The sequence below is a fragment of the Streptomyces sp. NPDC029296 genome, assembly GCF_055569255.1.
Genome location: NZ_JBVHXT010000013.1, coordinates 71,595 through 126,337, shown reverse-complemented (window position 1 = coordinate 126,337; position 54,743 = coordinate 71,595). Strand labels below are relative to the sequence as shown.

54 protein-coding genes and 1 pseudogene (1 of these 55 only partly in view) are annotated in these 54,743 nt (G+C 73.9%); 26 read left to right on the top strand and 29 right to left on the bottom strand.

Annotated elements, in window-relative coordinates; genetic code table 11:
• The 3 genes from ACZ4W9_RS14090 to ACZ4W9_RS14080 all read left to right on the top strand — a co-directional run.
• A protein-coding gene (locus ACZ4W9_RS14090; RefSeq protein WP_467935479.1) for an acetylxylan esterase crosses the window boundary here: on the top strand, positions 1 to 415 show its end. Its footprint begins 554 nt before the window's first position; the window shows 415 of its 969 coding nt (coding positions 555-969); its start codon lies off the left edge, out of view; its stop codon occupies positions 413 to 415.
• 116 nt (positions 416 to 531) lie between these two features.
• On the top strand, positions 532 to 1,722 hold the full coding sequence (locus ACZ4W9_RS14085) for a serine hydrolase domain-containing protein (protein ID WP_467935477.1): 1,191 nt from the start codon (positions 532 to 534) through the stop codon (positions 1,720 to 1,722).
• Positions 1,723 to 1,877: 155 nt separating this feature from the next.
• Complete coding sequence (locus ACZ4W9_RS14080) at positions 1,878 to 2,621, top strand: GntR family transcriptional regulator (protein WP_467935476.1); 744 nt, start codon at positions 1,878 to 1,880, stop codon at positions 2,619 to 2,621.
• Here the strand turns inward: ACZ4W9_RS14080 and ACZ4W9_RS14075 are convergent.
• Positions 2,599 to 3,363 carry a class I SAM-dependent methyltransferase gene (locus ACZ4W9_RS14075; RefSeq protein ID WP_467935475.1) on the bottom strand — a complete coding sequence of 255 codons (765 nt, stop codon included), beginning with the start codon at positions 3,361 to 3,363 and terminating at the stop codon, positions 2,599 to 2,601. The two genes, ACZ4W9_RS14080 and ACZ4W9_RS14075, sit on opposite strands and share 23 nt — an antisense overlap.
• 42 nt (positions 3,364 to 3,405) lie before the next feature.
• Complete coding sequence (locus tag ACZ4W9_RS14070) at positions 3,406 to 3,873, bottom strand: hypothetical protein (protein WP_467935473.1); 468 nt, start codon at positions 3,871 to 3,873, stop codon at positions 3,406 to 3,408.
• A 510-nt stretch (positions 3,874 to 4,383) separates the two neighbouring features.
• Between ACZ4W9_RS14070 and rho the strand changes: the two genes are divergently transcribed.
• Complete coding sequence (gene rho, locus ACZ4W9_RS14065) at positions 4,384 to 5,532, top strand: transcription termination factor Rho (RefSeq protein WP_467935472.1); 1,149 nt, start codon at positions 4,384 to 4,386, stop codon at positions 5,530 to 5,532.
• Positions 5,533 to 5,633: 101 nt separating this feature from the next.
• Positions 5,634 to 6,809, top strand: a complete 1,176-nt coding sequence (locus ACZ4W9_RS14060) for a D-alanyl-D-alanine carboxypeptidase family protein (RefSeq protein WP_467935471.1) — start codon at positions 5,634 to 5,636, stop codon at positions 6,807 to 6,809.
• A 355-nt stretch (positions 6,810 to 7,164) separates the two neighbouring features.
• Here ACZ4W9_RS14060 and ACZ4W9_RS14055 read toward each other — a convergent pair whose 3' ends face one another.
• From ACZ4W9_RS14055 to ACZ4W9_RS13995, 13 genes are all read right to left on the bottom strand, one after another.
• The gene (locus ACZ4W9_RS14055; RefSeq protein ID WP_467935470.1) at positions 7,165 to 8,103 is read right to left on the bottom strand and encodes a glutaminase; all 939 of its coding nucleotides are present in this window, start codon (positions 8,101 to 8,103) and stop codon (positions 7,165 to 7,167) included.
• 50 nt (positions 8,104 to 8,153) lie between these two features.
• A complete protein-coding gene (gene aspA / locus ACZ4W9_RS14050; protein ID WP_467935469.1) occupies positions 8,154 to 9,563 on the bottom strand; it encodes an aspartate ammonia-lyase in 1,410 nt (469 codons plus the stop codon).
• 74 nt (positions 9,564 to 9,637) lie between these two features.
• A complete protein-coding gene (locus ACZ4W9_RS14045) occupies positions 9,638 to 10,648 on the bottom strand; it encodes an asparaginase (protein WP_467935468.1) in 1,011 nt (336 codons plus the stop codon).
• Between the two features lie 41 nt (positions 10,649 to 10,689).
• On the bottom strand, positions 10,690 to 12,129 hold the full coding sequence (locus ACZ4W9_RS14040) for an amino acid permease (RefSeq protein WP_467935466.1): 1,440 nt from the start codon (positions 12,127 to 12,129) through the stop codon (positions 10,690 to 10,692).
• The gene (locus tag ACZ4W9_RS14035) at positions 12,126 to 12,860 is read right to left on the bottom strand and encodes a FadR/GntR family transcriptional regulator (protein WP_467935465.1); all 735 of its coding nucleotides are present in this window, start codon (positions 12,858 to 12,860) and stop codon (positions 12,126 to 12,128) included. The genes ACZ4W9_RS14040 and ACZ4W9_RS14035 overlap by 4 nt, the downstream gene beginning before the upstream one ends.
• Positions 12,861 to 12,978: 118 nt before the next feature.
• Positions 12,979 to 13,815 carry an undecaprenyl-diphosphate phosphatase gene (locus tag ACZ4W9_RS14030; RefSeq protein WP_467935464.1) on the bottom strand — a complete coding sequence of 279 codons (837 nt, stop codon included), beginning with the start codon at positions 13,813 to 13,815 and terminating at the stop codon, positions 12,979 to 12,981.
• A 76-nt stretch (positions 13,816 to 13,891) separates the two neighbouring features.
• Complete coding sequence (gene crcB / locus ACZ4W9_RS14025) at positions 13,892 to 14,266, bottom strand: fluoride efflux transporter CrcB (protein WP_359046945.1); 375 nt, start codon at positions 14,264 to 14,266, stop codon at positions 13,892 to 13,894.
• Positions 14,263 to 14,643, bottom strand: a complete 381-nt coding sequence (locus ACZ4W9_RS14020; RefSeq protein ID WP_467935462.1) for a DUF190 domain-containing protein — start codon at positions 14,641 to 14,643, stop codon at positions 14,263 to 14,265. The genes crcB and ACZ4W9_RS14020 overlap by 4 nt, the downstream gene beginning before the upstream one ends.
• Entirely contained in the window at positions 14,640 to 15,101 is a 462-nt protein-coding gene (locus ACZ4W9_RS14015; protein WP_467935461.1) for a FluC/FEX family fluoride channel, read from the bottom strand. The genes ACZ4W9_RS14020 and ACZ4W9_RS14015 overlap by 4 nt, the downstream gene beginning before the upstream one ends.
• 69 nt (positions 15,102 to 15,170) lie before the next feature.
• Entirely contained in the window at positions 15,171 to 16,130 is a 960-nt protein-coding gene (locus tag ACZ4W9_RS14010) for an SMP-30/gluconolactonase/LRE family protein (protein WP_467935460.1), read from the bottom strand.
• A 50-nt stretch (positions 16,131 to 16,180) separates the two neighbouring features.
• Entirely contained in the window at positions 16,181 to 16,480 is a 300-nt protein-coding gene (locus ACZ4W9_RS14005; RefSeq protein WP_467935459.1) for a helix-turn-helix domain-containing protein, read from the bottom strand.
• 190 nt (positions 16,481 to 16,670) lie between these two features.
• Positions 16,671 to 18,233 carry a glycoside hydrolase family 53 protein gene (locus ACZ4W9_RS14000; protein WP_467935458.1) on the bottom strand — a complete coding sequence of 521 codons (1,563 nt, stop codon included), beginning with the start codon at positions 18,231 to 18,233 and terminating at the stop codon, positions 16,671 to 16,673.
• A gap of 108 nt (positions 18,234 to 18,341) precedes the next feature.
• Complete coding sequence (locus ACZ4W9_RS13995) at positions 18,342 to 20,363, bottom strand: beta-galactosidase (RefSeq protein ID WP_467935456.1); 2,022 nt, start codon at positions 20,361 to 20,363, stop codon at positions 18,342 to 18,344.
• Positions 20,364 to 20,598: 235 nt separating this feature from the next.
• On the opposite strand from ACZ4W9_RS13995, the gene ACZ4W9_RS13990 reads away from it, so the two are divergent.
• From ACZ4W9_RS13990 to ACZ4W9_RS13970, 5 genes are all read left to right on the top strand, one after another.
• Positions 20,599 to 21,915, top strand: coding sequence for an ABC transporter substrate-binding protein (locus tag ACZ4W9_RS13990; protein WP_467935455.1), 1,317 nt, complete (start codon positions 20,599 to 20,601; stop codon positions 21,913 to 21,915).
• Positions 21,912 to 22,838: a carbohydrate ABC transporter permease gene (locus tag ACZ4W9_RS13985; RefSeq protein WP_467935454.1), complete on the top strand. Its 927-nt coding sequence runs from the start codon at positions 21,912 to 21,914 to the stop codon at positions 22,836 to 22,838. Before ACZ4W9_RS13990 ends, ACZ4W9_RS13985 begins: the two co-directional genes overlap by 4 nt.
• Positions 22,835 to 23,740 (top strand): carbohydrate ABC transporter permease, encoded by a 906-nt coding sequence (locus ACZ4W9_RS13980; protein ID WP_467935452.1) that lies wholly within the window; start codon positions 22,835 to 22,837, stop codon positions 23,738 to 23,740. The genes ACZ4W9_RS13985 and ACZ4W9_RS13980 overlap by 4 nt, the downstream gene beginning before the upstream one ends.
• The gene (locus tag ACZ4W9_RS13975) at positions 23,737 to 24,768 is read left to right on the top strand and encodes a LacI family DNA-binding transcriptional regulator (protein ID WP_467935451.1); all 1,032 of its coding nucleotides are present in this window, start codon (positions 23,737 to 23,739) and stop codon (positions 24,766 to 24,768) included. The genes ACZ4W9_RS13980 and ACZ4W9_RS13975 overlap by 4 nt, the downstream gene beginning before the upstream one ends.
• Before the next feature lie 709 nt (positions 24,769 to 25,477).
• Entirely contained in the window at positions 25,478 to 26,686 is a 1,209-nt protein-coding gene (locus ACZ4W9_RS13970) for a S8 family peptidase (protein ID WP_467935450.1), read from the top strand.
• Positions 26,687 to 26,807: 121 nt separating this feature from the next.
• Here ACZ4W9_RS13970 and ACZ4W9_RS13965 read toward each other — a convergent pair whose 3' ends face one another.
• Both ACZ4W9_RS13965 and ACZ4W9_RS13960 read right to left on the bottom strand, forming a co-directional pair.
• On the bottom strand, positions 26,808 to 27,491 hold the full coding sequence (locus ACZ4W9_RS13965; RefSeq protein ID WP_467935449.1) for a response regulator: 684 nt from the start codon (positions 27,489 to 27,491) through the stop codon (positions 26,808 to 26,810).
• Positions 27,488 to 28,378 carry a sensor histidine kinase gene (locus tag ACZ4W9_RS13960; RefSeq protein WP_467935447.1) on the bottom strand — a complete coding sequence of 297 codons (891 nt, stop codon included), beginning with the start codon at positions 28,376 to 28,378 and terminating at the stop codon, positions 27,488 to 27,490. Before ACZ4W9_RS13960 ends, ACZ4W9_RS13965 begins: the two co-directional genes overlap by 4 nt.
• A 140-nt stretch (positions 28,379 to 28,518) precedes the next feature.
• Here ACZ4W9_RS13960 and ACZ4W9_RS13955 point away from each other — a divergent pair, with 140 nt between their 5' ends.
• From ACZ4W9_RS13955 to ACZ4W9_RS13940, 4 genes are all read left to right on the top strand, one after another.
• Positions 28,519 to 29,226: an ABC transporter ATP-binding protein gene (locus ACZ4W9_RS13955; protein ID WP_467935446.1), complete on the top strand. Its 708-nt coding sequence runs from the start codon at positions 28,519 to 28,521 to the stop codon at positions 29,224 to 29,226.
• Positions 29,223 to 31,532 carry an ABC transporter permease gene (locus ACZ4W9_RS13950; RefSeq protein ID WP_467935445.1) on the top strand — a complete coding sequence of 770 codons (2,310 nt, stop codon included), beginning with the start codon at positions 29,223 to 29,225 and terminating at the stop codon, positions 31,530 to 31,532. The genes ACZ4W9_RS13955 and ACZ4W9_RS13950 overlap by 4 nt, the downstream gene beginning before the upstream one ends.
• Positions 31,533 to 31,658: 126 nt before the next feature.
• A complete protein-coding gene (locus tag ACZ4W9_RS13945) occupies positions 31,659 to 32,009 on the top strand; it encodes a VOC family protein (RefSeq protein ID WP_467935443.1) in 351 nt (116 codons plus the stop codon).
• Positions 32,010 to 32,083: 74 nt separating this feature from the next.
• Positions 32,084 to 32,482, top strand: a complete 399-nt coding sequence (locus ACZ4W9_RS13940) for a MarR family winged helix-turn-helix transcriptional regulator (RefSeq protein ID WP_467935442.1) — start codon at positions 32,084 to 32,086, stop codon at positions 32,480 to 32,482.
• 831 nt (positions 32,483 to 33,313) lie between these two features.
• Here ACZ4W9_RS13940 and ACZ4W9_RS13935 read toward each other — a convergent pair.
• The 4 genes from ACZ4W9_RS13935 to ACZ4W9_RS13920 all read right to left on the bottom strand — a co-directional run bounded on the left by ACZ4W9_RS13935 (position 33,314) and on the right by ACZ4W9_RS13920 (position 36,149).
• On the bottom strand, positions 33,314 to 33,712 hold the full coding sequence (locus ACZ4W9_RS13935) for an SseB family protein (protein ID WP_467935441.1): 399 nt from the start codon (positions 33,710 to 33,712) through the stop codon (positions 33,314 to 33,316).
• A gap of 181 nt (positions 33,713 to 33,893) precedes the next feature.
• Positions 33,894 to 35,402 (bottom strand): purine-cytosine permease family protein, encoded by a 1,509-nt coding sequence (locus ACZ4W9_RS13930; protein WP_467935439.1) that lies wholly within the window; start codon positions 35,400 to 35,402, stop codon positions 33,894 to 33,896.
• Between the two features lie 277 nt (positions 35,403 to 35,679).
• The gene (locus tag ACZ4W9_RS13925) at positions 35,680 to 35,994 is read right to left on the bottom strand and encodes a DUF2795 domain-containing protein (protein WP_467935438.1); all 315 of its coding nucleotides are present in this window, start codon (positions 35,992 to 35,994) and stop codon (positions 35,680 to 35,682) included.
• An 8-nt stretch (positions 35,995 to 36,002) separates the two neighbouring features.
• Positions 36,003 to 36,149, bottom strand: a complete 147-nt coding sequence (locus ACZ4W9_RS13920) for a hypothetical protein (RefSeq protein ID WP_467935437.1) — start codon at positions 36,147 to 36,149, stop codon at positions 36,003 to 36,005.
• Between the two features lie 169 nt (positions 36,150 to 36,318).
• Here ACZ4W9_RS13920 and ACZ4W9_RS13915 point away from each other — a divergent pair, with 169 nt between their 5' ends.
• Both ACZ4W9_RS13915 and ACZ4W9_RS13910 read left to right on the top strand, forming a co-directional pair.
• Positions 36,319 to 36,513, top strand: coding sequence for a DUF2795 domain-containing protein (locus ACZ4W9_RS13915; protein ID WP_318205046.1), 195 nt, complete (start codon positions 36,319 to 36,321; stop codon positions 36,511 to 36,513).
• A gap of 431 nt (positions 36,514 to 36,944) precedes the next feature.
• Positions 36,945 to 37,832, top strand: coding sequence for a CAP domain-containing protein (locus ACZ4W9_RS13910; protein ID WP_467935435.1), 888 nt, complete (start codon positions 36,945 to 36,947; stop codon positions 37,830 to 37,832).
• Here the strand turns inward: ACZ4W9_RS13910 and ACZ4W9_RS13905 are convergent.
• Positions 37,799 to 38,998 carry an MFS transporter gene (locus tag ACZ4W9_RS13905; protein ID WP_467935434.1) on the bottom strand — a complete coding sequence of 400 codons (1,200 nt, stop codon included), beginning with the start codon at positions 38,996 to 38,998 and terminating at the stop codon, positions 37,799 to 37,801. The genes ACZ4W9_RS13910 and ACZ4W9_RS13905 overlap by 34 nt on opposite strands.
• Positions 38,999 to 39,052: 54 nt before the next feature.
• On the opposite strand from ACZ4W9_RS13905, the gene ACZ4W9_RS13900 reads away from it, so the two are divergent.
• On the top strand, positions 39,053 to 39,814 hold the full coding sequence (locus ACZ4W9_RS13900; RefSeq protein WP_467935432.1) for an AraC family transcriptional regulator: 762 nt from the start codon (positions 39,053 to 39,055) through the stop codon (positions 39,812 to 39,814).
• A 16-nt stretch (positions 39,815 to 39,830) separates the two neighbouring features.
• Here the strand turns inward: ACZ4W9_RS13900 and ACZ4W9_RS13895 are convergent, their stop codons facing one another.
• The 3 genes and pseudogenes from ACZ4W9_RS13895 to ACZ4W9_RS13885 form a co-directional block, all read right to left on the bottom strand.
• Positions 39,831 to 40,799, bottom strand: a complete 969-nt coding sequence (locus tag ACZ4W9_RS13895) for a CAP domain-containing protein (protein ID WP_467935548.1) — start codon at positions 40,797 to 40,799, stop codon at positions 39,831 to 39,833.
• 205 nt (positions 40,800 to 41,004) lie between these two features.
• Positions 41,005 to 41,841: pseudogene (locus ACZ4W9_RS13890) on the bottom strand (RNA polymerase sigma factor); the annotation flags it as partial.
• A gap of 166 nt (positions 41,842 to 42,007) precedes the next feature.
• Entirely contained in the window at positions 42,008 to 42,409 is a 402-nt protein-coding gene (locus tag ACZ4W9_RS13885; RefSeq protein WP_467935431.1) for a winged helix-turn-helix transcriptional regulator, read from the bottom strand.
• A gap of 106 nt (positions 42,410 to 42,515) precedes the next feature.
• Between ACZ4W9_RS13885 and ACZ4W9_RS13880 the strand changes: the two genes are divergently transcribed.
• From ACZ4W9_RS13880 to ACZ4W9_RS13870, 3 genes are all read left to right on the top strand, one after another.
• Positions 42,516 to 43,382 carry an alpha/beta fold hydrolase gene (locus tag ACZ4W9_RS13880; RefSeq protein WP_467935429.1) on the top strand — a complete coding sequence of 289 codons (867 nt, stop codon included), beginning with the start codon at positions 42,516 to 42,518 and terminating at the stop codon, positions 43,380 to 43,382.
• 190 nt (positions 43,383 to 43,572) lie between these two features.
• A complete protein-coding gene (locus tag ACZ4W9_RS13875) occupies positions 43,573 to 44,661 on the top strand; it encodes an NAD(+)/NADH kinase (protein WP_467935428.1) in 1,089 nt (362 codons plus the stop codon).
• A gap of 176 nt (positions 44,662 to 44,837) precedes the next feature.
• Positions 44,838 to 45,338 carry a peptidylprolyl isomerase gene (locus ACZ4W9_RS13870; protein ID WP_467935427.1) on the top strand — a complete coding sequence of 167 codons (501 nt, stop codon included), beginning with the start codon at positions 44,838 to 44,840 and terminating at the stop codon, positions 45,336 to 45,338.
• Positions 45,339 to 45,420: 82 nt separating this feature from the next.
• Here the strand turns inward: ACZ4W9_RS13870 and ACZ4W9_RS13865 are convergent, their stop codons facing one another.
• Complete coding sequence (locus ACZ4W9_RS13865) at positions 45,421 to 46,200, bottom strand: thioesterase II family protein (RefSeq protein WP_467935426.1); 780 nt, start codon at positions 46,198 to 46,200, stop codon at positions 45,421 to 45,423.
• A gap of 163 nt (positions 46,201 to 46,363) precedes the next feature.
• Between ACZ4W9_RS13865 and ACZ4W9_RS13860 the strand changes: the two genes are divergently transcribed.
• Genes ACZ4W9_RS13860 through ACZ4W9_RS13850 form a run of 3 tightly spaced genes read left to right on the top strand, consistent with a single transcriptional unit; the run spans position 46,364 to position 49,229 of the window.
• Entirely contained in the window at positions 46,364 to 47,029 is a 666-nt protein-coding gene (locus ACZ4W9_RS13860; protein ID WP_467935425.1) for a helix-turn-helix transcriptional regulator, read from the top strand.
• Positions 47,030 to 47,043: 14 nt separating this feature from the next.
• Complete coding sequence (locus ACZ4W9_RS13855) at positions 47,044 to 48,210, top strand: alanine racemase (protein WP_467935423.1); 1,167 nt, start codon at positions 47,044 to 47,046, stop codon at positions 48,208 to 48,210.
• Positions 48,211 to 48,260: 50 nt separating this feature from the next.
• Positions 48,261 to 49,229 (top strand): threo-3-hydroxy-L-aspartate ammonia-lyase, encoded by a 969-nt coding sequence (locus tag ACZ4W9_RS13850; protein ID WP_467935422.1) that lies wholly within the window; start codon positions 48,261 to 48,263, stop codon positions 49,227 to 49,229.
• A gap of 195 nt (positions 49,230 to 49,424) precedes the next feature.
• Here ACZ4W9_RS13850 and ACZ4W9_RS13845 read toward each other — a convergent pair whose 3' ends face one another.
• The 3 genes from ACZ4W9_RS13845 to ACZ4W9_RS13835 form a co-directional block, all read right to left on the bottom strand.
• Positions 49,425 to 49,931: an NUDIX domain-containing protein gene (locus tag ACZ4W9_RS13845; protein ID WP_467935421.1), complete on the bottom strand. Its 507-nt coding sequence runs from the start codon at positions 49,929 to 49,931 to the stop codon at positions 49,425 to 49,427.
• 402 nt (positions 49,932 to 50,333) lie between these two features.
• A complete protein-coding gene (locus ACZ4W9_RS13840) occupies positions 50,334 to 51,407 on the bottom strand; it encodes an enoyl-CoA hydratase/isomerase family protein (protein WP_467935419.1) in 1,074 nt (357 codons plus the stop codon).
• A gap of 252 nt (positions 51,408 to 51,659) precedes the next feature.
• Positions 51,660 to 52,430 (bottom strand): SAM-dependent methyltransferase, encoded by a 771-nt coding sequence (locus tag ACZ4W9_RS13835; RefSeq protein ID WP_467935418.1) that lies wholly within the window; start codon positions 52,428 to 52,430, stop codon positions 51,660 to 51,662.
• Between the two features lie 383 nt (positions 52,431 to 52,813).
• Here ACZ4W9_RS13835 and ACZ4W9_RS13830 point away from each other — a divergent pair, with 383 nt between their 5' ends.
• From ACZ4W9_RS13830 to ACZ4W9_RS13820, 3 genes are all read left to right on the top strand, one after another.
• Complete coding sequence (locus ACZ4W9_RS13830) at positions 52,814 to 53,152, top strand: antibiotic biosynthesis monooxygenase family protein (protein ID WP_467935417.1); 339 nt, start codon at positions 52,814 to 52,816, stop codon at positions 53,150 to 53,152.
• On the top strand, positions 53,149 to 54,036 hold the full coding sequence (locus tag ACZ4W9_RS13825) for an NAD(P)-dependent oxidoreductase (protein WP_467935415.1): 888 nt from the start codon (positions 53,149 to 53,151) through the stop codon (positions 54,034 to 54,036). Before ACZ4W9_RS13830 ends, ACZ4W9_RS13825 begins: the two co-directional genes overlap by 4 nt.
• Positions 54,033 to 54,743: amidohydrolase family protein (locus ACZ4W9_RS13820; RefSeq protein ID WP_467935414.1), on the top strand; the 711-nt coding region annotated here is incomplete at its 3' end. The genes ACZ4W9_RS13825 and ACZ4W9_RS13820, both read left to right, overlap by 4 nt.

Below are 54,743 nucleotides of genomic sequence, written 5' to 3'. Positions count from 1 at the left end.
CGCCAGCCAGGGCGGCGGCCTCACGATCGCGGTCGGCGCCCTGGCCCCCGACCTGGCCGCGGTCGCCCCGGACGTGCCGTTCCTGTGCGACTTCCCGCGCGCGGTGACCCTGACGGACCGTCATCCGTACCGGGAGATCGGCCTCTTCCTCAAGACGCACCGCGGGCGCACCGCCGAGGTGCGGCGCACGCTGTCCTACTTCGACGGGGTGCACTTCGCGGCCCGGGGACGGGCGCCCGCCCTGTTCTCGGCGGCCCTGGAAGACCAGACGTGCCCGCCGTCGACCGTGTTCGCGGCGTTCAACGCCTGGGGCCACGAGGACAAGACCATCGAGGTGTACGACTTCAACGACCACGAGGGCGGCGGCCCCTTCCACGAGGCGGCGAAGGTGCGCTGGCTGCGCTCGTACGCCTGAACCCCGGCGCCGGGCCGGGGCCCGCCCTTCCCTCCGGACCGGGCAGTCCGTACGTTCTGGAACGCCCCGGGCCGCGGTCGGCGCGGACCCGGGTTCCCGGTGACGACGGAGGCCCCATGTCCACACAGGAGACACGGCAGACACCGCGGGCGGCCGCGGCGGTCCACGGGCACTGCGATCCGCGGTTCGCGGGGGTGCGGCAGGCCTTCGAGGACAACTTCCGCGAACGCGGGGAACTGGGTGCGGCGGTGGCGGTCACCGTCGGCGGGGAGACGGTGGTGGACCTGTGGGGCGGCTGGGCCGACCCGGCCCGGACCCGGCCCTGGGAGCGGGACACCGTGGTGAACGTGTGGTCGACCACCAAGGGCGTGGTGGCCCTGTGCGCCCACCTCCTGGCCGACCGGGGGCTGCTCGACCTGGACGCGCCGGTGGCCGTCTACTGGCCGGAATTCGCCGCCGAGGGCAAGGAGAAGGTGCTCGTACGGCATCTGCTGTCGCACCGCGCCGGGCTGCCCGGGCTGCGCAAGCCGCACACCCTGGAGCAGCTGTACGACTGGGAGCTGACCACCGGCCGGCTCGCCGCCATGGCACCGTGGTGGGAGCCGGGCACCCGGGCCGGGTACCACGTGCTGACGTACGGCTTCCTGGTCGGGGAGGTGGTACGGCGGGTCTCGGGCCTGCGCTTGGGGGCCTTCCTGGAGCGGGAGCTGACCGGGCCGCTCGGGGGCGGCTTCACGGTGGGGCTGCCGGCGCGGGAGGCCGGCCGGGCGGCCGAACTGGTGCCCGCGTCGGCGCGGCCGAGCGCCGAACAGGTCGCGTTCTTCGGCAGGCTGACGCCGGTCGCGCGGGCCGCGCTGACCAACCCGGCCGCCGGTCCCGCACAGGCGAACAGCGCCGGCTGGCGGGCGGCGGAGATCCCGGCGGCCAACGGGCACGGCACCGCGCGGGCGGTGGCGGCTCTGTACGGCGTCCTCGCCGGGCGCGGCACGGTCGGCGGCCGGCGGTTCCTGTCGGCGGGGGCCGCGGAGCGGGTGCGCGAGAGCGAGGGCCCCGGCCGCGACCTGGTGCTGGGCGCGGCCTTCGAGGAGGACACCGAGATCGGGCTCGGCCTGTGGCTGAGCGGACCCCGAGGGCTGTACGGACCTAACCCGCGCGCTTTCGGCCATGACGGCTTCGGCGGTTCCTGCGGGCTCGCCGACCCGGAGGCCGGGGTGTCGCTGGGCTATGTCATGAACCGCATGGGGTCCCGCTTCGCCGATGATCCACGGAAGACGGCGCTGGTCGACGCCCTTTACCGGGCCCTGTGAGCGCGTGTCACGGCGCCCCGGTGACCGCCGTGACACGCGGGCGGATTTCGGTCGAAACCCACGACCACCCTTCCCTCGTGGTTTAGACCAATGCTAATTGTGGTCGCGCACCGAACCCGTACGACTACGTCTTGTCACCGACAGGAGGGCGCGGCATGGCCCGCACCACCCCGCACGATCCCCCGCCCGACGACGGCCGGCCCCTGTACGGACGCATAGCGGCACTGCTGCTCGGCGAGCTGCGCGACGGCACCATCCCGCCGGGCGAACGGCTGCCGGGCGAGCGGCACCTGGCCGCGCACTTCGGGGTCAGCCGGGAGACCGTCCGCCAGGCGCTGGAGGTGCTGCGCCGCGGCGGTGTGGTCGCCACCGACCGGCGCGGCAGCCACGCCATGCTGCCCGGCCGGCCGGTGGAGTCGCCGGACTCGCTCGCCTTCCCGGTGGGCTCCCGGACGGCGGATCCGTGCGCGGTCGACCAGGCGACGGTGACCTGGGAGGCGCCGCCGCCGGAGCACGCGCGGGAACTGGGCCTGACTCCGCACCGGCCGACACTGGTGCACCGCTACCGCTCGGTCGCGCCGGACGGCCGGTCGCTGCGCACGGCGGTGACCTCGTTCTCGGCGGTGGCCCTGGCCGAGGTGGCGGAGCTGGCCCGGTACCGGGAACGGGCCGACGGCGCCACGCCCGCGCAGTTGCGGCGGGCCTACGACTGGATGCGCAAGGCCGGGCTGTGCCTGCACCACCGGGACTGCATCACCCACGTCTCACAGGCCTCCTCGGTCCGGGTGACCCGGCGCGTGCACGACCAGTACGCGCGCCCGCTGGAGATCACGGATCTCGTGGTGCACGCCGAACAGGACGCGCTGGTCTACGAGTTCACCCTGCCCGCCGCGGTGTGACCGCCGGGTCCGGCGCGTCGGGGGTCCGGGCCACCACCAGCCGGCCGCGCGGGCTGCCGTCGGCCCGCCGGCCGAACCCGGGCAGGACGCGTGTCCCGACCGCGAACCCCGCCCGCTCCAATTCCCCGCGGACGGCGCCGAGTCGCAGTGCCCGGTAGTACATGACGAACGGTGGCCGCCACAGCGCGTTGCGCACCCGCATCACCGTGTCGAAGCCCTCCAGCAGCCAGTAGCCGGGCTGCGTGGGGCGGGGCGGGGCGAACACCGGGAAGGCGAAGAGGCCGCCGGGCCTGAGCGCCGAGCAGACCCCGGCGAAGAGCCCCGGCAGTTGTGCCGGCAGGAAGTGGCCGAACGCCCCGAAGGAGACGACGAGATCGAAGGCGGCGGTGAACGGCAGGGCCCGGGCGTCACCGCGCACCCAGGCGACGCGGGGCGGCCCGGCGGGCCGCACCCGGTGCCGGGCGACGTCGAGCATGCCGGCGCTGAAGTCGACCCCGGTGACGCTCCGCCGGCACAGCCGGGCCAGCGGGCGGAGGCCGACGCCGGTACCGCAGCACAGGTCGAGCCCGTCCGTGAACGGCCCGAGCGGCGCGAGCGCCTCGGCCACGGCGTCCAGCACGTCGTCGGGGGTGCGGAAGGGGGTGTGGTCGAACTTCGGCGCGAGCAGGTCGTATCCGCGCTCGACGGACGACAGCGCCTGCACGGCGAGTTCACGGAGCGTGGGACCTTCGGGACCGAACATGGCGGCAGCCTACGACGGCGCCGCGGACCGCCACCCCGGGCGTCAGCCGTAGGTCTCGCGGCAGAGGCGGACGATCCCGGGGGCGGCCACGCCGTCCGCCCGGCGGCACAGGTCGCGCATCACGGCGACGGGCGGCCGGGAGACCGTACGGGGACGGGGGGCCGGGTGCCGTCCGGACGGCCGGTGCTCCGCGCGCGGACGGCGGGCCGGCGGGGCGGCGGCGGTGGCCCGGGGCGGGGCGGCGGACGTCGGTCCGCCGCGGCCCGCGGCGCCGCGGGCCGGCTCCGCCGGGCCGGGACGGTCCGGGTGTCCTTTGCCGGTGCGTACGAGCGCGGCCCGGTCGGCCGGCTCGCCGGCCGGGGCCCGCAGGACCGACGGCGCGGCCGGGGCGTCCGGCGGGAGGACGCGCCGGGAGCCGGCGGGAACGGGGTCGGGACCAGGGGTGACGGTGGTGCAGCCGGCGACGCTCACCAGCGCCGCCACCACCAGCGGAAGAAGTCGGCGAGGCACGCGGCCACTGTGCCGCACCGCCGGGTGCGGCGGTCCGCTCCACGCCGGAGGACCACTCCCACGAGCGACCGGCCGCGATGACGCGCCCCCGCCGTGATCAGGCGGGCGCCCGCACCGGACTTCCCCAACTCTCCTGCGGCGCCCTGCCGTTGCGTGTGCCAGGGCCGGCCGGTCCGGAGAGGGCGTCCGGTCTCACGGGAATGCCGCGTTCCGGTCGTTTGTTGACAAGATCACGGACACCGCACCCCAAGCAGTGGTAGCGTACTGGCAGCACTCGTGTACGCCCAAGGTGGGCGCCGGTGCCAGTCTCTCTCAGCTGATCGGTTCGCCGCCGTCCCGGATCTCCCGGTCCCCGGCGCGTCAGCTTCCCGGTACCGCCTCGTGACGGGCTTTCTCCGCCGCACCCGAGGCGTTCGTTCCTCCCGCCGCCCGGAGGCAGTCGCAGACGCCTCCCGCTCGCGGCCCCACCCCCGCTTCTCCTTCCTGTTCCGTCCGCGAAAGGACATCCGCATGACCACCGCACTCGCCCCCCGCCCCGAGACCCCGCGGGCACCGGCCGCCCCGCTCGTCACCGGCGTCCTGGACATCGACGCGCACGGGAAGGGGCACCTGAGGGCCGCGAGCCTGCTGCCCTCCCCCGCCGATCCGCAGGTCACGGCGGCTCTCGTGCGCCGCCACGGACTGCGCGCGGGCGACCTGATCGAGGGCGTCCGGGGCGCCCAGCGGGCCCTGACCGAGATCGCGCGCGTCAACGGACGCGCTCCCGGGGAACCCCGCGCCCGTCGCCACTTCCGCGACCTCACCCCGCTCCACCCGCACCGGCGGCTGCGCCTGGAACACCCCGGCGCCGGTCTGACCGGGCGGGTCGCCGATCTGCTCGCGCCGGTCGGCAAGGGCCAGCGCGGCCTCGTCGTGGCCCCGCCCAAGAGCGGCAAGACCGTGCTGCTCCGGCAGCTCGCCGCCGCCGTGGCCGGCAACCACCCCGAGTGCCGGCTGATGGTCCTGCTGCTCGACGAACGGCCCGAGGAGGTCACCGAGATGCGCCGCTCGGTGCGCGGGGAGGTGTACGCCTCCACCTTCGACCGCTCGCCGAAGGACCACATCGCCCTCGCCGAACTGGTCGTGGAGCGGGCCAAGCGGCTGGTCGAGGCCGGTGAGGACGTCGTCGTCCTGCTGGACTCGCTGACCCGGCTGTGCCGGGCGTACAACAACGCCTCCGCCGCCGGCGGCCGCACCCTCAGCGGCGGTGTCGACGCGGGCGCGCTGATCGGCCCCAAGCGGTTCTTCGGCGCCGCGCGCCAGGCCGAGGAGGGCGGCTCCCTCACCATCCTCGCCACGGCACTGGTGGACACCGGCTCCCGCGCCGACGGCTACTTCTTCGAGGAACTGAAGAGCACCGGCAACATGGAGCTGCGCCTGGACCGGGAACTGGCCGCCCGGCGGGTCTTCCCCGCCGTGGACCTCGACGCCAGCGGCACCCGGCGCGAGGAACTCCTGCTCACCCCGGCCGAGTTGGCGGCCACCCGCGGACTGCGCCGGGCCCTGCGCTCCCGCGAGGGCGGTCCGTCCGCCATGGAGACCCTGCTCGAACGGCTGCGCGCCACCCCCGACAACGCCACGTTCCTGCGGCAGGTCCGGCCCACCCTCCCGGCCGGCTGACAGCCGCCCCCGGCACGGCCCGGTGCGGCATCCGGGTTGCCCGGCACCCCGAACGGCCCCGACAGGGTGAGGGACCCCCACCCTGTTCGTAGGTTGAGCATATGGTCACCGGATTCTCGTATCGTGCGGCAGTGTCGGCCTGCTCCCTCTGTGTGGCGGGCCTGCTGGTGCTCACGCCGGCCGCTGCCGCCGCCGGACCCCCGGCCGGGGAGCCCGCGCCGCCCCGCCCCCCGGCGGCGATGCCCGGGCCCTCCCTGCTGTACCGGTCCGGCACCCAGGTCCGGCCGCACCGGGGCGCACCGGAGGTGCCCGACCTCTCGGCGCTCTCCTGGCTCGTCGCCGACGCGAGCGGCGGGGAGGTGCTGGCCGCCCACGACGCGCACCGCGAACTGCCGCCCGCGAGCACCCTGAAGACCCTGTTCGCCCTCACCGTGCTGCCGGTGCTGCCCGGCGGACTCCAGCACACCGTGCGCTACGGCGAACTGGCCGACATCGGCGAGGGCAGCAGCCTGGTCGGTGTCGAGGAGGGGCACACCTACCAGGTGGCCGACCTGTGGCGCGGGGTGTTCCTCAGCTCCGGCAACGACGCCGTGCACGTCCTCGCCCGGCTCGGCGGCGGCTGGGAGGCCACGGCCGCCCGCATGCAGGACAAGGCCCGCACGCTCGGCGCGCTGGACACCCATGTGGTCTCCCCGGACGGCTACGACGCCCCCGGCCAGGTCTCCTCCGCCTTCGACCTGGCGGTGTTCGGCCGCGCGGGCCTGCGCAACCCCGACTTCGCCCGGTACTGCGCCACCGCCGAGGCCGGCTTTCCCGGTGACGGCTCGTCGTACCCCATCGAGAACACCAACCGGCTGCTGACCGGCGAGGACGGCGTGACGCCGTATCCGGGGCTCATCGGGATCAAGAACGGCTACACCAGCGACGCGGGCAACACCCTGGTCGCCGCGGCCCGCCGGAACGGGCGCACCCTCGTGGTCAGCGTGCTGAACCCCCAGGCCGACGGCGGGCTGGCCGTGTACGAGGAGGCCCGCGCGCTGCTCGACTGGGGCTTCGCGGCGGCCGGGCAGGTGGACCCGGTGGGATCGCTGGACGGACTGCGCCCGCCCTCCCGCGCCGAGCCGTCGGTCGCGCCGGCCGCGGCGGCCGGCCCGCCGGCCTCGGACGACGACTCGGGCTGGTCCTCCGCCGCCGTCGTCGCGGGGCTCTCCGGGCTCGGCGCGGGAGCCGCGGCGCTGGCGTTCAGGGCCAAGGGCGGCCGGGCGGCCCGGGGCTGACCCGTCGGCAGGCCGAGCAGCAGGCCGAGCGAGATCCAGACGTAGGCGCTGGCGCCGAGGAATCCGCCGGGGCCGCCGGGGTCTCCGGCCCACAGCCACACCACGCCGGTGCACAGCACCGCGTACAGGGCGCCCGCGATCCGCGGGTGCCCGGCGCGCACCAGCACCGCGAAGGACGGCAGCAGCCACACCAGGTGGTGCACCCACGTGACCGGGCCGACCAGACAGGCCGTCGTACTGGTGAGCGCGAACGCCGCCGGCCAGTTCCCGGCCGTGACCGCCCGGCCCACACGCACAGGGTGAGCAGGACCGCCGACGCCCACAGCGGGCGGCCGGTCCGGCGCGGGCTTCCGGTTCAGAACACCGACAGGCCCGTGAGTGTGGTGAAGCGGTCCAGGGCCGCGACCCCGGCGACGGAGTTGCCGCGTTCGTCCAGGCCCGGGCTCCACACGCACAGCGTGCACCGGCCCGGTACGACGGCGATGATCCCGCCGCCGACGCCGCTCTTGCCGGGCAGGCCCACCCGGTAGGCGAAGTCGCCCGCCGCGTCGTAGGTGCCGCAGGTCAGCATGATCGCGTTGACCTGCTTGGCCTGGCTGCGGCTGAGCAGCCGGCTGCCGTCGGCGCGGATGCCGTGCCGGGCGAGGAAGCCGGTGGCCAGCGCCAGGTCGGCGCAGGAGGCGGCGATGGAGCACTGCCGGAAGTACTGGTCGAGCAGGACCGGCACGTCGTTGTCGATGTTGCCGTAGGACGCCATGAAGTGGGCGAGGGCGGCGTTGCGGTCGCCGTGCGCGGTCTCGGAGGCGGCGACCTCGGTGTCGAAGCCGAGCGCGGGGTTTCCGCTCTCGGCGCGCAGGAAGGCGAGCAGTTCGCCGGCGGCGTCGCCGGTACGGGTCTGCAGGCGGTCGGTGACGACGAGGGCGCCCGCGTTGATGAACGGATTGCGCGGGATGCCGTTCTCGTACTCCAGCTGGACCAGGGAGTTGAACGGGTTGCCGGAGGGTTCGCGGCCCACGTGCTCCCAGAGCGCGTCGCCCTCCCGGGCGAGGTCCAGGGCGAGCGTGAACACCTTGGTGATCGACTGCGCGGAGAACGGCTGCCGCCAGTCCCCCACCCCGTACACCGTGCCGTCCGGCTCGGCGACGGCCATGCCGAAGCTGCGCGGGTCGCAGGCCGCGAGGGCCGGGATGTAGTCGGCGGGGCGGCCGCGCCCGGGCGTGTGGCTGATCTCCTCGGCGATGCGCTCCAGGACCGGCAGAAAGGTGGCGGACGACGTCGTTGTCATGATCACCATTGTGCCTCCCGGCCGGTCCACGGGCCTCGTCGTGGTGGCCTTGTCGCAGGTCAGGCCGCCGGTGCTCCGCTGCCCGCGACGACCTCCGGGCGCAGCAGCTCGGCCAGTCGGCCGGCCGGCAGCAGGCCCTTCTCCAGCACCAGTTCGGCCACGCCGCGGCCGGTGGCGAGGGCCTCCTTGGCGATGTCGGTGGCGGCCGTGTAGCCGATGTGCGGGTTGAGCGCGGTGACCAGGCCGATGGAGTTCTCGACGGTCGCGCGCAGCCGCTCGGTGTTGGCGGTGATGCCCTGGACACAGCGCTCGGCCAGGGTGAGGCAGGCGTTGCGCAGGTGGGTGATGGACTCCGACAGGGAGTGCAGGATGATCGGCTCGAAGGCGTTGAGCTGGAGCTGCCCGGCCTCGGCGGCCATGGTGATGGCGACGTCGTTGCCGATCACCTCGAACGCGACCTGGTTGACCACCTCGGGGATGACCGGGTTGACCTTGCCCGGCATGATCGAGGAACCGGCCTGCACCGGCGGCAGGTTGATCTCGCCGAGGCCCGCGCGCGGGCCGGAGGACAGCAGGCGCAGGTCGTTGCAGCTCTTGGAGAGCTTGACCGCGATCCGCTTCAGGACGCCGGACATCTGGACGAAGGCGCCGCAGTCCTGGGTGGCCTCGACCAGGTTGGCGGCCGTGACCAGCGGGAGGCCGGTGATGGCGGACAGGTGACGGCGGGCGGCCTCGGCGTAGCCGGCGGGGGCGTTGAGGCCGGTGCCGATGGCCGTGGCACCCAGGTTGATCTCGTGGATCAGCTCGACGGCCTCGGCGAGACGGCTGCGGTCCTCCTCGATCATGACGGCGAACGCGGAGAACTCCTGACCGAGCGTCATGGGGACCGCGTCCTGCAACTGTGTACGGCCTGTCTTGAGCACGTCGCGGAACTCGACGGCCTTCCGGGCGAAGGCGTCCTGCAGTACGGACATCGCCTTGAGCAGTCCATGTACCGCGAAGACCGTCGCCGTCTTGACGGCCGTCGGGTAGACGTCGTTGGTCGACTGGCTCAGGTTGACGTCCTCGTTGGGATGCAGATGCGTGTACTGCCCCTTGGCGTGGCCCATCAGCTCCAGCGCGCGGTTCGCCACGACCTCGTTGGCGTTCATGTTGGTGGAGGTGCCGGCACCGCCCTGGACGACGTCCACCACGAACTGGTCGTGCAGCTTCCCGGCACGGATCTCGCGGCAGGCGGCGGTGATCGCGGCGGCCTTCGCGGGCGCCAGCAGGCCGAGTTCCTCGTTGGCGAGGGCGGCGGCCTCCTTGACGGCGGCCAGGGCGTCGATCAGGTGCGGGTAGGCGGAGATCGGGGTGCCGGTGATGGGGAAGTTCTCCGTCGCGCGCAGGGTGTGGATGCCCCAGTACGCGTCGGCGGGTACGTCGCGGTCGCCGAGCAGGTCGTGCTCGCTGCGGGTGGCGGCGGTCATGAGGGTACGGGTCTCTTTCTGGGGTACGGAGGTGAGGACGCCCCCGCGAGGGGGCCGCGGGGCGTGCCGGAGCGCTACACGGTGGCCAAAACCGGGTCCAGCGCCCGCACCGGCCGCACGCTCCCCACCGGCTTCCCGCCGCCGAGCAGCGGCTCCCCGGCGAACTCGGTCAGCAGCCCGGCATCGACGCCCGCGCGCGCGAGCGCGGCCGCGGCGACCGGGATCCGCGCCCGGTTCGCCCCGTCGGCGATCTTCACGGCGACGGCCGTGCCGTCGGGCAGCGCCGCCACCTGGACGCCCTCGAAGCCGTCCTTGGCGAGCAGTCCGGGTACGGCTCGCATGAGCGCGGCGACGTCCCGGCCCGAGCCGGAGGCCATCTCGGCGTGCTCGCGCATGGCGTCGGCGACCCTGGCCTCGGGGGTGCCGGGGGCGGCGGAGGTGATCCGGGCGAGGGCGTGCGCGAGGCCGTGCAGGGAGACGGCGAACAGCGGGGCGCCGCATCCGTCCACGGTGACCCGGGCGATCCGCTGGCCGGTCAGCTCCTCGACGGTGGCGGCGATCTTCCGCTGGAGCGGGTGTGCCGGGTCCACGTAGTCGTCCAGGGACCAGCCGTTGAGCTTGGCCGTCCACAGCATGGCGGCGTGCTTGCCGGAGCAGTTCTGGGCGAGCCGCGAGGGCATGCGGCCCTCCCGCACCCAGGCGTCCCGGACGACCGGGTCGAACGGCATGTCGGGCACGTTGCGCAGGTCGTCCTCGGCGAGGCCGGCGAGTCCGAGGAGGCGCCGGGTGCCGGCGAGGTGCCGCTCCTCTCCGGAGTGGCTGGCGGCGGCCAGGGACAGCAGTTCGCCGTCGAGCGGCAGCCCGGCCCGCAGCATGGCCACGGCCTGGAGGGGCTTGAGGGCCGAGCGCGGGTAGAAGGCCGCCTCGGCGTCGCCGAGCCGGAACCGGACCCGGCCGTCGGGGCCGAGGACGACGACGGAGCCGTAGTGGACACCCTCGACGATCCCGCCGCGCACGAGGTGGGCGACGGGGACGTGGAGGGGTTCGCGGACGAGGGGTGCGTCGGCGGGGGAAGTGCTGTACATCTCTGCCTGCATCATGGGGTCGGGGTCGGCCGGAACGCGGGTCACGCGCCGGCGCCGGTGGAGGTGCGGGTGACGCGGGGGCGGACGGCGTACCAGCCCGCGACCAGCGCCGCGACGATCAGCGGCAGACAGAGCACGGTGGTGCGTCCGGCGCCGCCGTCGGCGTACATGAGGACCACGACGGAGGCGAGGAACGCCAGCGTCACGAGTTCGGTCCAGGGGGAGCCCGGCAGCCGGTAGGCCGGCCGGGTCAGGTCGCCCGCCCGGGTCTTCCGCCAGAAGAGCAGGTGGCAGACCATGATCATGGCCCAGGTGGCGAGGATGGCGATCGCCGCGAAGTTGAGCACGATCTCGAACGCGTCGGCGGGGACCACGTAGTTCAGGCCGACGCCGAGCACGCACATGCCGCTGGTGAGCAGGATGCCGCCGTACGGGACCTGGGTGCGGCTCATGCGGGCGGTGAACGCCGGGGCGGAGCCGCTCATCGCCATGGAGCGCAGGATGCGGCCGGTGGAGTACAGGCCGGAGTTCAGCGACGACAGGGCCGCGGTGAGGACGACCAGGTTCATCACGCCGCCGGCCGCCGGGACGCCGATGTTCGACAGGACCGTGACGAAGGGGCTCTCGCCGGCGGAGTACTTGTCCCACGGGAGCAGCATCGACAGCAGGACGACCGAGCCGACGTAGAACAGGCCCACCCGCCACATGATCGAGTTGATCGCCTTCGGCATGATCTTCTCGGGGCTCTCGGTCTCGCCGGCGGCGACGCCGACCAGTTCGACGGAGGCGTAGGCGAAGACGACGCCCTGGATGATCAGCAGCATGGGCAGCAGGCCGTGGGGGAAGACACCGCCGTTGTCCGTGATCAGGGCGGGGCCGGGGTGGTGGCCGTCCACGGGGTGCTGGGTGATCAGCACGTAGATGCCGATGCACATGAACACGACGAGCGCGCCGACCTTGACGATCGCGAACCAGAACTCCAGTTCGCCGAAGATCTTGACCGATATGAGGTTGACGGTCAACACGACCGCGAGGGCGATCAATGCGATCAACCATTGCGGGATGTCGGAGAACATGCCCCAGTAGTGGGTGTAGGTGGCGACGGCCGTGATGTCGGCGATACCGGTCGTCGCCCAGTTGAGGAAGTACATCCAGCCCGCGGTGTAGGCGCCCTTCTCGCCCAGGAACTCCCGGGCGTACGACACGAAGGCACCGGAGGACGGGCGGTAGAGCACGAGTTCGCCGAGGGCGCGCACGACCAGGAAGGCGAAGACGCCGCAGACGGCGTACGCGAGGAAGAGGGAGGGCCCGGCGTCGGCGAGCCGGCCGCCCGCGCCGAGGAAGAGGCCGGTGCCGATGGCGCCGCCGATGGCGATCATGTTGACGTGCCGGTGCTTGAGGCCCTTGCTGTAACCGGCGTCTCCGGCGTCGACATGACCGGACGAGGGGCGCCTGTCGTCTTCCAGGTGCTGTTCGCTCACGCCTCGGCTCCGCCTTCCGTCGGGGGGTCGTCCGCCCGCTGGGGACGCACGATGTCGGTGAGGGTCGTCTCGACGCGGTCCAGATGGTGGCTCATGGCCGCCACCGCGTCGTGCTCGCTGCCGTCGACCAGCGCCTCGACGATCGCCCGGTGCTCCCGGTTGGACTGCTCACGGCGCCCGCCCAGCTCGTTGAGGAAGGCCGACTGACGCGCCAGTGCGTCACGGATCTCCTCGATGACCCGGCGGAAGACCGGGTTCTGGGCGGCCTCGGCCACGGCGAGGTGGAAGAGGGTGTCCATGGCGACCCAGGCGGTGGTGTCCGTCTCCCGCTCCATGCGGTCGAGCAGGTGGGCCAGGTGGTCGAGGTTCTCCGGGGTGCGGCGCAGGGCCGCGTAGCCGGCGACGGGGATCTCGATGTGGCGGCGCACCTCCAGCAGGTCGCTGGCCGCGTAGTCGCCGAAGGTGGGGTCCTCGACGGTGTTCGCCACCACGAAGGTGCCCTTGCCGGTGCGGGAGACCGTGAGCCCCATGGTCTGCAGCGCGCGCAGCGCCTCGCGGAGCACCGGCCGGGACACCTCGAGGGCGCGGCACAGCTCGGCTTCGGAGGGGAGCTTGTCGCCGATGGCGTACCGGCCGCTCTCGATGGCACCGCGGAGGTGGTCGAGCACCGCTTCCATGGCGCTGACGCGCCGGGGGACGAGACCACCTGTCTGGCTGTCTGACAGGTTCACGGGAGCGATCCTGCGGGGTGCGGACGGACCCTGTCAAGGCACGGGGTAAAAAACGATTCACGGGGTGCGGCGCCTGAATACAGGCATCCGCACCCCGTGGGTGATCGGCGACGTCGGTTCAGCTCGCGAGCGTGCCGGTGCCGAGCAGACCGAGCAGGAGCACGCCGACGACGATCCGGTAGATCACGAAGGCGTTGAAGGAGTGCTTGGCGACGAACTTCAGGAGCCAGGCGATGGAGGCGTAGGCGACGAGGAACGACACGATCGTGCCGACGGCGAGCGGGGCGGCGCCGACCCCCGCGCCGAGGGCGTCCTTCAGCTCGTACAGGCCGGCACCGGTCAGGGCGGGGATGCCGAGGAAGAAGGAGAGCCGGGTGGCGGCGACGCGGTCCAGGTCCAGGATGAGCGCGGTGGACATGGTGGCGCCGGAGCGCGAGAAGCCGGGGAAGAGCAGGGCGAGGATCTGCGAGCAGCCGACCCACATCGCGTCCTTGAAAGACGTGTCGTCCTCGCCGCGCTTGTGCCGGCCCATCTGGTCGGCGGCCCACATCACGCCGGAGCCGGCGATCAGCGAGCCGGCGACCACCCACAGGGAGGCGAGCGGGCCGTCGATCAGCGGCTTGGCGGCGAGCCCCACCACCACGATCGGGATGGTGGCCGCGATCACCCACCAGGCGAACTTGTAGTCGTGGTGGTAGCGCTCCTCGCGGTCGGTCAGGCCGCGGAACCAGGCGGTGACGATCCGCCGGATGTCCTTGAAGAAGTACACGAGCACGGCGGCGATGGCACCGACCTGGATGACGGCGGAGAACCCGACGACGGACTTGTCGTCGACGGGGATGTCCATGAGCCCTTCGGCGATCTTGAGGTGACCGGTGGAGGACACCGGGAGGAACTCGGTCACCCCCTCGACTACTCCGAGGACGACGGCCTGACCGACGGAGATGGCGCTCATGGGATCCAGTTCTGGGGAAGAGTTGGTCGACAGTGCTGTAGACAGTACTCACCGCTCCGGGCCGCGCGGCACGCGCCTAGGCCCACAGGAGCCCGGCGAGTGAGACACCGGTGAAGGCCGCGGCGAGCCCCGCCGCCACACTCGCCACGACGTTCCCGGCAGCGTAGAGGCCGGAGCCGGCCTCGGTCAGCCGGAGGGTCTCGTAGGAGAAGGTCGAGTACGTCGTCAGCGCGCCGCACAGCCCGGTGCCCAGCAGAAGCCGCAGGTGGGGACCGGCGGCCCCGGCGGAGGCGGCGCCCGTGACCAGGCCGAGGACCAGGCAGCCGACGACGTTCACCACGAAGGTGCCCCACGGGAAGAGCGAGTCGTGCCGGGCCTGCACGGCGCGGTCGGTGAGATAGCGCAAGGGGGCGCCGACCATGGCGCCCGCGACGACCAGCAGCCAGTTCACAACGACTTCTTACCCTCCGGGTCCGTTTCGTCCGGGCCGCGGGAGGGCTCCGTCCACCGGACGGTCTCGCACACGTCCAGGGTCACCAGGCGACCCTCCACCAGTTCGCCGAGGCGGGGCAGGAAGGCCCGGATCCGCTCCTCGGTGTCCACCACGACCACCGCGACCGGCAGGTCCTCGCTCAGGGAGAGCAGGCGGCAGGTGTGGATGCGCGAGGAGGCGCCGTAGCCCTCGATGCCCCGGAAGACGCTGGCGCCGGCGAGTCCGGCGGCGTGCGCGCGGTGCACGATCTCGGCGTAGACGGGCCGGTGGTGCCAGGTGGCGTTCTCGCCGACGTAGACGGTCAGCCGCAGCGCGCGGCCGGTCCGCGGGATCATCGCCGCCGCCCGGCGAAGACCCGGCGGGCGGCGGCCGAGGCCAGCCACACCGCCGCGAGGGCCGCGCACAGCGTCGCGGCGAGACAGGCGAGGGCCGGGCCGGGGCGGCCGGCTCCGGTCAGCTGGCGGATGTCGACCGCGTAGGTGGAGAAGGTGGTGTAGCCGCCGAGCACGCCGGTGCCGAGGAACGGCCGCAGCAGGCGGTGGGCGGCCCACACGTCGGTGACGAGCACCATGAGGACGCCCATGGCGGCGCAGCCGGAGACGTTGGTCCAGAAGGTCGCCCAGGGGAAGTGGCCGGGGGGTGTGGGCCAGGCGAGCGTGAGCGCGTAGCGGGCCGTCGCGCCGAGCGCGCCGCCGGCCGCCACGACCGCGACGACGGGCGCCTGCGTACGCCACTCGGACCGCCGGGGTGGTGCGGGGCGGACGCCGCGGGTCTCCGTTTCCGGGGCTGTCATGGGTCGCTTCTCCTCTGCCGGCCCGTGCCCCTGCGGGCGATCAAGGCCGGAACCCAGCGTACCGCCGGGTCAGCGGGCGGCGGGCCGGGCGCAGACCGCGACCCCGGGCGCCAGGAAGCTGCCCAGCACCAGGTGGTCGCCGGTGGCGCAGACGCTGGTGACCATGCGGAAGCCGGACCGGCGGCGGGTGAGGTGGTGGACGACGCGTCCCTCGTCGTCCACGGCGACGACACCGGCGGTCCCGCTCGGGCGGTACGGCAGGTGTACGGCGGCCCGGGCCGCGGCGCGGCGGACGGCCGGCGGGGTGCGGTGCAGCAGGTCCAGCGCGGGGACGCGGGGGCCGGCCAGGGCGACCCAGACGGGGCCGTCGGGGCCCTCGCGCCAGAGGTTGTCCGGCATGCCGGGGAGGTCGGCGAGGGGTTCGGCGTGACCGGCGCGGGGGCCGGTGAGCCGGTAGCGGGTCAGGCGGCAGGCTCCGGTCTCGGCGACGATCAGGAAGGAGTGGTCGGCCGCGAGGGCGAGGCCGTTGGCGAACCGCAGCCCCTCCAGCAGCACCTCGGGCTCGCCGCCCTCCGGGGGCAGCCGCAGGAGGCGTCCGGTGCCGGTGTGTTCGACGATGTCGCCGATCCACCGCTCGTGCGGATAGCGGCGGCTGGAGACGGTGAAGTAAAGGGTGCCGTCGGGGAGGGCGACGGCGTTGCTGCAGAAGCGGAGCCGCTCCCCCGCCACCGAGTCCGCGAGGACGCGGACCGTGCCGTCGTCCGGGCGCACGCGCAGCAGGCCGCGTTCGGCGTCGCACACCACCAGGTCGCCGTCCGGGAGGAGTTCCAGGCCGAGGGGCCGGCCGCCGGTGCGGGCCACCACCTCGGCGCGGGCCGTGCGGGGGTCGCCGAGGTGGTGGACGCGGAGGATCCGCCCGTCGGCCACTCCGGTCAGCACGCGCCCGTGCGGGTCGGTCACGACGTCCTCGGGGCCGTGCGCGCCCAGGGAGACGTAGTGCAGCGGCACGAGTTCTGCGGGTCCGTCCATGGGCGCCCCCTTCTCACCGGGCCGCGCGGTCGTCACGGCGTTCACCCGCGTCACCAGCCCTTCTCGAACAGCCTGGCCACCTCGGCGACGCGGATCTCGTCGCGCCGGTAGTGGACGCGGCAGCGGATCCGGCGGGTGCGCAGGAGGCCGAGGCGGGCGAGGAAGTCGAGGTGGGCGCGCACGGTGCGCGGGGGCAGGCCCAGCTTGGCGGCGACGGCGCGCGCGGTGACGCCGGTCGCGGCGAGGTCGCGGTGGCGTCCGGCGGGGAAGTGGGCCGCCGGGTCCTTGAGCCACTCCAGGACGGTCTGCCGTATCCGGCCCGTGGGAGCCCCCGGGAAAGTCACCGTCATCCGTCCGCCTTCCGTCCCCGGCCTCCTCGTACGCAGTGTTCCCACTGTGTCCCGGGCGACGCCGCCGCGTCCGGGACTCGGCGTCCGTTGTCCGGTACCGGACGGCCGCGGGCCCGGGGCGGCGTGTGACCCCCCAGGCCCGTGGCGGGAGCCCGGCCGCCGCCGTGCGGCCGGGCTCCCTCGCCGGGGTTCAGCGGTGGCTGAACCACGTCATGGAGGTGAGCGCCTTGTCGTCGTAGCCGAAGAGGGCCTGGTTCTCCCAGCCGTTGCCGGAGCCGGCGTCCGCGGGGTCCCAGCCGTTGCCGGCGACGGCGGTCCAGGTGGCCTCCCAGTAGAAGACGCCGAGGCCGCGGCCGTTGGGGACGGCCTCCACGATGCTCGCCACGTCATTCATCCACCGGGTCTGGCCGGCCACGGTCGCCGGGTAGCCGGAGACGAGTTCGCCGGTGGTGTCGATCTGGTTGGTGAGCGCGTCGTCGCTGTCGAGACGGAAGGGGTAGGCCGTCTCGGCGACGAACACCGGCTTGCCGTAGCGGGAGGCCGCGTCGTCCAGGGTGGTCTGGAAGTCGGAGAGCGCGCCGTGCCAGTAGCCGTAGTACGACAGGCCGATCACGTCGAACCTGACGCCGTTCGCGACCGCGTTGTCGAACCACCATTCGGTGCCGGCCTTGTCCCCGCCCTTGGCCAGGTGCAGCGCGACGGGGGTGGACGAGTCGACCGCCTTGACGGCGCTGTAGCCGGAGTTGATCAACCCGGCGAGCTGGGTCCAGTTGTCCGTTGATCCCTCGGACCACAGCATGCCGCCGTTGATCTCATTGCCCACCTGGACCATGTCGGCGGTGGTGCCTTGAGCCTTCAAGGCGTTCAACACGTCGTACGTGTGGTTGTACACGTCCGTCTTCAGTTGACTGTATGTATGGCCCACCCAGGCGGCCGGCTTCTTCTGGGCGCCGGGGTCGGCCCAGGTGTCCGAGTAGTGGAAGTCGACCAGCAGCTTCATGCCCTGTGCCTTGACGCGCTTGGCCACCGCCAGGACGTGCGCCTTGTCGTTGAAGCCGTCGGCGGGGTTTACCCACACCTTCAGACGCGCGTAGTTCATGCCGTACGACTTGAGGATGGGGAGGGCGTCGCCGGCGGTGCCCGCACTCGTCCTGTACGTGCCGCCCTTGGCCTCGCTCTTGGCGAGGGAGGAGATGTCGGCGCCATGGACGGAGGTGCCCGTGGTGCCGGGCGTGAAGGTCAGGTCGTCGACGTTGATCCAGTTGCCCGCGTTCGCGTCACTGTTGACGCTGATGGTGCACTGGTTGTTGCTCACCTTGACCGGCGTGACGATCCGGATCCATCCACTGGACGAGACCGGCAGATCGGTGCGCTGTTCGGCACTCCCGCAATTCTTGAGCGCTATGTAGGCGGCCTTCTGTCCGCCGCCGGACCGCACCCACGCGGTCAGCGTGTAGTTCCCGTTGGCCAGCCCGGACAGGTACTGGTAGGTCTCCGTCTTGTAGGCGGAGGCCGAGTAGTGGCTGAGGCGGTAGCCGCCGCCATGGCCGCCGGCCTCGGTGTAGGAGGCCCCGGTGTCGCCGTACTCGGACCAGCCGGCGGGCGTGGCCACGCCCGCGCCGTCGGTCTCGAATCCGCCGTTGGTGAGCGTGCTCGCGGCCTGGGCGGTCTGGGCGGGCAGGGTGGTGAGGGCGAGAGCGGCCGCGAGCGGCGGCAGCAGGGCGGTGATGGTGCGTCTGGGATGGAACTTCATCGTCCGTCGTCCCTTCGACGTAACTGGGGGAAGGCTCCCGCGGTGGGACCGCGGGAGGCCCCCTCCGCCCGCGGCTCCCACGGCTCGCGCGGGCGGAGGGGAGTCGGCTCAGCCGTCGAGTCGCACGACCCGGACGGCTCCGGCCGGGACCGCGAGGCGGCCCGCGGCGCGTTCGCCCGTCAGCAGTTCGGTGCCGGGCGCCGCCAGCGGCACCTTGGTGTCGCCGGCGGTGTGGTTGATGACGAAGAGGAAGGTGCCCGCTTCGCCGCTGCGGCGCACGACCTCGACGTCGCGCGGCAGTTCGGCGCGCGGGGCGAGTCCGGCGTCGTCGGCCGCGCGGCCGAGGACGGCGTCCAGCCCCCGGGCGTCGAGGCGGGTGGAGACGTACCAGGCGGTGCCGCGGCCGAACCGGTGCCGGGTGACGGCCGGGCGGCCCGCGGTGAGCCCGTCGGCGTACCGCCACACGGTCTCCGCACCGCGCGGGACGACGAACTCGGTCCACACGTCGCCGGCCGGTCCGGTGCCGTCCGGGCCGGTCAGCAGCACCCGCTGGTCCTTCAGCAGCGGCGAGAACTCCTCCACGGTCAGGCCGAGGACCTCGCGCAGCGCGCCCGGGTAGGCGCCCTCGTGGACGGCGTCGTGCTCGTCGACGATGCCGGAGAAGTACGACACGACGAGCGTGCCGCCGTTCTCGACGTAGTGGCGGACGTTGCGGCCGGCGGCCTCGGTCATCAGGTACAGGGCCGGGACGACGACCAGGGGGTATGCGGACAGGTCCGCTTCGGGGTGGGCGAAGTCGACCGTGAGGTGGCGGTCGTAGAGGGCCTCGTAGAAGGAGTCGGCGCGCTCGCGCGGGTCGTGGTCCTCGCTGGGGCGCCAGTCGAGGCTCTGCGCCCACCAGGACTGCCAGTCCCACAGCATGGCCGCGTCGGCCTCGGTGCGGGTGCCCCGGATCTCGCTCAACGCCTCGACGGCGGCGCCGAGTTCGACCACCTCACGCCAGACGCGGGTGTCGGTGCCGCCGTGCGGGACCATCGCGGAGTGGAACTTCTCGGCGCCGCGCCGGGACTGGCGCCACTGGAAGAACATCGCGCCCTCGGAGCCGCGGGCGACGTGGGCGAGGGAGTTGCGGGCCATCTGGCCGGGTGCCTTGGCGGGGTTGCGGGGCTGCCAGTTGACGCCCGAGGTGGAGTGTTCCAGCAGCAGCCAGGGGGCGCCGCCGGCGACCGAGCGGGTGAGGTCGGCGGCCATCGCGAGGTTGACGTGGGTGCGGCGGCCGTCGGTGATCAGGTAGTGGTCGTTCGTGACGAGGTCGACCTCGCGGCCCCAGGCCCAGTAGTCCATGGAGTCGCACTGGCTGAGGGCGGTCATGAAGTTGGTGGTGACCGGGACGCCGGGTGAGAGGCGGTGCAGGATGTCGCGTTCGGCGCGGAAGTTCTCCCGGATGGTGGCGTCGGTGAACCGCCGGTAGTCCAGCGCCTGGCCCGGGTTGCCCACGGTCGGGGTGGTGCGGGGCGGGTTGATCTGCGCGAGGTCCGTGTAGTGCTGGCCCCAGAACGCCGTTCCCCAGGCCGCGTTGACCGCGTCCACGGTGCCGTAGGTGTCCGCGAGCCAGTCGCGGAAGCGGGCCGCGCAGGTGTCGCAGTAGCAGGCGGAGACGGGGACGCCGTACTCGTTGTGGACGTGCCACATCGCGAGCGCGGGGTGGTCGCCGTAGCGCTCGGCGAGCCGGGTGGTGATGTTCGCGGCGGCGGCGCGGTAGTCGGCGTTGCCGTGGCAGATCGCGCCGCGCGAGCCGAATTCGTAGCGCACCCCGTCGGCGGTGACCGGCAGGGCCTCGGGGTGGGCGCGGTAGAACCAGACGGGCGGCACCACGGTGGGCGTGCCGAGGTCGACGCGGATGCCCCCCTCGTGCAGCAGGCCGAGGACCCGGTCGAGCCAGCCGAAGTCGTATTCCCCGGGCGCCGGTTCCAGCAGGGCCCAGGAGAAGATGCCGACGCTCACCATCGTGACACCGGCCTCCCGCATCAGCCGGACGTCCTCCCGCCAGACGGATTCCGGCCACTGCTCGGGGTTGTAGTCCCCGCCGAAGGCGAGCCTCGTGAGGCCCCTGGGGGCGGTGTCCGGCATGAATGTCTCCCGGAGAATCGATCAGATGGGAACGTGCACACACAACGACGGCGGTGCGAGCCCAACATAACCGCACAGCAACAACCATTGACAAGTGTCCGGGATGTTTCTCTACTGTGAACGCTCACAGAAGCATGGCAGGGGCTCCCGGCAGGCGAGCGCCCGGGTCATGTGAGCGTGCACAACTGCGTGACAGGTCCCCGCAGCGGGCGGGGACCCGGGTCAGGGGAGAAACATGCCGCACACGAAGCGCCGCCGCCTCGTGACAACCGCCGTCGCCGTGTCGCTCGGCGCCACCGCCCTCGCCGCCTGCGGCTCCGGGGACGACAGCAAGGCCGAATCGGGTCCCGTGTCGCTGACGTACTGGACCTGGACGCCCGGCATGGACAAGGTCGTCGACCTGTGGAACAAGGGGCCGGGGAAGAAGGAGCGGATCACCGTCACGGTGAAGAAGCAGGCGTCCGGCGACACGCTGGTCACCAAGATCCTCACCGCGCACAAGGCCAAGAAGGCCCCCGACCTGGTGCAGGCCGAGTACCAGGCGCTGCCGACGCTGGTCAGCAACGACGCCCTGGCCGACGTCTCCGACGACGTCGACGGCGTCGAGGACAAGTTCGCCGAGGGCGTCTGGCAGCAGACCACGCTCGGCACGGACGCCGTCTACGCGGTGCCGCAGGACATCGGCCCGATGATGTTCTACTACCGCGAGGACCTGTTCAAGAAGTACGGCCTGAAGGTCCCCACCACCTGGGAGCAGTTCGCCGAGACCGCCCGCCGGCTGAAGAAGAAGGCCCCCGACAAGGACCTGACCACCTTCTCCGCCAACGACTCCGGCCTCTTCGCGGGCCTCGCCCAGCAGGCCGGCGCGAAGTGGTGGACGACCTCCGGCGACCGGTGGAAGGTCGGCATCGACGACGCGGCCACCCGGAAGGTCGCCCAGTTCTGGGGCGGCCTGGTCAAGGAGGGCGTCATCGACAACCAGCCGATGTACACCCCGTCCTGGAACAAGGCGCTGAACACGGGCAAGCAGATCGCCTGGGTGAGCGCGGTGTGGGCGCCCGGCACCCTGAACACGGCCGCGCCGGACACCAAGGGCAAGTGGGCCATGGCCCCGCTCCCCCAGTGGTCGGCGGAGCAGGACGTCACCGGCAGCTGGGGCGGTTCCTCCACGGCGGTCACCACCGACTCCGCGCACCAGGAGGCCGCCGCCGAGTTCGCGGTCTGGCTGAACACCGACCACGACGCCCTGAACGCGCTGGCGAAGGAGGGCGGCATCTACCCGGCGTCCACCTCCGCGCAGCTCAGCGGCGCCTTCTCCAACCCGCCGGCGTACTTCTCCAACCAGCCGGACTTCTACACCAAGGCCGCCGGCATCGCGAAGACCACCGCGCCGGCCTCGTGGGGCCCGAACGTGAACGTCGCCTACACGTCCTTCAAGGACGCCTTCGGCGCCGCCGCCAAGAACAAGTCGGACTTCGCCGGCGCCCTGCGGAAGATGCAGGACGACACGGTCGCCGACATGAAGAAGCAGGGCTTCGAGGTCTCCCGGTGAGCAGCTCGACCAGCCGGAGGGGGTACGGGGTCAAGGCGGCCCCGTACACCTTCCTCCTCCCCGCCTCGATCCTGTTCGTCCTCTTCTTCGCGCTGCCCATCGGCTACGCGGTCTGGCTCAGCTTCCGCAAGGTGCGCGTCTCCGGGCTCGGCCTGGGCTCGGGCGCCCGGCACGAGGTCTGGGCCGGCTTCGAGAACTACACCGCGGCCTTCCAGGACAGCGAGCTGCTGCACGGCGCGCTGCGCGTGCTCGGCTACGGCTGCGTCGTCGTCCCGGTGATGCTGGGCCTCGCGCTGCTGTTCGCGCTGATGCTGGACTCCGAGAAGGTACGGCTCGCCCCGTTCACCCGGCTCGCGATCTTCCTGCCGTACGCCATCCCCGGCGTGGTGGCCGCGCTGTTGTGGGGCTTCCTGTACCTGCCGGACGTCAGCCCGTTCTACTTCGTGCTCGACAAGCTGGGGCTGCCGCAGCCGGACCTGCTGGACGGCGGCCCGCTCTACCTCGCCCTGTCGAACATCGCGGTCTGGGGCGGCACCGGCTTCAACATGATCGTCATCTACACCTCGCTCAGGTCGATCCCGGCCGAGGTGTACGAGGCGGCGCGGCTGGACGGTGCCACCCCGCTGCAGATCGCGCTGCGGATCAAGATCCCGATGGTGGCGCCCTCGCTGGTGCTGACCTTCTTCTTCTCGATCATCGCGACGCTTCAGGTGTTCAACGAGCCGACCACCCTGAAGCCGCTCACCAACTCGGTCAACACGACCTGGAGTCCGCTGATGAAGGTGTACCAGGACGCCTTCGGCCGCAACGACATGTACTCGGCGGCGGCCGAGGCGACGCTGATCGCCGTGGTCACGCTGCTGCTGTCGTTCGGGTTCCTGCGGGCCGCGAACCGCCGCAACAAGCAGGAGGCAGCGCGATGAGTGCCCTCGCCGTCCACGAGGCGGCCCCGGCCGCCGGCACCACGCCGGGTACGGCGCGGCGTCCGCCGCTGCGCCGCCGGATCGCGCTGGTGCCGACGGTCACCCTGCTGCTCGGCGCGGTCTACACGCTGCTGCCGGTCGCCTGGGTGGTGATCGCGTCGACCAAGTCCGGGCACGAGCTGTTCTCCACGTTCACGTTCCTGCCCGGCACCGGCTTCACCGACAACATCAGGGATCTCAACGCCTACCGGGGCGGGGTCTACTGGACGTGGATGGGCAACTCCGCCCTGTACGCCGGTCTGGGCGCCCTGCTGTCCACCGCCGTGTCGGCGTTCAGCGGCTACGCGCTCGCCACGTACCGCTTCAGGGGCCGCGAGACGCTGTTCAACGTGCTGCTCGCGGGCGTGCTGATGCCGCCGGTGATCCTCGCGATCCCGCAGTACCTGCTGCTGGCGAAAGCCGACCTGACGGACTCCTACCTGTCCGTGCTGCTGCCGCAGATCCTTTCCCCCTACGGCGTCTACCTGGCCCGGATCTACGCGTCCGCCGCCGTGCCGGCCGACGTGGTGGAGGCCGGGCGGATGGACGGGGCGAGCGAGTGGCGGATCTTCACCCGGATCGCGCTGCCGATGATGATCCCCGGCATGGTGACGGTGTTCCTGTTCCAGTTCGTCGCGGTCTGGAACAACTTCCTGCTGCCGTACATCATGCTCAGCGACGACGAGAAGTTCCCGCTGACGCTGGGCCTTTACACGCTGCTGGAGCAGGGCGCGAACACGCCCGCGCTGTACACCCTGGTGATCACCGGGGCGTTCCTCGCGGTGCTTCCGCTGATCGCGCTCTTCCTGGTCATCCAGCGGTTCTGGAGCCTGGATCTGCTGTCCGGGGCCGTAAAGTCATGACCATGAGCAACACGGGGGGCCGGCGCAGGGCACCGACGATCCACGATGTGGCGCGCGAGGCCGGTGTCTCGCGCGGCACCGTCTCGCGCGTGCTCAACGGCGGGCACTACGTCAGTCCCGCGGCCCAGGAGGCGGTCAACGCCGCCATCCGCAAGACCGGGTACGTCGTGAACCGGCACGCCCGTTCGCTGATAACGGGACGCTCGGACTCGGTCGGCTTCCTGCTGACCGAGCCGCAGGAGCGGTTCTTCGAGGACCCGAACTTCAACGTCCTGCTGCGCGGCTGCACCCAGGCGCTGGCCGCGCACGACATCCCGTTGCTGCTGATGCTGGCGGGTACGCGGGACGAACGGCGCCGGATCACGCGGTACATCACCGCCGGGCACGTCGACGGGGTGCTGCTGGTCTCCAGCCACTCCGGCGACCCGGTCGCCGAGGAGCTGCGGGCGGCGGGGGTGCCCCTGGTCGCCTGCGGCAAGCCCATCGGCCTGGGCTCGAAGGTGAGTTATGTCGCCGCCGACGACCGGGACGGCGCCCGGGACATGGTCCGGCACCTGCTGTCGCTGGGGCGGCGGCGGATCGGTGTGGTCACCGGCCCGCCGGACACCCCCGGTGGTGTGGAGCGGCTCGCCGGGTACCGGGAGGTGCTGGCCGAGGCGGGTCTCGCGGCCGACGAGCGGCTGGTCGTCTCCGGTGACTACAGCCGCGCGAGCGGTGAGGCGGGCGCGGAGCGGTTGCTGGAGCGGGCGCCGGACATGGACGCCGTGTTCGTCGCCTCCGACCTGATGGCGCAGGGCGTGCTGGTGGCCCTGCAGCGGGCCGGGAAGCGGGTGCCGGAGGACATCGCCGTCGGTGGTTTCGACGACTCCCCGGCGGCGACCGCCGCCACCCCGGCGCTCACCACCATCCGGCAGCCGTGGGACCGGATCAGCAGCGAGATGGTCCGGGTGCTGCTCGCCCAGCTGGGCGGTGAGGAGCCGGCGGCGGTGATCCTGCCCACGGAGCTGGTGCGGCGCGCATCCGCTTAGACGCCGGCGAGGACGCGTCGCGCGGTCGTCGCCGGCCGACGACACCGCCAGCGGGTTGCCCCGGCCGTCGGTGAGGACGTGGCGCCTCCTGCCCGGCCGTGCGCGGCCGTCCGGGCCGGGCCCGCTTCGCTCCGGTCGCGCATCGGGGCCTGTGAGGACCAGCCCCGCCCGGCCGGGCCCGCGCACCGCTCGGCCCCGAAGGCCCGGCCAGACGGCTGCGCCTCGCCCACAACGAGTACGGCGTCCCGCACGAGACGGACGCCGGTCCCCCGGCGACGGGTGCGCACCACGTCCTGCTGAGCGCCACCGCCGAGGAAGGCCTGCGCCGGCGGTTCACGCTGGCCGTCGACGGGACCGAACGGGCCGTGTCCGGCAGCGTGCACCAGCACATCGGAAAGGCACCCTTCCAGGGCATCAGCATCGGCGTCGACCGCAAGTCGCCCGTCTCCTGGCCCCTGTACGCACGCCACCGCGCCCCGCGAGGCGGCGTCCGCGTTCGAGCGAGCAGTCGTTATGTCGTGCGCATGGCAGGCTTGTTGACACTTCGTCAACTGCCTTGTACGCAACGCCTGTTGTCGGCAACCCTCGATCACAGCCCGAGCGGGACGCCTCGCCCCCGCCCCGGCGGGGGTGCGCGATCACGCGCACCCGCCCCCACAGACGCGCGCCCCACCCGTGCGTGCGCCGCCAAGAGGAGGAATCCCTCGTAATGGCACAACTGCGGAGCAAGAGAATACGGTTCGCCGCGATCGCCGCGATCGCGTCGACCACCTTGGCCGGTGGCCTCGCCGCCGTCCCCGCCCAGGCCGCTCCCGCCGTGGGCAAGGTGATCGGTGCCGGCTCGCCCACGGCGGTCCGGGACAGTTACATCGTGACGCTCCGGAAGGACGCCGGATTCAAGGCCTCCTCGATCACGGGCAGGAATCTGGTCGAGGAGTACGGCGGCAGCGTGACCAAGACGTTCGGCAGCGCGCTGAACGGCTACACCGCCACCCTCTCCGCGACGGAGGCCGAGCGCCTGGCCGCCGACCCGGCGGTGGCGGCCGTCGAGCAGAACCAGCGGGTCGGCGTCACCGACACCGCGCAGTCCAACGCGCCGTGGGGCCTCGACCGCATCGACCAGACCTCCCTGCCCCTGTCCGGCACCTACACCTACCCGGACAGCGCCGGCAGCGGTGTGACCGCCTACGTCATCGACACCGGCGTACGCATCACGCACCAGCAGATCAGCGGCCGCGCCTCCTACGGTTACGACGCCGTCGACGGTGACACCGACGCCGCGGACGGCAACGGCCACGGAACCCATGTGGCCACCACCATCGCCGGCTCCACCTACGGCGTGGCCAAGAAAGCGAAGATCGTCGCCGTGCGGGTACTGGACAACAACGGATCCGGGACCACCGCCGGAGTCATCGCCGGCATCGACTGGGTGACCCGGAACCACTCCGGCCCCTCCGTCGCCAACCTGTCCCTCGGCGGCGGTGCCTCCGCCACGCTGGACGCGGCCGTGCGCACCTCCATCGCGAGCGGCGTGACGTACGCGGTGGCCGCCGGCAACAGCAACGCCAACGCCTCCTCGTACTCCCCGGCCCGGGTCGCCGAGGCCATCACCGTCGGCGCGACGACCAGCACCGACGCCCGGGCGAGCTACTCCAACTACGGCTCGGTGCTGGACGTCTTCGCCCCGGGATCCTCCATCACGGCCGGCTGGAACACCGGCGACACCGCGACCAACACGATCTCGGGCACCTCCATGGCGACCCCGCACGTCGCCGGAGCCGCCGCGGTCTACCTGGCCGGCCACGCCTCCGCCACACCGGCCCAGGTCGCCACGGCCCTGGTGGACGGGGCGACGACAGGCAAGGTCACCGGCGCCGGCTCGGGCTCGCCCAACCGCCTGCTGAAGCTCGTGCCGTGACCGCTCCGCCCGCGGTCCGGCCGTCGTGAGCACCGTGCCCCGGAGGCCGTCCCGCCTCCGGGGCACGGCGTGGCGAGGCTCGGAACAAGACCGGGACGGCACACCGCCCGCGGGGCGCTCGTCACCGTGCCCCCGGTCTCACCAGGCCCGTCTCGTAGGCGACGACCACCGCCTGGGCGCGGTCGCGCAGGCCGAGTTTGGCGAAGATGCGGGCCACGTGCGACTTCACCGTGGCCTCGCTGAGCGTCAGTTCGGCGGCCAGTTCCGTGTTGGACAGGCCCCGGCCCATCAGGGTGAGCACCTCCCGTTCGCGCGGGGTGAGCGGGGTCAGGCCGGCGGGCGCGGCCCCGGCCGTCCGGTCGGCCTCGGCCGCGTAGCGCTCCACCAGGCGCCGGGTGATCTGCGGGGCGAGCAGGGCGTCACCGGTGCCGACGAGCCGTACGGCCGCCGCCAGGTGCTCGGGGGTGACGTCCTTGAGCAGGAAGCCGCTGGCCCCGAGGGACAGGGCCGTGTACACGTACCGGTCCAGGTCGAAGGTCGTCAGCATGAGCACCCGGCAGCCGGGTGCCTCGGCCAGGATCCGGCGGGTGGCCTCCAGGCCGTCCATGACCGGCATGCGGATGTCCATGAGGACGACGTCCGGCCGCAGTTCGCGGGCCGCGGCGACGGCCTCGGCGCCGTCGGCGGCCTCACCCGCGACCTCGATGCCGCGGGCGTTGAGGATGAGCCGGAAGCCGCTGCGGATCAGCGTCTGGTCGTCGGCGATCAGGACGCGGGGCGCCCGCCCGGGCGCGTCCGGGGTCACGGCCGGTCCAGGGGTATGCGGGCGCGGACGCGGAAGCCGCCGCCGAGTCTGCGCCGGGCGTCCAGCTCACCGCCGTACAGGGCGACCCGCTCGCGCAGACCGAGCAGACCGCGTCCGGTGCCCTCGCCGTGCGGTCTCCCGGCGGGACGTGGGCTGCCGCTGCCCGGCGGCGTGCTGCCGGTGCCGGCCGCCGCCGCGGCGCCGGTGAGCACGCTGGGGCCGGTGCTGAGGATCTCGACGCGCAGGGCGTGGTCGGCGTGGCGCACGGTCACCTGGGCCCTGCCGCCGTCACCGTGCCGCAGCGCGTTGGTCAGGGCCTCCTGGATGATGCGGTAGGCGGTCACGTCGACGCCCTGCGGCAGCGGGCGCGGTTCGCCCCAGAGGCGGACCTCGACGGGCAGCCCGGCGAACGATATCCGGTCCACCAGCGGGCCGAGGCGGTCCAGGCCGGGCTGCGGGGCGAGCGGCGGACCCACCGCTTCGGCGCCCGGAGCGGGGCCGGCGTCCGTGCCGTCCTGCGCGGGCGCCAGCAGGCCCAGCAGATGCCTCAGCTCGGTCATCGCGCCGCGGCCCGCGTCCTCCACGGCGCGCAGCGCGGTCGCCGCCTCGTCCGGCATCGTGCCCAGCACCTCGCGGGCGGCGCTCGCCTGGACGATCATCAGGCTGACGTTGTGGCTGACGATGTCGTGCAACTCCCTCGCGATCCGGTCCCGTTCGGCCGCGATCGCGGCCTCGGCGGCGCTCTCCCGCTCCCTCTCCAGCAGCCAGCCCCGCTCGCCGACCGCCGTGCGCCAGCGGCGCCGGGTGCGCGCCAGCGCGACGGCCAGCGCGAGGACGGCCCCGCCCGCCACCGCGAGCGCCGCCGTCAACACCTCGTACTCCCCCATGGCCACCACTCTCGCAGACGGCACCGGCATCCGCATCGACCTGGGGATACAGCGGACTGCATCCCCGGGATGAGTCCTGCGGCCGAGTGCCGTCCGGGGAGGGATGCCCGAGGGGCGGGCCCGCGTCTAGCGTCCTGCCCATGGTCACCGAGGTGAGAACGGAAGACGTCGTCGTACGGCTCGACGGGGTGCGCAAGGAGTACGGCGAGACGGTCGCGCTCGACGGGGTGTCGCTGGAGATCCGGGCCGGGGAGGCGGTCGCGGTGATGGGGCCCTCCGGGTGCGGCAAGTCCACGCTGCTCAACATGATCGCGGGACTGGACCGGCCGTCGGCCGGGCGGGTCGTCGTCCACGGCGAGAACATCGGGGAGTTGAGCGAGAAGGGGCTGGCGCTGTACCGGCGGCGCGGGATCGGGATGATCTTCCAGTTCTTCAATCTCGTCGACGACCTGTCGGCCCTGGACAACGTGGCGCTGGCGGCCCAGCTGACGGGGACACCGGCCCGGCAGGCCCGGCGGCGGGCGCTGGAGCTGTTCGAGGAGCTGGGGATCGCGGACCGGCGCCATGCCTATCCGGCGGTGCTCAGCGGCGGCGAGCGGCAACGGGTGGCGGTGGCCCGGGCGTTGATGAACCGGCCCGCGCTGCTGCTGGCCGACGAGCCGACCGGCGCGCTGGACAGCCGGGCCGGGGAGCAGGTGATGGACCTGCTGATCGACCTGAACCAGATCGGCCAGACCCTGGTCGTCGTCACGCACGACGAGCAGCTCGCGCAGCGCTGCGCGAGCCGTCTGGTGCTGCTGGCCGACGGCCGGGTGACCGGCGGGCACACCCTGGAGCCGTCGGTATGAGGGCGGTGTGGCCGGTCGCGCGGGCGGCGGTGCGCCGGCGGCGGCTGCAGACGGTGGTGATCTGGCTGGTGACGCTGGTGTCGACGGGGTCGATGGTGGTGGCGCTGGGACTGGTCGACGCGGCGTCGGCGCCGTTCGACCGCGCCTTCGACAGGTTGCACGGGCCGCATGTCGTGGCCGCCTTCGACAGCCGCGGGGTGACGGACGCCCGACTGGCGCGTGCGGCACGGCGGCCGGGGGTGGAGGCGGTGGCGGGGCCGTTCCCGCAGGCGACGGTCGGTATTCCGCGCGGTGCGGGCGACTTCGGTCTGGGCGGCCAGATCACGGTGGTGGGCCGCCCGGGCCCCGGGGGTCCGGTGGACCGGGTGGACCTGTGGGCGGGCCGCTGGCCCACCCGGCCGGGCGAGACGGTGCTGAACCGGCAACGCGACTGGACCGCCGACGACCTCGGCAGGGAACTCCGGGTGCCGTCCGGTCCGCGGCTCACCATCGTCGGGTTCGCCTTCGACCTGAGTCACACGGCGGACGCCTGGGTGTCCCCGGACCAGATCGGCGCGCTGCACCCGACCGGCCGGCAGCTGCTGCTGCGGTTCCGGGACGCGTCGACGCAGAAGGATCTGCGTGCGCACCTGTCGGAGGTGACGAGGGAGCTGCCGCCGGGCGCGCTCGCCGGCTCGCAGACGTATCTGGCGCTCAAGCACCGGATCGGCGGCAACGCGCGCGCGTACGCCCCGTATCTGATGGCGTTCGGGGTGCTCGGCATCCTGGTCGCGGTGCTGATCGTCGCCAATGTGGTCGGCGGGGCGGTGGTCTCCGGGTTCCGGCACATCGGCATCCTGAAGGCGCTGGGCTTCACCCCGGGGCAGGTGCTGGGCGTCTATCTGACGATGATCTGCGTGCCGGCCGTCCTCGGCTGTGTGCTCGGCACCCTGGCCGGCGATCTGCTGGCGAAGCCGTTCCTGGAGTTCGTGTTCTCCGGGCCGGCCTCGGGGGTGCTGCACGACGGCCTGTCGGTCGCGCCCTGGGTGAACCTGTCGGCGCTGCTCGGCATGCCGCTGGTCTGCGTGCTCGCCGCCCTCGGCCCCGCGGTGCGGGCGCGGCGGCTGCCGGCGGCGCGGGCCATCAGCGCGGGCAGCGCTCCCCGGGCCGGACGGGCGCTCGGCCTCCAGCGGCGCCTGGCGGGCGCGCGGCTGCCCCGGTCGGTGAGCCTCGGCGCGGGACTCCCGTTCGCCCGTCCCGCGCGCAGCGCGCTCACGCTGGCCGCCGTGGTCCTCGGGGTGACGACGGTGACCTTCGCGACCGGCCTCGCGGCCACGCTGAACAGTTTCGGGGGCAGCGGTCACGACTCCTACGACGTCACCGTCTACGTGGGTGCCCACCGGCACGGCGAGGAGGTGCGGCCGGTGCACGGCGACCGCGAACTCCAGGAGCTGCTGGGCGCCTTGCCGGGCGCGCACCGTGTCACGGCGCGGTCCGACGAGGAAGTGGTCCTGGTGGGCAGCACGAACGTGGTGATGTTCGAGGGCCGGCGCGGCGACCGGTCGCTGGACGGCGTGCTGCTGAAGGGGCGCTGGATGCACCGGACCGGGGAGGTGGTGGCCGGGTCGCCGTTCCTGCGCCGCAACGGGGTGCGGCTCGGGGACCGGCTGCGCCTGCGCAAGGACGGCCGCGAGGAGCAGGTGACCGTCGTGGGCGAGACGATGGACACCGACGACCGGCTGGTCGTCGGCGACTGGCCTACGGTCACCGCGCTGCTGCCCGGGGCACGCCCCATCGCGTACCACGTGCGGCTGGGCGAGGGCGTGGACCGGGAGACGTACGCGCGTGCGGTCCGGGCCGCCGATCGGGGGCTGTCCGTCCAGGTGAGCGGGGCGAACACCGTCACCGGCACCATCGTCGGCTCCGCTACCGCGCTGACCCTGATGCTGGCCCTGGTCGCCTCCCTGGGTGTCTTCAACACCGCCGTCCTGAACACCCATGACCGGCGCCGGGACCTCGGCATGCTGAAGTCGATCGGGATGACCCCGCGCCAGGTGACGGTGATGACGGTGACGTCGATGGCGGTGCTCGGGGTGGCGGGGTCGCTGCTGGGCGTCCCGCTGGGGATCGCCGCGCACCGGGTGGTGGTGCCGCGCATGGCGGCCGGGCTGGACATCACGCTGCCCGGCTCCATGACGGATGTCTGGCATCCGCCTCTCCTGGCGCTCCTGGCGCTCGCCGGGGTGGTGATCGCCGTCATGGGGGCGCTGGTGCCCGCCCGCCGGGCGGCCCGGCTCACCGTCGCCGAGGTGCTGCGCAACGAGTGACGGCAACCGGTCAGGATCGGAGAAGCCGCCGCGGGCCGCCCGGTCCTAGCGTGGGGGGGACCGGCGGGCAGACCGCCGGTGCCCCGCCCGCGCTGTCGGGCACCGCTGTGCGAAGGAGTGAGCATCATGGCCGCCGGCCTGCAGACGATCATCTACCCGGTGAAGGACCTGGACCGCGCCAAGGCCCTGTTCGGCGCGCTGCTGGGCGTCGAGCCGTACGCGGACGAGCCGTACTACGTCGGCTACAAGGCCGCCGGCCAGGACGTCGGCCTCGATCCGAACGGGCATGCCAAGGGGATGACCGGGCCGGTGCCGTACTGGCACGTGACGGATCTGCCGGAGCGGCTCGCGGCGCTGCTGGCGGCGGGCGCCGAGCTGCTCCAGGACGCGCAGGACGTCGGCGGCGGCCGGCTGATCGCCTTCGTGAAGGACGCCGAGGGCAACCACCTGGGGCTGCTCCAGGACCCCGCGGCCTGAGGCCGGCACGACCCGCACGACCGGGCATTAGTTGCACACTCAACGAGTGTCCGGTTCGGTGCTACCGTGCGGTTATGGCAGTCAAGACGGCCGAGACCCGGCTGGAGGAACGCTGGCGGGACATCCTCGCCGTGCACGCGCGCACGATGTGCGAGATCGACCGCGTCCTGCACCCGCACGGACTGGGCGCCAGCGACTTCGAGGTGCTGGATCTGCTGGCCACGGAGCCGCCCGAGCAGGGCGAGCAGTGCCGGGTGCAGAACCTGGTCGGCCGGGTGCACCTCAGCCAGAGCGCGCTGTCCCGGCTGATCGGCCGGCTGGAGAAGGACGGCCTGGTGGAGCGCTCGGTGTGCGCGGAGGACCGGCGCGGGGTGTGGGTGGCGCTCACCCCCAAGGGCCGTGCGCTGCACGCCGAGGTGCTGCCGCTCCAGCGGGCGGTGCTGCGGCGCCTGCTGGCCGGGCAGGAGTCCTAGAGTTCCAGGCTCCGACGCGGGGCGCGTACACCAGCACTCCCCCGCCGGCCAGGTCCTCGACGCGGTACGCCGTCGCCCACGGCCCCGGCGGCACGGGCGTGCGCGCCGGCACGTACGCCGGAATCGTCGCGCCGGCCATCGGGTGGGCGGTCACCACGAGCCCGCCGGCCAGCACGAAGCCGCCGTCGGCCAGGCTGTCGGCCCACTCCCAGGGGCGTGTGGCGGTCCAGTGCGCGGCGGGCGGGGCCGAGGGCGGCACGCACCGGCGGCGCGGCGTACACCCTCAGCCCCGCCGTCCCGCGCAGTTCGGCGAGGCCGGCCACGTGGTGGGCCTCGGCGTCGGTGAGGAGCACGCCGCGCGGTGCGGTGCCCGGGCGGCCGGGGTCCGGCCACAGGACCGGGGTGGCGGTGAGCTGGGTCCTGAGGTCGGGGGATGTGTGGAGAAGCCACCAGTCGCGGCCGTTGCCGGTGATGGCGGCACATCCCGGGTACGGGAGGGCAGTTCGCCGTTCCGGGCGGTGGTGCACGGCGCGCACGCGCAGTTCCCCCGCGGGACGCCGCCCTCGGCGGCGGTGCCCAGCAGAACGACCCTCACGGCATCGGCTCCTTCGCGCTCGCCCGGACGTGTCCTCCGCCGGGACCTTCCCACCCTGCGGGCCGGTGACCACCGGCGGCGGGGAGCAGTTCCGGACGACGACCTGCGCCGGGGCCGGCGCCGTGGCGCGACGGGCGGTGCGGCCGGCCCGCCGGGGCCGCGGGCCTGCCGGCGGTACGGCCGCGGGCGCCGTCGGGGAATACCCCGGCGGCGCCCGTGGGACGTGTCCGTGCGGCTCAGCGGGCCAGCAGCGTGCGGACCCCTTGCGAGGTGAGGGTCAGCGCGTGGGAGGAACTGCCGTCGATGGCGAGGGAGAGGTTCTCGTCCGGCCACTGCGCGGCGAGCGCGCCGAGCGGGATGAGACGGTAGCGCGAGACGAAGGGCAGCAGATCGGTCATCTCGCCCTCCGTGGTGAACACCGGGACGACCGCGTCGCCGCCGGGCTGTTCCAGGACGGGCAGGGCCACCGTCGTGGCGTCGGCCCCCTCTCCGTCCAACGCGTCGTCCGGCACCGGGACGAGCACGTCACTGTGGGCGAGGGTCTCCAGGGCGCCCTGGTCCTCGGCGTTGACGGTCAGCGCGTCCAGTGCCTGCTGGGCCGGTGTGGGCGGGTCGGCGTGTGCGGGTGTCTCCATGGCTGGTCCCCAGGGTCGGCGGTGGTACGGGCTGCCCGGACGGCTCCGCGCTCCGGGCGTGCTCCCGCCTCGCGTACCCGGTGGGGTGCGGGGCATGCGTGTGCGAAGCACATGCGTCCGGAACACCCGGACGGACCCCGGACACACAGGCCGCGCGGCGTTCCCCGGGCCGCGGACGGGCTCATGGACGCGCCGCCTCCCGGCGGGGGCCCGGGCCGGGTGTCCGCGCCTCCTGGCGCCGTACCCGGGTCCGGGCCGTCAGCAGCGTGCCGAGGAAGGCGAGCACCAGGGCGACGAGGACGCCGAGGTTGGCGTACGCCCAGGGCCCGGTCCGGCCGCCCAGGCCGAGCGGCGCCAGCAGGTAGCCCTGCCAGGTCAGCCAGTGCGCGGCGGTGTTGGTGACCAGGCCCCAGCCGACGGCGGTGGCGGCGAGGGTGAGGCACGGCGGGAGGAGGGGGACGTCGCCGTAGCGGCCGTGCGGGCGGTACAGGTCGCCCTCGTCGTAGTCGCGGCGGCGCAGCGCCAGGTCGGCGAGCACGACGCCCGCCCAGGCCGCGACGGGCACGCCGAGTGTGGTGAGGAAACCCATGAACTGGCCGAGGAAGTCGTCGGCGAAGAACACGATGTACACCGAGCCCGCGATCATCAGGAGGCCGTCGAGGAGGGCGGCCAGGTAGCGGGGTGCCCGCAGGCCGGCGGAGAGCAGGGCCAGGCCGGAGGAGTAGATGTCGAGGACGGCGCCGCCGACCAGGCCCAGGACGGCGACCACGGCGAACGGCACCAGGAACCAGGCCGGCAGGAGGGTGGCCAGCGCGCCGATCGGGTCGGCGGCGATGGCGCGGCTCAGCTCCGGGGAGGAGCCGGCCAGCAGCAGGCCGAAGACCAGCAGCACCAGCGGGGCCAGGGACGCGCCGAACGTGGTCCAGCCGATGACGCCCCGGCCGGAGGAGTTCCGGGGCAGATAGCGGGAGTAGTCGGCGGCGGCGTTGACCCAGCCGAGGCCGAAGCCGGTCATCATGAACACCAGCGCGCCGATGAACCGCTGTGCCGGGCCGGCCGGAAGGGCGTCGACCGTGCTCCAGTGGATCCGGTCGGCGACGAGGGCGACGTAGACGATCGTGAGGACGCCCGTCACCAGGGTGATCCAGGTCTGCAGCCGCATGATCAGGTCGAAGCCCATGACCCCGCCGACGACGGTCAGCGCGGCCACCACGACGAGGGCGACGACCTTGGTCCCGGTGCCGCCGCCCCGGCCGAGGCTGCCGAGGACGGTCGCGGTGGCCATCGTGGCGAGCGCGGTGAGGACGGTCTCCCAGCCGACGGTGAGCATCCAGGAGACGACGGACGGCAGCCGGTTGCCGCGCACGCCGTACGCGGCGCGGCTGAGGACCATGGTCGGCGCCGAGCCGCGCTTGCCGGCGACCGCGACGAAGCCGCACAGCAGGAAGGAGGCGACGATGCCGAGCACACCGGCGGCGAGGGCCTGCCGGAAGGAGATGCCGAAGCCGAACGCGAACGCGCCGTAGCCGAGGCCGAGGACGGAGACGTTGGCGCCGAACCAGGGCCAGAAGAGGGTGCGGGGGGTGCCCTTGCGTTCCGCGTCCCCGATGACGTCGAGGCCGTGTGTCTCCACCCGCGCGGGGCGCCGGGCGGGCACCCCGCCGCCGGGGCCGTGCGGATCCGCCGTCACCGAGCCTCCCGACCTGCCTGTCCGGATGTCCGCGTCACGCTAGGTCGCGCCCGGGAAGGCGGTCAAGGAGTCGGATGGAGCGCGGCGGCCACGCGGTGGGGGCGAGTCCGGTCCCGGCGGCGGAAGGAGGCGGCGGTGCCGCGCGAGTCCGGGCGGCGGCCGGGTGCGCGCCCACGCGGGCACCCGCGGACACGGCTCGCCGCCGGGCGGATGCGGACGGTGCCGCGTCCTGTCCGGCGGACGGTGGCCGGTCCCGTCCGGCGGACGGTGGCCGGGGTCAGCGGTCGAACTCCTCCTGGATCGGGGTCTTCGGCTCTTCCCGCAGGTGCAAGGAGAACCCCGGCCGGCCGCCGCGCCGCTCCTGCCGGCCGCTGTCGAGGCCGAGGTCGAAGCCCGGCTCCACCCGGACCGACCGCGCGACCTCGGCGCGGCCGGCGTACTCCCCGGCGGGCATGCCGCGCAGCGCCTCGACGACCTCCTGGGAGGCTCCGGCCCGCCGGGCGGCCGAGACCAGCTGTTCCCTGCCGGCCGGGTAGGTCACGTCCCTCAGCGCGTCCAGCACCTCGGGGACGCTGGGGTGTGCCGTGCTCATGACGCCTCCTACACGTCGTCCTCCTGTCCCTGGTTCTCTTCGTCGGTGTCCTCTCCCTCCGCCTGGGAGGGAGTGGTGCGGGGTGGCTGCTCGGCGTCGAGGGCGTCGTCCGGTTCCCGTCCGCCCTCGGCCTGCGATGGGGTGTTCTCGCTCATCGGGTCCTCTCCTACGCGGTCCCCTGCCGGTCACGCCGTCGGGTACCCGTGCGCCGCGCGCCCCATCACTACCGGAATGTCTGAATCCGATTCTGTCGGAGGGGTACCTGTGCAGTCCCGGCGCGGCATCAGCGCCGGTCCGATCACCAACGCACTGCCTGGAGGGACCATGGCGGGCATCACCCCACCTGATCTGCAGAAGGCCCTGTCCGGCGTGGACTACCCGGCCGACACCGACCAGCTTCGGAAGGTCGCCGAGAAGAACCACGCGCCGAAGGAGATCACCGAGCGCATCTCCCACCTCGGGAAGAAGAAGTTCGAGAACCCCGCCGAGGTCAGCAAGGCCGTCTTCCGGAACGAGTGACGGCACTCTGCCGACAGGGCGGAAAGACAGGGTGCGCGGCGGCCGGCCGGGTTCCGGCCGCCGCGCACGCGCATCCGGCGGCCCCGGCCGGAGGTGACAACCGTCACACGGCGGTCGGCGACTAAGGGGGCCGGATAGTAGACGCCACTCCCACGACATATGGGATTTGTCCGTCTTGCCGTGGACGAGGGTCGGGGGGATGGCGACGGCGGGGCGGCCCGCGGGTGTCTCGCCGTATCCCTCGCCCGTGGCGCGTTCCTGAGGAGCCGACAGCACCAGGCGAACGTCGCGGTCGCGAAGATCTGCATCTCCCGGTCCCGCTGACAAGGGCCGGGACGATCTACGTAAGGCGGTAGTAGAAGGTCCCTTTGCGTCTCGTGTGAGGCCGTCCCGAGAATGGGCGCTCCGCGATCACCGAGTGAGGTTGACGTATGGGACAGCACCGCAAGACCAAGCACTACCGGCGCATAGTCGTCACCGCCGTCGCCGTCGGCGCCGTGGGCGTGCCATCCGTCGCCCTGGCCTGCACCGACTGGCCGTACGGCGCGGACCCGCCCCCCCGCGCGGAGGTGACGGGCGCGCCCGTGGCGCGGGGGCAGCAGCCGCACGGGAATCACCGGCGCAACGGTGTGGAAGCGGCCACGGGACAGGCCGGCGCACCGGCCGCCACGGCACCCGCGACCACTCCCCCGCCCGCCGCGCCGGCCGCCTCCGCGCCGGTCGCGCCACCGGCCGCGAGCCCTTCGCACACGCACCGGAGCGCACGGCCGAAGACGCGTCCGGTCGTGACGGTCCGGCCCACCGCCCAGCGGACCCAGACCCCCGCCACGCCCGGCACCCCCGTGACCGCCACGCCCGGCACCCCCACACCTACGGCGTCCGGCACCTCCACCAGCGCCACGACCGCCACGCCGGGCGCCCCCCGGCCCGCCGCCACGGCGTCCGGGGTCACCGCCGAGATCCTGCGGCTGGTGAACGCCGAGCGCGGCAAGGTGGGTTGTCCGGCGCTGACCGCGAACCCGGTGCTGACCCGGGCCGCACAGGCCCACAGCGAGGACATGGCCGCCCACCGGAACATGTCGCACTCCGGGTCCGACGGCTCCGACCCGGGCCTGCGCCTCACGCGCGCCGGTTACACCTGGAGCAGCTACGGCGAGAACGTCGCGTACGGCTACACCGCGGCGGAACAGGTCATGGCGGGCTGGATGGACAGCCCCGGCCACCGGGCCAACATCCTCAACTGCGGGTTCCGGGAGATCGGCGTCGGTCTGGCGCAGCCCGGCGGCTACTGGACCCAGGACTTCGGCACGTCCCGGTGAGCCGGGCCGGCCGGTGGGTCCGCCCGCCGGCCGGGGCCTCCGGGCTCGGGGAGGCCGCGCAGCAGCAGCCAGCTCAGCACCGGCATCAGCACCAAGGGGGCCAGCGCGGTCCGCAGCGACGTGGCGTCGGCGACCCGGCCGATGAGGGGGCTCGCCAGCCCGCCGACGCTGACGGTCAGCCCGAGCGTGATGCCGCCGGCGGTGCCGACGCGCGAGGGCAGGTAGTCCTGACCGAGCGTCACCTGGAGGGAGAAGGGGACGTACAGACCGGCGGAGGTCAGCGCCACGCACAGGTACAGCGCGGGGCCGGGGACGCACACGACGCCCGCGACCGCGACGGCCGAGAGCAGGTACGACCAACGGCACACCGTCACCCGGTCGAAGCGCCCGGCCAGCCGGCCGCCCAGCAGGGAGCCGGCCGCGCCGCCGAGGTAGAGCACGAACAGCGCGGCCGTCCCGGCCGTCACGCTGCCGCCCAGCCGCTGGGCCGCGTACAGCGACAGGAAGCTGCCGAGACCGGTGAACACCACCGAGCGGCACACCACGGCCAGCGACAGCCGCAGGAAGGACGCCCGGTCGTCGGGGCCGGCCGCCGGGGCCGGGGCGAACAGGCGCCGGCGCTGCCCGGGAGCGCGCAGGACGGCCAGGCTCAGGGCGGCCCCGGCGAGCGCCGGCAGTGCCAGCAGCGGCGTCCAGCGCAGTCCGCCGGTGCCGACGACGACCGTGACCAGCGGCGGGGCCAGGGCGAAACCCAGATTGCCGCCCAGCGAGAACCAGCCCATGGCGCTGTGCGCGCCCCCGCCCGCCAGCCGGGCGACACGGGCGGACTCCGGGTGGTAGGCGGCCACGCCGAGCCCGGAGACCGCCACGCACACCAGTGTCAGCGCGTACGAACCGCCGCTGCCGCTCAGGGCGATGCCCAGGCCGGCCAGGAGTGTACTGGCGGGCAGCAGCCAGGGCACGGGGCGGCGGTCGGTCAGGGCGCCGAACAGCGGCTGCGCCACCGAGGACAGCAGGGCGGCGGCGAGGACGACGCCCGAGGCCGCGGCGTAGCCGTAGCCGCGCTCGGCGACCAGGAAGGGGATCAGGGACGCGACGGCGCCCTGGTAGACGTCGACGCAGGCGTGTCCCACGGACAGCAGGGTGATCGATGCTTTGCTTCGCACCCGGCCATGCTGCGGCCCCGGCCGGCTGTCGCGCTTTCGATAAACTGCCGTGTGATGACGCGGATCCGCCATCAGCCGGTGGCGCCCACCCGTACCCAGTGGCTGGCGGCCGGCGCGGCGATAGACGCCCACCGGCACGACGACCACCAGATCGTCTACGCGGGCCGCGGCGTGCTGGCCGTCACCACCGACGCGGGGTCCTGGATCGCGCCGGCCACCCGTGCCCTGTGGATACCGGCCGGCACCGTGCACGCCCACCAGGCGCACGGCGCGCTGGAGTTGCATCTGCTGGGGCTGCCCGCGGCCGAGAACCCGCTCGGTCTGGACGCGCCGACGGTGCTGGCCGTCGGCCCGCTGCTGCGCGAGCTGATCGTCGCCTACACCCGTGGCCCACGGGACGGCAGCCCCGAACGGGCGCGGCTGCGCGCGGTGTTGCTGGACCAGGTGCGTGCCTCGCCGCAGCAGCCGCTGCACCTGCCGGCGCCCGCGTCTCCCGTGCTGCGTGCGCTGTGCGACCTGTTGCGCGCCGATCCGTCCGATCGCCGGACGCTGGCGGAGCTGGGCCGCGAGGTCGGGGCGAGCGACCGTACGCTGTCCCGGCTGTTCCGCCGCGACCTCGGGATGACGTTCCCTCAGTGGCGCACCCAGGTGCGGCTGTACCACGCGCTGGTCCTGCTGGCCGAGGGGCTGCCGGTGACCACGGTGGCGCACCGGTGCGGCTGGTCCTCGGCCAGCGCGTTCATCGACGTCTTCCGGCGCGCGTTCGGGCACACGCCGGGCAGTGGTCCCTCGGCGGCCCGGCCGGGGGGCGGGTGACGGGCCGGCCGGCGGCTCAGAGTCTCGCGCCGAAGTTCTGGGTCCACCAGGGGCCGCCCGAACCGTTGTGGACGCCCACGCCGATGTTCTTGAACGAGCAGTTGAGGATGTTGGCGCGGTGGCCGGGGCTGTTCATCCAGGAGTCCATCACCGCCTGCGGACTCCGCTGGCCCCGGGCGATGTTCTCGCCGTACGTGGACCAGCGGTAGCCGGCGGCGGTGACGCGCTCGCCGGGGCCGGCGCCGTCCGGGTTGGTGTGGTCGAAGAAGCCGCGCGCGGCCATGTCGTCGGAGTGGCCCTGGGCGGCCCGGTCCAGTCGCGGGTCCTCGGTGACCGGTCCGCATCCGGCGGCGGCCCGCTCCTTGTTCACCAGCGCGACCACCTGCGCCACGGTACCGGCGGGCGCCGGCCGTGTCCGCGGTGTCGTCGGGGCGGGGCGGGGGGGTGGCGGACGCGGGCGCGGGCGGCTGGGCCTTCGGCGTTCCGGTCGTACGCGCGGGTCCAGGGCTCTTGGCGGGGCCCGGTTTCTTCGTCTTCTGCTTCCGCGGCCGCGAGGGGGACGGCGACGGGGAGGCCGAGGGCGGCGCCGAGGTCCGGACGGGGCCGGGCGCGGAGAGGTCCGCGGCGGGGGCGTCGGCGGTGGGCGCGGCGGCCGTCCGCCCGGTCTCGGGCCCGGAGCCGGTGCCGGTGCCGGTGCCGGTGCCGAAGTACCACATGCCGCCGCCCGCCACGCAGACCGCGACCACGGCGCCGCCGACGGCCCGGCGCCGGCCGCGCCGCCGACGCCGTGCCTCGTCGCGGGCGGTCGCACGCCGGCGGGAGGCGCGTACGCCGACGGGGCCGGCCCCCGCGGTGTCGCCGGCCTGGCCGGCCCCCGCGGTAGAGCCACCGCCCGGCACGCCGTCCGGCCCGCCGAAGCCCACCCTCCCGGCGTCCGGCCCGACGGAACCCGAATGCCCCGCGTCCGGCCCGGCGAGACCCGCATGCCCCGCGTCCGGCCCGGGGAGACCCGCGTCCGGCCCGGGGAAGCCCGGCTCCGCCGCCTCGGGCCCGGCGAAGCCCGCCTGCGTGACGTCCGGCCCGCCGAAACCCGCCTGCCCCGCGTCGGAGCCGCCCAAGCCTGCCTGCGTCCCGTCCGGCCCGCCGAAGCCCGCGTGCTGCCCCCCGTCCGCCGCGGCGAAGCCCGTGTGCGGCAGGGGGGAGGCCGTGTGGGCGGTCAGGTGGAGGCCGGTCGCCACGGCGGAGCGTGTCGTCGTGAGCAGGGCCGAGGACACCGCGACGAGGGCGAGCCCGGCGAGCAGGCCCTCGGCCGGGAGCAGGCCGCTCCACAGGCCGCCGCAGCGTGCGCAGTCGCGGGCGTGCCGGGCTATCCGCTTGCGCCACAGGGCGGAGGGCAGGCCGTCCCAGGAGGTCAGCACGCCCCCCAGGTCCCCGCAGGCGGGCCGGGTGTCGAGCGCGCGTACCACCACGCGGGCCGACTCCAGCCGCGCCTTCATCCGCTGCACCCGTACCGCCGTGTGCTGCGGCGACACCCCGAGGGCGGAGGCGACCTCGGCGCGGGTCAGTTCCCCGGCGCACTCCAGCCACCACAGCGAGAGCACCTCGCGGTCGTCCGGCTCCAGCCAGCGCGTCGCGTGCGCGGTCTCCTGGCGCTGGCCGGACAACTGGAGCCGGACGATGGTCAGGTCGACGAAGTCGGCGCCCGGGTCGGCGACGTCGGCGGCCTCCTCCACGGCATCCGGGGCGAGCCGGCGGTCCCGCCAGTGCGCGCGGACCCGGTTCATCGCGATGGCCACCAGCCAGGAGCGGAAGTTCTCCGGGGTGCGCAGGCCGCCGAGCGAGCCGAGGGCCCGGAGCATGGTCTCCTGGACCACGTCGTCGACGTCGACCGAACCGTTCAGGGCCCGCCCCACGATGTTGTACACCAGTGGGAGGTAAGCGCCGACCAGGGCGTCCTGGGCCCCCGGGTCCCCCGCCCGGGCGGCGTCGACCAGTGCCGCCGTGTCCACCGTGTGCTGTGTCCTCATCAGAGCTTCCCTGTCCTCGGCGCCGAACGATGCTGTGCGTCACCTGGGAGACCGTCCGGTGCGGCGCCGATAACAGTTTCGGATGACAGTTCTTCGGAGAATCGTTCGAGGGGAGGCTCACAGGGGCGACGTGCCCTCCGCAAGGAGGGAGATCACACCTGGTCGCTCACCGCTGTTCCCGCCGGTCGCTCAGCTCGTTGGCCCGGTCGACCTCGGCCATGTGCTCCTCGGCCCAGTCCCGTACGGCGGCGAGAACGGCGTCGAGCGACAGTCCGAGCGCGGTGAGCCGGTAGTAGACGCCGGGCGGTACGGAGGGCTCCACCCGGCGCTCGGCCAGGCCGTCGCGGACCAGGTTCCGCAAGGTCACGGAGAGCATCTTCTGTGAGACGCCCGGCATCCGGCGCAGCAGTTCGGCGAAGCGCACCTCTCCCGGCGCGGCCTGTGCGAGCACCTTCACCGCCATCGACGTCCACTTGGTGCCGATCCGGTCCAGCAGCCGGCGGGTCGGGCACGCGGGGTCGAACAGGTCGCCGCGCGCGGCGGACGCGTCCTTGGCCAGGGAAGTCACCTGGAACTCACCAACTGACGGGAAAGTGCGGTCTGTTGCCGCCGAGCATAGTTACCTAGCGTCGCCTTGTCACCATCGGTTACTCGAGGACGGCGAGGGATCGCTCATGACTGTCACCTCCGTGCCCGGCGTACGGCTGCGCCGGATCACCGTCGGCGGGACCGGACTCAACGTCGCCACGGCCGGCGCGGGCCCGGCGGTGCTGCTGCTGCACGGCTTCCCGCACACCTGGCGGCTGTGGAGCGAGGTCATCGGACCGCTGGCCCGCCGCTACCGGGTGATCGCGCCGGATCTGCGCGGGTTCGGCGACAGCGACCGGCCGGCGGACGGGTACGACGCCGCAACGCTCGCCGCCGACGCGGCGGGCCTGCTGGAGGCGCTGGACGCGGGGCCGGCGGCCGTGGTCGGCATCGACCTCGGCACCCCGCCCGCGTTCCTGCTGGCCATGCGGCGGCCCGGCCTGGTACGGCGGCTCGTGCTGATGGAGTCCCTGCTGGGCGATCTGCCGGGCGCCGAGGAGTTCCTCGCGGCCGGGCCGCCGTGGTGGTTCGGGTTCCACGCGGCGCCCGGGCTGGCGGAGTCGGTGCTGACGGGTCACGAGGCGGCGTACGTCGACTGGTTCCTGGAGCGCGGCACGCTGGGCCGGGGCGTGCGGGCGGACGTGCGTGCCGCGTTCGGCCGCGCCTACACCGGCGGCGGGGCACTGCGCGCGGCGTTCGGCCCCTACCGGGCGCTGCCCGTCACTGCCCGGCAGGTCCGGGAGGCCGTGGCCGGCGCCCGCCTCACCGTGCCCGTCCTCACCGTGGGCGCCCACCCGGTGGGCCGCTCGCTGGAACGGCAACTGCGGCCGTACGCCGACCGGTTGACCGGCCATGTCGTCCCCGACTGCGGCCACATCATCCCGTTGCACCGCCCGGACGCGCTGCTGGCCCTGCTGGAGCCGTTCCTCGCGGCGGACGACGGCCGGGGATGACGGCTGCCGCCCGCGCGGACGCGATACGGCGCCGGACGGCCCGGCTGGCCCGGCGTGCGGCCCGGCTCGGCGTACGGCACCGCCCCGGCGGTGTCCGGGCCGTCCGGCGGCGTGGCGCGCGTCGGGCCGGTGCCGTACGCGGCGAGGATGGCGCCGGGCAGGAAACCGGCTGGGAGGCGGGTGTGCGGGTATGACGGTGAACCGTGTCGGCCTGGTCGTGCACGGCGGGCGCGCCGAGGCGGTGGCCGCCGCGCGGGACGTGCGCGCGTGGTGCGCCGAGCACGGGGTGGGGTGCGCGGACATCGACGTGTGGCGGGAGGGCGCGCGGCACAGCGCCCGCGAGGAGCTGGCCGACGCGGGCGACCCGGACCTCGTCATCACCCTGGGCGGTGACGGCACGTTCCTGCGCGGTGCCCGGCTGGCGGCCGAGAACGACGCCCTGGTGCTCGGTGTCGACCTGGGCCGGGTCGGCTTCCTGACGGAGGTGCCCGCCCCGGCGGTGCGGACCGCGCTGGACGCCGTGCGGGAGGGCCGGATCCATGTGGAGAGCCGGATGCTGCTCACCCTGCGCGCGTCCTGCCGGCTGGAGGTGCCCGCGCACATGGAGGCGCTGCTGGAGTACGGGCGCGGGCCGCTACTGCCGCCGCCCCCGGTGCGCACGGAGTGCGAGTCGGGCGGGGACTGGGGGGTGGCCCTGGACGTGACCGCGCTGAACGACGTGGTCCTGGAGAAGCTGTCCCGGGACCGGCAGGTGTCGGTCGGGGTGTATCTGGCGGGCCGGCTGCTGGCCTCGTACTCGGCGGACGCGCTGCTGGTGGCCACGCCCACGGGGTCCACGGCGTACAGCTTCGCCGCGGGCGGCCCGGTGGTCTCGCCCCGCGCGGAGGGCCTGGTGTTCACGCCGGTCGCGCCGCACATGGTGTTCGACCGGTCGGTCGTGGCCGCGCCGGACGAGCCGATCGCGCTGCGGGTGCTTCAGCGGTCGGGACGGGCCGCGGTCAGCGTCGACGGCCAGTTGCGCGGGGTGCTCGGCCCCGGGGACTGGATCGGCGTGTACGCCGCTCCGCGCCGGCTGAGGGCGGTCCGGCTGGGTCCGATGGACTTCTACGGCCGGCTGCGGGAGCGGATGAACCTCACCGACGCGCCGGCCGCGCTCGCCGACGGGCAGGCCGCCCCGCTGTGGCCGGTGACCACGCCGCCGCCGGGCGACCTGGCCCATCTGGCGCTGCCCCCGGCGCCCGGCGACGGGTCCGCGGGCCGTGCCCGCACCTCGTCGTGACCCGGATGGCCGTTCGAGGCCCGGGGCGCCGCGGCGTCGTACGCGTGACCTGTGGTCGTATATTCCATGGTGATCTCGGGCCGCCGGACCGGCGTGCCCGTCGGTCGCACCGGAGAACGGCCGGCCGGGCCGTACCTGTAGCGTGGGCGAGTCCCACCGGAATGAGGAGATTTTTGATGTCGACAGTCGAGCTGAACACCAGCGCCGGCCGGATCGTGCTGGAGCTGAACGACGCCGAGGCGCCCAAGACGGTCGAGAACTTCCTGGCGTATGTGCGCAGCGGCCACTACGACGGCACGATTTTCCACCGGGTGATCAACAACTTCATGATCCAGGGCGGCGGTTTCACGCCGGACATGCGGCAGAAGCCCACCCAGGCGCCGATCCAGAACGAGGCCGACAACGGCCTGAAGAACGACAACTACACCGTGGCGATGGCGCGGACGAACGACCCGCACTCGGCGACGGCCCAGTTCTTCATCAACGTTTCGGACAACGCGTTCCTCAACTACTCCTCGAAGACCCCGAACGGCTGGGGCTACGCCGTGTTCGGCCGGGTCACCGAGGGCCAGAACGTCGTCGACGCCATCAAGGGTGTGAAGACGGGCAGCTACCAGGGCCACCAGGACGTTCCCAAGGAGCAGGTGGTCATCGAGTCCGCCAAGATCCTGGGCTGACGCCCTCCGCCGGGCGGCACCGTCTCGACCGGTGCCGCCCGTGCCGTGTCCCCGGCCGGTGCCGCCGTCGCCGTCCGCGGGCTCAGAGCGCCGCGCCGGTGCCGGGCGCGAACCGCCGTAGCGCGGCCCGGATCCGGTCGAGGACGGCCTGCCGCTGGTCGACCAGGTAGAAGTGGCCCCCGGGGTGGACGTGGAACTCGAAGGGGCCGTCGGTCTCCTTTTCCCAGGTCCGGGCCTCGTCCGGGGTCACCCGCGGGTCGGCGTCGCCCGTCAGCGCGACGAGCGGGCAGCCGAGCGGTGGGCCGGGGACGGGCCGGTAGGTCCCCACGGCGTGGTAGTCGGCCCTCAGCGCGGGCAGGACCAGCTGGAGCAGGTCCTCGTCCTGGAGGACGGCGGAGTCGGTGCCGTCCATGCGCATGACCTCCTCGATCAGCTGGGCGTCGTCGCCCAGGTGGACGGTCTCGGTCCGGTCGACGGACGGGCCCCGGCGGCCGGAGAGGAAGAGCACCGCGGGCGGCCGGCCGGCGTTCTCCAGCAGCCGGGCCAGCTCGAAGCCGACCAGGGCGCCCATGCTGTGCCCGAACAGCGCGAGCGGCGTCCCGTCCCGCTCGTCCAGCGCGTGGAACACCCCCTGGGCGAGTTCCCGGAGCGAGTGCGCGAAGGGTTCCCCGGCGCGGTCCTGGCGGCCGGGGTACTGCGCGGCACGCACGTCCACCGCGGGCGACAGCGCCCTGGAGAAGGGGAAGTAGAAGCTCGCGGAGCCGCCGGCGTGCGGCAGGCAGAGCAGCCGCGGCGCACCCGGGTCCGGCTCGTGGAAGCGGCGCAGCCACTTCGGGTGCCCCGCGCTGGACCGGTCTGCCATGGATCCCCCTCGTCGGTCTGTACCGTGCGCGAAACGCGCTGGTACGGAGGGTAGTTGACGCCCGGCGGCGATGCGGGCCGGATCACGTGGACAGCGGCGGCCCACCCGGCTTAGACTCGCCGTCCAGAAATGGACCACGCGTCGAGATCGGTGGGGAGGGCCCGTGGAGCACCGGCCGGACGCCGGGCACGCCAACGGCGCGGACGGCGCGGGTGACGAGCACCTCCTGAGGGAGGCGGAGAAGATCGCCGTCGCGCTGGGCCGCATGTTCCCCGGCCTGTGCGAGGTCGTGCTGCACGATCTGCGCGATCCGGACCACGCGATCCGCGCCATCGAGAACAACCTCTCCGGCCGCCGGGTCGGCGACCCCGCCACGGAGCTGGGCCTGGCCCGCATCGCCGACCCGGACTACCCCGGCGTCGTGCAGAACTACCCGAACCGGTTCCCCGACGGCCGCCCGGCGAAGAGCACGTCCATCGGCATCAAGAACGCTGCGGGCGAGTACGTCGCCGCCCTGTGCCTGAACCTCGACGTGTCCGTCCTGTCCCCGGTCACCCTGGCCCTGTCCAACCTCGTGGCCACGGACCGCGCGCACCGCGAGCCGCCCCTGGAGACCCTGCGGGACCGCACCGCGCGCGAGCTGCGGGAGACGGTGGAGGCCCGCGCCGCCGAGCGCGCCGCCACCCCGCGCTCGCTGAGCCGGGAGGAGAAGAAGGCGCTGGTACGGCAGTTGCAGCGCGACGGCTACTTCGACTCGCGCGACGCCGCGCAGACCATCGCGGACCTGCTCGGCGTGTCCCGGGCGACGGTCTACAACTACGCGAAGTGAGGGGTCACCCGCCCATGAGCACCGCTTTCTTCCCCGCTGCCCGGACCCTGGCCGACCCCGACACCCCGTTCGCCGTCGTGGACGCGCACCGGTCGCGGCGCAACATCGACCGGCTGCGGGCCCGGGCGGACCGCCTCGGGGTCGGTCTGCGCCCCCATGTGAAGACGTCGAAGAGCCTGGACGCCGCCGCCCTCCTGCACGGCGGCGCCCCCGGTCCGGTCACCGTCTCCACCCTCGCCGAGGCCGAGGCGTTCGCCGGCGCGGGGTACCGCGACCTCACCTACGCCGTCGGCATCGAACCGCGCAAACTCCCGCGCGTGACCGCCCTGGTGCGCCGCGGGGTCACCCTGCGCGTCCTGCTGGACAGCACCGAGCAGGCGTCGTTCGTCGCCGGGGCGGCCCGGGAGGCCGGCGTGGCCCTGCCGGCGCTGATCGAGATCGACTGCGACGGGCACCGCGGCGGCCTCAGGCCCGACGCCCCCGGGCTGACCGGGATCGGCCGGATCCTGCACGACGCGGGCTGCCTGGACGGCGTGCTGACGCACGCGGGCGAGTCGTACTCCGCCTTCACCACCGGGGAGCGGCGCGCCGCGGCGCGCGGCGAACGCGACGCGGCGGTCACGGCGGCACAGCGGCTGCGCGCGGCGGGCCTGCCGGTGCGCACCGTCAGCGTGGGCTCCACGCCCACCGCGCACGCCGCCGAGGACCTCACCGGGGTCACCGAACTGCGCGCCGGGAACTACGTGTTCTTCGACCTGGTGATGGCGGGGCTCGGTGTCTGCGCGCCGGCCGATCTCGCCCTGTCGGTGGTGGTCACCGTCATCGGGCACCGCCCGGAGTACGGGTGGATCGTGACCGACGGCGGCTGGATGGCCCTCTCCCGCGACCGCGGCACCGCCGCCCAGCCCCAGGACCAGGGCTACGGCCTGGTCACCGATCTGTCCGGCACCCTGATCCCGGGCCTGGTCATGACCGCCGCCAGCCAGGAGCACGGCACGCTGACCGCCCGGGACGGCGCCGTCCTGCCCGAACTGCCCATCGGCACCCGGCTGCGCGTCCTGCCCAACCACGCCTGTGCCACGGCCGCCCAGCACCACGGCTACCACGTCGTCGACAGCTCCGGCGGTACGACGGCGTGCCCCGCGATCGAGGCGTACTGGCCCCGGATCTCCGGCTGGTGACCGCCCCGCTCCGCTTCCCCGCCCCGTCCCGTCGCCCGGAGGACCCGCCCATGCCCGCCGCACCGCCCGTCACGTTCGCCGACGTCCGCGCCGCCGCCGCCCGCCTCGAGGGCGTCGCGCACCGCACGCCCGTCCTCACCTCCCGCACCCTGAACTCCCTCGTCGGCGCGGAGGTGTTCGTCAAGGCGGAGAACTTCCAGCGGATCGGTGCCTTCAAGTTCCGCGGCGCCTACAACGCCGCCGCCCAGCTTCCCCCGGAGCAGCTGGCGAAGGGCATCGCCGCCTACTCCTCCGGCAACCACGCCCAGGCCACCGCGCTGGCCGCCCGCGAACTGGGCACCAGCGCGGTCATCCTGATGCCCGAGGACGCGCCCCGCTCCAAGCGGGAGGCGACCGCCGGGTACGGGGCGGAGATCGTCACCTACGACCGTTACACCGAGGACCGCATCGCGCTCGGCCACGCCCTGGCCAACGACCGCGGTCTGACCCTGATCCCGCCCTACGACCACCCGCACGTGATCGCCGGCCAGGGCACCGCCGCCCTGGAACTGCTGGAGGAGACCGGCCCGTTGGACGCCCTGGTGGTGCCGGTGGGCGGCGGCGGCCTCATCGCCGGCAGCGCCACCGCCGCCACCGCGCTGCACCCGGGCATCCGGGTCGTCGGCGTCGAACCGGAGGGGAGCGACGACACGAGGCGCTCCCTGGAGGCCGGCGCCCGCGTCACCGTCCCGGTGCCCCGCACCATCGCCGACGGACAGGCCCTGCCCACCCCCGGCGAACTCACCTTCCCCGTGAACCAGCGGCTGGTCGACTCCATCGCCCTGGTCAGCGACGCCGAGATCCTCACCGCGATGCGGTTCGCCTTCGAGCGCCTGAAGATCGTCCTGGAGCCGAGCGGCGCCACCCCGCTGGCCGCGCTGCTCGCCGGACGCGTCGGCGCCCTTCCGCGCCGGATCGGGGTCATCGCCTCCGGCGGCAACATCGACGCCGCCCGCTTCACCGCCCTGATCGGCGGCTGAACCGCCGGGCGCCCAGGCGTCGTGACGGCGGCCGTACGGACACCCGCGGGGGTGTACCGGGAGGGCCCCCGTCACCAGGAGTGCCTGGGCGTCCGGGGGGCGCACGGCGAGCGGGCCGGGCGGCACGGCTTCCTCCGCGGCGTCCGGGGGCTTCCCGGCCGCCCCGGGCGTCTCCGCTCCGGGACCGGGCCCTCCTCACGCCTCCCCCCAGTCCCAGGTGTCGAAGTACCCGGCCACTCCGGTACGGCGGGCCTGGGCCACGGCCGCGAGCCGGGCGAAGTCCCGGTCCGGCATCAACGGCCGCCACTCGGCCAGGGACAGCACGCGCACCTCGTCGTGCTCGTCCGGGTCGAGGGTGATGCCCCGGATCTCCGCCTCGCCGAGCCGGCCCCCGTCGAAGATCAGGCCCATGCTGCTGTACGGCCACTCGTCGCCGGGCAGGCCGTAGACCGCGGCCAGCAGCCGGGGCGGGCCGGTGACCGTGATGCCGGTCTCCTCGCGGCACTCCCGCACGGCCGTCTCCCACGGCCGCTCGCCCGGCTCCATCGTGCCGCCGGCCATCTGCCAGGGGTGCGCGGGGCTGTACGGGGCGTGCAGCTGGACGGGCCGGTCCCGCTCGTCGGTGAAGTGCACACAGGCGAACCCGGTCGCCTTCATCAGCTGCTCGGCGTACTCCTCGGGCGGCAGCCAGACGCGGGTCACGACGTCACCCGCCCGGAGCCGGAGGTGCGGGGGGTGATCAGGCGGGCGCCGAGGGGCTTGGGGAACACGTGCGCGAGGATCCTTCCGGGGCGGTGCCGTTCGGCGGGTGCGGAGCGTCGTACACCCGGTACAACGCCGCCGGACGCCGGGCGGCACGACCGGCACGCGGGCGATGCGGGCGGTGCGGGCCGCGCGGGTCCTTGCCGGGTAACGGGGGCGCGCGGCACGCGGGTGGCCGAAACGCCGATGCCCGGCGGGACGGGGAGCGGTGACGGACCGCCTGCCGGGGCCGCTCTCACCCGCCGGCGCGGACGGGCGGCGCGGACGGCGCCGGGTGGCGGGGTCCGCGCCGCCCGGCGCGCGTTCTCGTACCCGGCCCGGCGCGGGCCGGGTACGGCCGCGTCAGCCGCCCAGTCCCAGCTCGCGGTCGCCGAGCGGGGCGAAGAAGCGCTCCACGGCGGTGTCGGTGACCTCGGCGAGGCTCGCGGGGGACCAGCGCGGGGTGCGGTCCTTGTCGATGATCTGCGCCCGGATGCCCTCGACCAGGTCGGGGCTGCTCAGGGCGGCGCAGGAGACGCGGTACTCCTGGTCGAGGACCCGTTCCAGCGAGCCGAGGCGCCGGGCGCGGCGGATCGCGGCCAGGGTGACCTTGAGCGAGGTGGGCGACTTGGCGAGCAGGGTCTCGGCCGTCTCCTTCGCCTCCGGAGCGCCGTGGGCGGACAGCCGTCCGACGATCTCCTCGACCGTGCCGGCGGCGTAGCAGGCGTCGATCCAGTCCCGGCGGGCGGCCAGCAGCCCCTCGGGTGCCGGCTGTTTGTGGCGGGCCACGGCGTCCGGCGCGGGGAGGCCGGCGAGGTCCGCCGTGAAGGCGCCGAGGGCCCCGGACGGGATGTAGTGGTCGGCGAGCCCGCACAGCAGGGCGTCCCCGGCGCCGATCGCGGTGCCCGTCAGGGCGAGGTGGGTGCCCAGTTCGCCGGGGGCGCGGCCGAGCAGGTGGGTGCCGCCGACGTCGGGGACGAAACCGATGCCGGTCTCGGGCATGGCGATCCGCGAGCGCTCGGTGACGACGCGGACGCCGCCGTGCGCGGAGACGCCGACCCCGCCGCCCATCACGATGCCGTCCATCACGGCGACGTAGGGCTTGGGGTAGCGGGCGATGCGGGCGTTGAGGTGGTACTCGTCGCGCCAGAACGCGGCGGAGGCGGTGCCGTCGCCGTCGCGGGCGTCGTCGTGGACGGCGCGGATGTCGCCGCCCGCGCACAAGCCGCGCTCTCCCGCACCGGTGATGACGACGGTCTCCACGGCCGGGTCGTGCTCCCACGCGGTCAGGGCCTCGTCGATCCGCCGGACCATGACGTGGTTCAGGGCGTTGAGGGCCTCGGGCCGGTTGAGGGTGAGGTACGCGGCCCGTCCGCGCGTGCGCAGCAGGACGGGGCCGGCGGTGTCGGGCGCGCCGGTCCGCGCGCTGCCGGTCATCCGGACGCCTCCGTCGGGGCACGGTCCACGGTGACACGCATGATCTCGTCGCTTCCTTCCGGGTCGGGTGCGCCCACGGTCGCGAACGATCTTCTCAGTGCCGTGCCCGGCGAGGTGGCGGCGGCCCCCTCCACGCGCCGGGGACGGGGCGCGGGAGGTCTCATGGACCAGGCGGCGGCACGCCGTCTTCGGCGGCCTCGCGCTCGCGTACCGCTTCCGCGCCGCCCGGCCCGTCCGCGGCCCGGTGTCCCGTCAGGCGCGGCCGGCGGCCCCGCTCGTCCCCGCCGGGTCCGGTGCCGGCCGCAGCACCAGGCAGACGAAGCCGAAGGCGTCGCGGTAGACGCGCAGCCACTCGTCGCGGTGGGCCGTGGCCGTCTCCAGTGCCCCGGGGCTGTCCGGGTGGCCGGGGTGGTCCAGCGCCCAGGAGGCCAGCGTCCCCGTCCAGGCCCATTCGTAGTCGTCCAGTTCCCGGCGCGTGCTGACGTGTCCGTGGACCGGCGTCCAGCCGTCCGCGACGACCCGGTCCAGTGTGGTCGGCAGGTCGTCGAGGTCGCCGAGCAGGGCGACGGCCTCGGCGGACGGCTCGTGCTCCCAGAATCCCTCCCCGACCAGGACGCGTCCGCCGGGCGCGAGGTGGCGGCGCGCCGCCGCCAGGGTGGACGGCAGACCGCCGAAGGCGTGCGTCGCCCCCACGCACAGGACGAGGTCGAAGGCGTCCGGCGCGGTGAACCGCGCGGCGTCCTGGCGGTGGAGGACCAGGCGGTCCCGGACGCCCAGCCGGTGCGCGGCCCGGCGCGCGTCCGCCAGCGCGCGCTCGGAGAGGTCGACGCCCTCGGCCCGCAGGCCCGGGCGCGCGGTCAGGGCCCGCAGGAGCCACTCCCCGCCGCCGCAGCCGAGGTCGAGCACGCGGCCGCCGCCGGACGGCAGGGCCCGCTCCAGCAGCCCCCGTACCGCGTCGTCGTCGAGCGGCGCGGCTATCGGGTGATCCGCGTGAGCGCGCCGGGACATCTCCTCACGATCCACCGGCGGAGCCTGACACGGCCTCGGGCCCCCGCGCATCCGGTTTTCCCGGAGGACGCCGTGCGGAGAGCGACGCGGGGAGACCGACGCGCGCCGGGCTCCTGACCGCCGACGGGGCGGCGGTCAGGAGCCCGGCAACGGTCCGGAAGCGGTCCCGCCCCTCTCCCCGGGACCGGCCGGCGGCCACCCGGAAGAGGCGGCCGACGGGTTCCCTCCGCGCCCCGCCCGCCGGGCCCCGGACACCACCCCCCACTCACCCGAACCGACCAATGACGCAGCGTGCATGCCTTGTCCCCACTGGGCCCCGACCCGTTCGGAGTTGCGGCCGTACGGGCGACATGAGTCCGTGGGTGTCGTGTCCCATCGGATCTCACTCAGGAGGAGACATGGACACCAACCACCAGGGCCGATCGGCCGACAAGCTGGGCGTCGTCTTCGCGGTCCGCGTCATCGAGGGCCGTGAGCAGGGCTTCCTGGACCTGTACGAACACCTCCGGAAGTCCGTGGCCGGCACCCCCGGTCACATCGTGGAGCGGCTCGGCCGGCCCGCCGACGACTCCCGCCAGTGGGTGATCACCAGCGAGTGGCAGTCGGCCGAGCAGTTCTTCGCCTGGCAGCAGAGCGAGGAGCACCGCGAGCTGGTCGCGCCGCTGCGCGAGTTCGTCGACCAGCGGCAGTCGCTGCGCTACCGCGTCGTCAAGGAGACCCGGGGGGTGACGTCGTGACGCGCACCGCGCACGGCCCCGTCGCCGTACTCGGCCTCGGCGCGATGGGCGCCGGACTGGCCCACCGCCTGCTCGACCAGGGCATACAGGTCCGGGTGTGGAACCGTACCCCGGACCGCACCGCGCCGCTCGCCCAGGCCGGCGCGCACGTCGCCGCGCACCCGGCCGAAGCGGTCGCGGGCACGAGCGCCGCCCTCTGCGTCGTCGCCGACGGCCAGGCCCTCGGCACCGTGCTGCGCGGACCGGACGGCGTGCTGGCCCACGGCCCCTACGCGGGCACCCTGCTGTGCGCGAGCACCGTCGCCCCCGAGGAGGTCGTCCAGATCGCCGGGGACCTGCCCGCGGCGCTGGACGTGGGCATGCTCGGCAACCGCGACCACGCCCGCGACGGGGAACTGCGGTTGTTCGTCGGCGGCGCCGAGGAGGACTTCGAGGCGGCCCGTCCGCTGCTGGACACGCTGGGCAAGGACGTCGTCCATCTGGGCGCGCTCGGTTCCGGCATGCGGATGAAACTGCTCCTCAACCTGCTGATGGGCATCGAGGTGCAGGCGCTGGCCGAGGCCACCGAGCTGGCGGAGGCCTCGGGACTGGACCGGCAGCAGGTCCTGAAGACCGTCGCGGGCAGCGGGTTCGCCTCGCCGGTCATGGCGTTCAAGTCGCGGCGGCTGGCGGCGGGCCGCTTCGACGAGCCGGACTTCCGGCTGCGGCTGATGGCGAAAGACCTCATGCTCGCTACCAAGCAGGCGGCAGCCGCCGGCCTGAGCCTGCCGCTGGCGACCGCCGCGGCGGAGACCCACGTCCGCGCCACCGAGCAGGGACTGGGCGACCAGGACTGTGCCGCGATCACCCGCGCACTGAGACCGAAACCGGGAACCGACACGTGATCATCGACATCCACGGGCACCTGTCCCCACCGGAAGCCGCCGCGCGCTTCCCCATGCCCCCGAGCCTGACCGACGTGGACGGCATGCTCGCCGCCCGCGCCGAAGCCGGCATCGACCTGACCATCATCGGCAGCCCGGTCGGGGCCGGGGCGATGGCGCGGGTGCCGGGCGTGGACAACTACGCGCAGCCGCGTGACCGGCTGCGCGCCTTCCACGCCTGGATGTCGGGCCTGATCCGCCGGTTCCCGGACCAGTTGCGCGGCTACGTGTACGCCAACCCGTTCGGGGACGACGACCACCTGGAAGGGGTGCGGGAGACCCTGGCGGACCCTGCCTTCGTCGGCCTGATCACCACCTCCAGCGTCCACGGGGAGCTGCTCGGCTCGCCCCGCGCCGACGCGTTCTTCGCGCTGGCCGCGGAGGCGGGGGTGCCGGTCCTGGTGCACGCCCCGGCGGAGCCGGCCGGCACCGAGCGGGTCGGGCAGACGGCGTTCGTGGAGCAGATCGGCCGCTTCGGCGACATCACCCTGGGCATGGCGATGATCGCGTACGCGGGGTGGCTGGACAAGTACCCCGGTCTGCGGCTGATCGGCGCGACCGGCGGCGGCGCGATCGCGCTGCTGCCGGAGCGGTTGCAGACCGCGGCGCGCCCCCGGCCGCTTCGACCGGCAGATCGCGGTCGACCCGCCGGACCTCCAGGGCCGTCT

Coding starts and splice junctions, on each gene's coding strand:
- ACZ4W9_RS13870 (WP_467935427.1), top strand. CDS start 44,838: ATGTCGACAGTCGAGCTGAACACCAGCGCCGGCCGGATCGTGCTGGAG.
- ACZ4W9_RS14085 (WP_467935477.1), top strand. CDS start 532: ATGTCCACACAGGAGACACGGCAGACACCGCGGGCGGCCGCGGCGGTC.
- ACZ4W9_RS14080 (WP_467935476.1), top strand. CDS start 1,878: ATGGCCCGCACCACCCCGCACGATCCCCCGCCCGACGACGGCCGGCCC.
- ACZ4W9_RS13840 (WP_467935419.1), bottom strand. CDS start 51,407: ATGACCGGCAGCGCGCGGACCGGCGCGCCCGACACCGCCGGCCCCGTC.
- ACZ4W9_RS14010 (WP_467935460.1), bottom strand. CDS start 16,130: ATGGACGGACCCGCAGAACTCGTGCCGCTGCACTACGTCTCCCTGGGC.
- ACZ4W9_RS13950 (WP_467935445.1), top strand. CDS start 29,223: ATGAGGGCGGTGTGGCCGGTCGCGCGGGCGGCGGTGCGCCGGCGGCGG.
- ACZ4W9_RS13945 (WP_467935443.1), top strand. CDS start 31,659: ATGGCCGCCGGCCTGCAGACGATCATCTACCCGGTGAAGGACCTGGAC.
- ACZ4W9_RS14030 (WP_467935464.1), bottom strand. CDS start 13,815: ATGAGCGCCATCTCCGTCGGTCAGGCCGTCGTCCTCGGAGTAGTCGAG.
- ACZ4W9_RS13940 (WP_467935442.1), top strand. CDS start 32,084: ATGGCAGTCAAGACGGCCGAGACCCGGCTGGAGGAACGCTGGCGGGAC.
- ACZ4W9_RS14015 (WP_467935461.1), bottom strand. CDS start 15,101: ATGACAGCCCCGGAAACGGAGACCCGCGGCGTCCGCCCCGCACCACCC.
- ACZ4W9_RS13850 (WP_467935422.1), top strand. CDS start 48,261: ATGCCCGCCGCACCGCCCGTCACGTTCGCCGACGTCCGCGCCGCCGCC.
- ACZ4W9_RS13875 (WP_467935428.1), top strand. CDS start 43,573: ATGACGGTGAACCGTGTCGGCCTGGTCGTGCACGGCGGGCGCGCCGAG.
- ACZ4W9_RS13900 (WP_467935432.1), top strand. CDS start 39,053: ATGACGCGGATCCGCCATCAGCCGGTGGCGCCCACCCGTACCCAGTGG.
- ACZ4W9_RS14000 (WP_467935458.1), bottom strand. CDS start 18,233: ATGAAGTTCCATCCCAGACGCACCATCACCGCCCTGCTGCCGCCGCTC.
- ACZ4W9_RS13830 (WP_467935417.1), top strand. CDS start 52,814: ATGGACACCAACCACCAGGGCCGATCGGCCGACAAGCTGGGCGTCGTC.
- ACZ4W9_RS13975 (WP_467935451.1), top strand. CDS start 23,737: ATGACCATGAGCAACACGGGGGGCCGGCGCAGGGCACCGACGATCCAC.
- ACZ4W9_RS13920 (WP_467935437.1), bottom strand. CDS start 36,149: ATGAGCGAGAACACCCCATCGCAGGCCGAGGGCGGACGGGAACCGGAC.
- ACZ4W9_RS14045 (WP_467935468.1), bottom strand. CDS start 10,648: ATGTACAGCACTTCCCCCGCCGACGCACCCCTCGTCCGCGAACCCCTC.
- aspA (WP_467935469.1), bottom strand. CDS start 9,563: ATGACCGCCGCCACCCGCAGCGAGCACGACCTGCTCGGCGACCGCGAC.
- ACZ4W9_RS13925 (WP_467935438.1), bottom strand. CDS start 35,994: ATGAGCACGGCACACCCCAGCGTCCCCGAGGTGCTGGACGCGCTGAGG.
- ACZ4W9_RS14020 (WP_467935462.1), bottom strand. CDS start 14,643: ATGATCCCGCGGACCGGCCGCGCGCTGCGGCTGACCGTCTACGTCGGC.
- ACZ4W9_RS13995 (WP_467935456.1), bottom strand. CDS start 20,363: ATGCCGGACACCGCCCCCAGGGGCCTCACGAGGCTCGCCTTCGGCGGG.
- ACZ4W9_RS13865 (WP_467935426.1), bottom strand. CDS start 46,200: ATGGCAGACCGGTCCAGCGCGGGGCACCCGAAGTGGCTGCGCCGCTTC.
- ACZ4W9_RS13915 (WP_318205046.1), top strand. CDS start 36,319: ATGGCGGGCATCACCCCACCTGATCTGCAGAAGGCCCTGTCCGGCGTG.
- ACZ4W9_RS14060 (WP_467935471.1), top strand. CDS start 5,634: ATGGTCACCGGATTCTCGTATCGTGCGGCAGTGTCGGCCTGCTCCCTC.
- ACZ4W9_RS13990 (WP_467935455.1), top strand. CDS start 20,599: ATGCCGCACACGAAGCGCCGCCGCCTCGTGACAACCGCCGTCGCCGTG.
- rho (WP_467935472.1), top strand. CDS start 4,384: ATGACCACCGCACTCGCCCCCCGCCCCGAGACCCCGCGGGCACCGGCC.
- ACZ4W9_RS13960 (WP_467935447.1), bottom strand. CDS start 28,378: ATGGGGGAGTACGAGGTGTTGACGGCGGCGCTCGCGGTGGCGGGCGGG.
- ACZ4W9_RS14055 (WP_467935470.1), bottom strand. CDS start 8,103: ATGGTGATCATGACAACGACGTCGTCCGCCACCTTTCTGCCGGTCCTG.
- ACZ4W9_RS13880 (WP_467935429.1), top strand. CDS start 42,516: ATGACTGTCACCTCCGTGCCCGGCGTACGGCTGCGCCGGATCACCGTC.
- ACZ4W9_RS13935 (WP_467935441.1), bottom strand. CDS start 33,712: ATGGAGACACCCGCACACGCCGACCCGCCCACACCGGCCCAGCAGGCA.
- ACZ4W9_RS13910 (WP_467935435.1), top strand. CDS start 36,945: ATGGGACAGCACCGCAAGACCAAGCACTACCGGCGCATAGTCGTCACC.
- ACZ4W9_RS14005 (WP_467935459.1), bottom strand. CDS start 16,480: ATGACGGTGACTTTCCCGGGGGCTCCCACGGGCCGGATACGGCAGACC.
- ACZ4W9_RS14075 (WP_467935475.1), bottom strand. CDS start 3,363: ATGTTCGGTCCCGAAGGTCCCACGCTCCGTGAACTCGCCGTGCAGGCG.
- ACZ4W9_RS13980 (WP_467935452.1), top strand. CDS start 22,835: ATGAGTGCCCTCGCCGTCCACGAGGCGGCCCCGGCCGCCGGCACCACG.
- ACZ4W9_RS13970 (WP_467935450.1), top strand. CDS start 25,478: ATGGCACAACTGCGGAGCAAGAGAATACGGTTCGCCGCGATCGCCGCG.
- ACZ4W9_RS13855 (WP_467935423.1), top strand. CDS start 47,044: ATGAGCACCGCTTTCTTCCCCGCTGCCCGGACCCTGGCCGACCCCGAC.
- ACZ4W9_RS13955 (WP_467935446.1), top strand. CDS start 28,519: ATGGTCACCGAGGTGAGAACGGAAGACGTCGTCGTACGGCTCGACGGG.
- ACZ4W9_RS13895 (WP_467935548.1), bottom strand. CDS start 40,799: ATGCGGGTCTCGCCGGGCCGGACGCGGGGCATTCGGGTTCCGTCGGGC.